This window comes from Pseudomonas fortuita (assembly GCF_026898135.2).
GTDB lineage: Bacteria > Pseudomonadota > Gammaproteobacteria > Pseudomonadales > Pseudomonadaceae > Aquipseudomonas > Aquipseudomonas fortuita.
This window is the reverse complement of the sequence record NZ_CP114035.2, coordinates 4,171,237-4,228,907: the sequence shown is the minus strand read 5'-3', so window position 1 is coordinate 4,228,907 and position 57,671 is coordinate 4,171,237. Positions and strand designations below refer to the sequence as shown.

Genomic DNA, 57,671 nt, shown 5'->3' with positions numbered 1-57,671 from the left:
GCAGCCTGGCGGTATTCGGCTTCTGGCCGCTGGCCGAGGTGTCCGGAGTCAGCCGGCTGTGGGACAACGGCGGCTTCATGCCCAACGGGTTCGGCACGGTGCTCGGTGGTGTGCTGATCACCATCTTCTCGTTCTTCGGCGCCGAAATCGTCACCATTGCCGCTGACGAAACCGCAAACCCGAAAGACAAGATCCGCCGTGCCACCAACCTGGTGGTGTACCGCATTGCCATCTTCTACCTGGCGTCGATCTTCCTGGTGGTGTCGCTGGTAGCCTGGAATGACCCTGCGCTGAAAGCAGTCGGTTCGTTCCAGCGCGTGCTGGAAGTGCTGAACGTGCCAGGCGCCAAGCTGTTGGTCGACCTGGTGGTGCTGGTTGCAGTGACCAGTTGCATGAACTCGGGCCTGTACACCGCGTCGCGCATGCTGTATTCGCTGGGCGCCCGTGGCCAGGCACTGAGCATGACCAAGCGTATCTCCGGCTCGGGCGTGCCGACCGTGGCGGTCATCTTCTCGACGCTGGCCGGTTTTGCCGGGTGCCTGGTCAACTATGTGTTCCCGGGTAAGGTGTTCGGCTTCTTGCTGTCCACCACCGGCGCCATCGCCTTGCTGGTGTACCTGGTGATTGCCGTGTCGCAGCTGCGCATGCGTGCGCGTGCGGACCGCGAAGGGCGCCCGCTGGAGCTGAAGATGTGGCTGTTCCCCTGGCTGACCTGGCTGGTGATCGGCACCATCGTCATGGTGCTGGGCTACATGCTGTTCAGCGATGCCTACCGCTATGAAACCCTGATGACCGCTGGGGTGACAGCATTCATCCTGCTGGTTTCGCTGACCCAACGGCGTGCCCAGGGGGTTGCCCAAGCCGCCTGATGTTTCTGCTTTAATGGGGGCGTTGCGCGCCCCCATTCCAACAAGCACAGGAAGCGTATGACTGACCACCCACTCTCCCTTCAGGCCCTTGCGGCGCCTGAAGGCACCTGCTACGGCTGCGGCTGCGCCCACCCCAGTGGGCTGCACCTGCAAAGCCACTGGGACACCGACGGCATCCACCTGATATGCCGGCACGCACCCGACAGCACCTTTATCGGCTGGCCCGGCCTGGTTTACGGCGGCCTGCTGGCGATGCTGGTCGACTGCCATTCCAACTGGGCGGCCATGGCCTACCACTACCGCAACGAAGGCCGCGAGCCAGGCAGCCTGCCGCGTATCGATTGCGTGACTGGCACACTCAACCTGACTTACCTGAAACCTACCCCGATGGGTGTGGAGCTTTTGCTCAAAGCCCGAGTCGAAGGGGAGGTGGGGCGCAAAAGCCGGGTGATTTGCGAGGTCTGGGCCGAGGATGTGCTGACGGTGACGGCCGACTCGGTGTTTGTCCGTGTCGATACCGAAAAGCTCAAACTCAAGGCCCATGGCCAGGCTTGAGTTGCCGGCCCGGATGAGTGGTCGGTGATGGTCAGCGGCCGGGGATGTCTCTAGAGTGACAGGTTCATTCCCCAGGCAAGGTTGATCATGACCGATCTCAGTGCTTTCCCCATCACCCGCAAGTGGCCCGCCAAACACCCTGAACGCCTGCAGCTGTATTCGCTGCCGACGCCCAATGGCGTCAAGGTGTCGATCATGCTCGAAGAAATCGGCCTGGCCTACGAGGCGCACAAGGTCAGCTTCGATAACGATGACCAGTTGAGCCCCGAATTCATTTCGCTCAGCGCCAACAACAAGATCCCCGCCATCCTTGACCCGGACGGGCCTGGCGGCCAGCCATTGCCGCTGTTCGAATCCGGGGCGATCTTGCAGTACCTGGCGGAAAAAAGTGGACAACTGCTCAGCCAGGACCCTGCCCAGCGTTACCAGACGCTGCAGTGGCTGATGTTCCAGATGGGCGGCATCGGGCCGATGTTCGGCCAGGTCGGGTTCTTCCATTTCTTCGCTGGCAAGGAATATGAAGACAAGCGCCCGCGTGACCGCTACGTCAACGAGTCCAAGCGGCTGCTGGGTGTGCTGGATCGGCATTTGAAAGGTCGGGAGTGGATGGCTGACGAGTACAGCATCGCCGACATCGCGATCTTCCCTTGGGTGCGTAACCTGGTGGATCGCTACAACGCGCGTGAGTTGGTGGGCTTCGACCAGTTCAAGGAAGTGCAGCGGGTGCTGGCGAATTTCCTCGAACGGCCGGCGGTGCAACGCGGCCTGAAAATCCCGGGCTGATAACGCAGAACCCGTCACGTACACCGGTCCCTGTAGGAGCGGCACAAGGCCGCTCCTGCAAAGGGCGCAGTTCAGGTTTAGAAAATGTGGTTCAGCAGCCAGTACAGGCTGCCAGCCAACAGCATCGCCGCCGGCAAGGTCAGCACCCAGGCCATCAGCAAGTTGAACAGCGTGCGCTTCTGAATCCCCGACCCATTCGCCACCATGGTCCCCGCCACCCCCGAGCTCAGCACATGAGTGGTCGAAACCGGCAACCCGAACATGTCCGCTGCGCCAATGGTGCACATGGCAACGACCTCCGCCGAGGCACCTTGGGCATAGCTCAGGTGGGTCTTGCCGATCTTCTCGCCCACTGTCACCACGATGCGCCGCCAGCCAACCATCGTCCCCAGCCCCAGCGCGATGGCCACAGCCACCTTGACCCATAGCGGAATGTAGCGGGTGGCGTCGTCCAGTTGAGTCTTGAACAGTTGCACCTGGCTGCGGGTATCGGCATTGAATGCCACCAGGCGGTTTTTCTCGATCAGGCGGATGGCTTCGCTGGTCAGGTACATATCATTGCGCACGTTGGCCATAGCCTCGGCAGGTATGCGCTTGAGCGAGCCGTAGCTTTTGACCTCTTCGCCGATCATCCCGGTCAACGCCGCCAGTGCCGGTACCAGTTCCGCGCTGGCCTTGGGCTCGCCAATGAACGCGGTCAGGGTCTGGCGCGGATCGGCCGGGGCCGCTTGTGGGGCGCTGCGCACCAGTGCCTGGCGGGTCACTTCGGCGACGGTGGAAAACTGCAAGGCCTGCTCATTGGGCATGGTTTTGTTCAGCGCATACGCCATTGGCAGGGTGCCGACAAGGATCAACATGATCAGGCCCATGCCTTTCTGGCCATCGTTGGAGCCGTGGGCGAAGGACACCCCGGTACACGTCAGGATCAGTACGCCACGAATCCACCAAGGCGGCGGTGTATGGCCTTGTGGCGCCTGATACAAAGCTTGACGCTTGACCAGTGCACGCAAGGCTAGCAGCAACAGGGCGGCGCAGGCAAAGCCGATCAGGGGGGAGAACAGCAGGGCGTAACCCACCTTGCTGGCCTGGGCCCAGTCCACGCCGCTGGTGCCGTCACGCCCATGCATCAGCGCATTGGCCACCCCCACACCGATGATCGAGCCGATCAGGGTGTGCGAGGATGACGCCGGTAGCCCCAGCCACCAGGTGCCGAGGTTCCAGATGATCGCCGCCAACAGCAAGGCAAAAACCATCGCGAAGCCGGCCGAGGAGCCTACCTGTAGAATCAGTTCCACGGGCAGCAGGGCGATGATGCCGAATGCCACTGCGCCACTGGAAAGCAGCACGCCCAGAAAGTTGCACAGCCCGGACCATACCACAGCGACCGGTGCCGGCAGCGCATGGGTATAGATCACGGTGGCTACCGCGTTGGCGGTGTCGTGGAAGCCATTGACGAATTCGAAGCCCAGGGCAACCAGCAGTGCCAGGCCCAGCAGCAGAAACGGCGTGAACGTGGTGATGACCGTGCCGCTGGCGCTGACATCCTGTTTCAGGCTCCAGGCGGTGTAGGCGATACCCGCCAGCAGCAGGCCGAAGAACAACACGAGGGTGGCGCGCCCAGGCTTGTGGGCAAGTGGCGGGCGGGCGTCGCGTTGGGCCAGGTGCGGCTGGCTGGCCAGTAGCGGGGTTGCCATGATGGCTCCGGTTGGCATTGGGCAAGTTGCCGAAGGCCTTGAGCATAGAAACAATTCGCAACCCGGCCGTGACCTCGATCAATGAATTATCTAGGCTCAAGACGGACGGTAAATGCCGGAGACAGCCATGATCCGCTGCAAGCGTGTCTACGATGCGGTCGCGAGCGACGATGGCCAGCGAGTGCTGGTCGACCGCCTGTGGCCGCGCCACCTGCGCAAGGAAAACCTGCACGGGCAGTGGTTGCGCGAAGTGGCACCCTCCAATGAATTGCGCAAGGCGTTTCACCAGGGGGCGGTCGACTTTACCGGTTTTACCCAGTGCTACCAGGAAGAATTGGCTGCCCATCCAGAGCATTGGTACCCCCTGCTGGACTTGGCCGGAAAGGGGTTGCTAACCCTGCTTTATGCAGGCAAGGACACCGAGCACAATAACGCCCGGGTGCTGGCCGAATGGCTGGAAAGCGAACTGGACCGGCATGGGCCTGGCAGTTCACCCGTATGCTATGCCCAGTGAGTGACATTTGCTGCACCGGCCTCATCGCCGGCCCTGCCAATCTCCAGAGCCCATTGTGCGATGCCGCTACATTTGATTCCCGCCAACGACAGTCACCGTACGTTCGCCCGCGACCTCACGCGGCGCGCCATGCTGCGGTATTACCGTGAATTTGACCTGCTCTGGATCGAGGACGCGTTCGACCAGGCCTGGGGTTGGCGCGAGCAGTGGTTGATCAGCGAAGGCGACAGCCTGTTGGGTTTCTGCAGCCTCAGCCAGGACCGCCAGGCGCTGTTTATCCGCGAGTTGCACCTGTTGCCCGAGCATCGCGGGCGCGGTGTCGGCAGCTGGGTATTGGAAGAGCTGGCGCTGTGGGCCGGGCAGCGGCGCCTGCCGTTGCTCAGGCTGATGGTGTTTCGCAGCAACCCGGCGCGCCTGTTGTACCAACGCCATGGTTTTGTCGAAATGGGTGAGGATGAGTGCTTTGTGCGCATGCAACGTACGATTGGCTAGTAGCGTAATGATGGCTTGTCGCGACCGAAGCGCAGCGGCATAGTGAGCCCAGACGCTCACGGTCGCCCGTAGACGGGGCGGCAGAGGATGAGCGTGATCAGGGATAAGGAGAAGCCCACAATGAACGGGATTGGTCCGCGGCTGCGGGAAGAACGTGAGCGCTTGGGCATGACCCAGCGCGTGTTTGGCGATATCGGTGGGGTCGAACCCAATGCCCAGGGCAAGTACGAAAGTGGCGAGCGTACGCCGCGGGTCGATTACCTGGCAGCAGTGGCGGCCAGGGGGGTGGATGCACTGTACGTGCTTAGTGGCATGCGCACGCCGGCCCCGCTAGAAGGGTTGAGTACGGATGAGTCAGGGCTGCTGGGCGCCTTCCGGCAATTGCCGATCGACGACCAGGCGGCCATCTGGCACCTGCTTGGCCGCTTGAGCAGCGATATCAAGCCCAGGCAAACAGTGAGGCCTGTCACTGTTGTGCGTCAGGCGTTTCTTACAGAAGCAATGCGTTAGACCCGCCTGGAAAAATTTTGTTAAGGTGGCGGGATCCAATCGCCCTGCTGACGAGGTGTGTGCTTGATTAGGGTCTTAGTGGTCGACGATCACGATCTGGTACGAACCGGTATTACCCGCATGCTGGCCGACATCGACGGCTTGCAGGTGGTGGGTGAGGGGGACTCGGGTGAATCCGCGCTCAAACTGGCCCGCGAGCTGAAGCCGGACGTGGTGCTGATGGACGTGAAAATGCCCGGCATCGGCGGCCTTGAGGCCACCCGCAAACTGCTGCGCAGCCACCCGGATATCAAGGTAGTGGCCGTGACCGTGTGCGAGGAAGACCCGTTCCCCACCCGCCTGTTGCAAGCCGGTGCCGCCGGTTACTTGACCAAGGGCGCAGGCCTTGACGAGATGGTTCAGGCCATCCGTCTGGCTTTTGCCGGCCAGCGCTACATCAGCCCGCAAATCGCCCAGCAGTTGGCGCTGAAACCTTTCCAGCCACAGGGCTCACCGTTCGATACACTGTCGGAGCGGGAAATCCAGATTGCCCTGATGATCGTTGGCTGTCAGAAAGTGCAGATCATCTCTGACAAGTTGTGCCTCTCGCCCAAGACCGTCAATACTTACCGTTATCGGATCTTTGAAAAACTCTCGGTCACCAGCGACGTCGAACTGACCTTGCTGGCCGTTCGCCACGGCATGGTCGACGCAAGCCTGTAGAACCTCATGTCCCAAGTGTTTGATGCCAGCGCATTCCTGGCCACCTGCAGTGGTCGCCCGGGCGTTTACCGGATGTTCGACGGCGAAGCCCGCCTGCTTTACGTGGGCAAGGCCAAGAACCTCAAGAAACGCCTGGCCAGCTATTTCCGCAAGACCGGCCTGGCGCCCAAGACCGCCGCGCTGGTCGCGCGCATCGCCCAGGTCGAAACCACCATCACCGCCAACGAAACCGAGGCGTTGCTGCTGGAGCAGAACCTGATCAAGGAATGGCGGCCGCCGTACAACATCCTGCTGCGCGACGACAAATCCTACCCCTACGTGTTCCTGTCCGACGGTGAGTTCCCGCGGCTGGGCATTCACCGTGGGGCGAAGAAGGCCAAGGGCCGCTACTTTGGCCCGTACCCCAGTGCTGGCGCCATCCGCGAAAGCCTAAGCTTGCTGCAAAAGGCTTTTTCGGTGCGCCAGTGTGAAGACAGTTACTACGCCAACCGCACCCGGCCGTGCCTGCAGTACCAGATCAAACGCTGCAAAGGGCCCTGCACCGACCTGGTCACCCCCGAAGAATACGCCGAGGATGTGCGCCACTCGGTGATGTTTCTGGAAGGCCGCAGCCAGCAACTGGGCAACGAGCTCAATGCCGAGATGGAGAAGGCCGCCATGGCCCTCGACTTCGAGAAGGCCGCTGAGTTGCGCGACCAGATCGCCTTGTTGCGCCGCGTGCAGGACCAGCAGTACATCGAAGGCGGCAGTGGCGACGTCGATGTCATCGCCGCTTTCGTCAACCCCGGTGGCGCCTGCGTGCACCTGATCAGCGTGCGCGGCGGCCGGGTGCTGGGCAGCAAGAACTTCTTCCCGCAGGTGGGCATCGAGGAGGAGGTGGCCGAGGTCATGGCCGCATTCCTTTCCCAGTACTACCTGGGCAACGCAGAACGCGAATTGCCCAGCGAGTTGATCGTCAACGTTGTTCACGAAGACTTCGATGCCATCACCGCAGCGCTGCACACGCTGCGTGGCCGCGAGCTGACCATCAGCCACCGGGTACGCGGCACGCGCGCCCGCTGGCAGCAGCTGGCAGTGACCAACGCCGAGCAGGCGCTGAACGCTCGCCTGGCCAACCGCCAGCACATGGCCGCACGTTTCGAGGCCTTGGCCGAAGTGCTGGGCCTGGACGAAGTACCGCAGCGGCTGGAATGCTACGACATCAGCCATTCCAGTGGTGAAGCCACCGTGGCCAGTTGCGTGGTGTTCGGCCCCGAAGGTGCGCTGAAGTCCGACTATCGCCGCTTCAACATCGAAGGCGTCACAGCCGGCGATGACTACGCCGCCATGCACCAGGCCCTGACCCGCCGTTACGGGCGTATCAAGGATGGTGAGGGCAAGCTGCCCGACGTGTTGCTGGTGGACGGCGGCAAGGGGCAGTTGAACATGGCCCGGGATGTGATGCAGGAATTGGGCTTCACTGACCTGACCCTGCTGGGTGTGGCCAAGGGCGTCACCCGCAAGGCCGGTTTCGAAACCCTGTACCTGAACGACGTGCACCACGAGTTCACACTAAAGGGTGATTCACCGGCCCTGCACCTGATCCAGCAGATCCGCGACGAAGCCCACCGTTTTGCCATTACCGGCCACCGCGCTCGCCGCGGCAAGGCCCGCCGGGTGTCGAGCCTGGAGGATGTGGCCGGGGTAGGGCCCAAGCGCCGGCGCGACCTGCTGAAACATTTCGGCGGCCTGCAGGAGCTCAACCGCGCCAGTATCGATGAAATCGCCAAAGCCCCCGGCATCAGTAAAAAGCTTGCCGAGTCGATTTATGCCAGCCTGCATAGCGAGTAGAATGCCGGGCTCAACTTGCAGCCAGTCGTACCGATGAATATTCCAAACCTGCTCACCGTTCTACGCGTCCTGCTCATTCCGTGCTTCATTCTGCTGTTCTATATGCCTTATCAGTGGAGCTATATGGCCGCCAGCAGCGTGTTTGCCGTTGCCGCCGCCACTGACTGGCTGGACGGCTACCTGGCGCGTCGCCTGCAGCAGAGCACGCCGTTCGGTGCCTTTCTGGACCCGGTGGCCGACAAGCTGATGGTGGCGGTGGCCCTGGTACTGCTGGTGCAGACCCACGCCAACTTCTGGCTGACCCTGCCGGCGGCGGTCATCATCGGCCGCGAAATCGTGGTGTCGGCGCTGCGCGAGTGGATGGCTGAGCTGGGCGCGCGGGCGCACGTGGCGGTGTCCAACCTTGGCAAGTGGAAGACCGCCGCGCAGATGCTGGCGCTGGTGATCCTGCTGGGCAACCCGCCAGCGGTAACGTTCTGGGTGATCCTGGGCTACGGGCTGCTGCTGGTGGCGGCGGGGCTGACCCTGTGGTCGATGGTGCATTACCTGCTGGCCGCCTGGCCGCACCTGCGCGAAGGTTCTGAACAGAAATAAACTTTTTTTGAATCAAGGGGTTGACGCTGTTTTAGAAATCGCTAGAATGGCACCCATCACGACGCGGGAATAGCTCAGTTGGTAGAGCACGACCTTGCCAAGGTCGGGGTCGCGAGTTCGAGTCTCGTTTCCCGCTCCAAATAAAGATATACAGGTTTAATCAGAATCGGTATATCGTCGAAAAGGCCCTTAGGGGCCTTTTTTCGTTTCTGCAGTCTTCACCGAAAATCAGCGTTATCCCGGCATTTCAAAGGCAGCAACTAGTCCAGAATTGAAATCGCCCAATTCGTTTCTGCGGGGAGAGCTGCTCATGAATCCTCACATTCGCTAAAAGCCGCGCCCCCGCATTCGTAAAATGCCCTTTGAGTCCGCCAGGCTGTGAGTCTGGCCTGAATCCATTCAACATGGAGCTCAATCTGCTGCCGTGGCTAGGATTTCGAGCTCGGTCGCCCCGGGATATGGCTAAGTATCGACTTGGAAAAGCCGCCATCGACACAAATATCCTGCCCGGTAACAAAGCCGGCTAGCGGGCTAACGAGAAACTCGATCACGTTCGCGATATCCATTGGCTCACCAATTCTCCCCAGCGGAATAATCCCTTCCCGTGCTCTCTTGATCTGTGGGTCTGCGTACATTTTTTCAGACATGGGTGTATGCGTCATACCTGGCGACACGACATTCACTCGGATGCCATCAGGTGCCCACTCCAGCGCCAGCGTTTGCGCCAACATGGTTAATGCTGCCTTGGTGGGGCTGTAGGCGCCAGAGCCGGCATGCGGAAGCTGGCCAGACATCGACGAGGTGAAGCACGCTGAGCCTCGGCTCTCGCGAAGGTGCGGGTAGGCCGCTTTGGCTAGCAGCCAGGCGCCGCGAAGATTCACGGCGAACATGTCGTCCCAATCCTTGAAGGACAAGCTACAGATCGCGCCCGGGCTGGCGATGCCAGCATTCGCAACAAGCGCGTCAAGCCCCCCAAATTCGGCTACTGCAGCTGCTACAAGTTGGTCAGGTACTGCAGGGTCGCCGAGATCACCCGACAGCGAGATCGCGATGCCACCCATCGACTCTATCGTTCGAACGACGTCGTCCTGCGTCGCGTTTGACGTCTGCCCGCACACGGCAATTTTCGGCTGCGAGCCCCGGGCAAGTGCAGCCTCCGCGATCCTCAGGCATGTAGAAGCACCGATGCCGCTACTACCGCCACTCACCAAAGCTCTCATTCAATTGCCCTCACACGTAGATTTTGTTTTAGGTGGAAGGCTCAAACTACAAAACTGGAAGGTACTTTGCAATCAAATTGACAATGGAATCCAGTTCCGTTATCGTTTTTTTCGTCATCAGGATGTCCTTGACAGCGCAGTGGCTGTCGCTCTCCAGGTGCATCCATCATCGCGTCTTCCTGCAGGCGATAGTGGTCACCCTACAAAATTCATAATATGAATGGCCCGTTTCACTTCGGTGAGTCCTCAACTGAAAGGATGTTTCGATATGATCATCAGCACGTTTTCTTATCTGTGGTCATCCACGGCAATCGATGCAATTGCGCAGTTGTCAGAGCATGGGCACCGCGTGTTCGAGGTGCCCGTAAGCTCGCCCCATTGCTGGCCGGTGGAAATGTCTATTGCAGAGCGTTCTGCTGCAAGCGTGCGTCTGCGTCAGTACGACGCAAAGATCAGGTCGCTCAATGCCGGCGGCTATGACGTCAACCTGGCCAGTCCCGCCGCCAATATGCGTCAGAAGAGCATCGATCACATCAAGGCAGTGATTGACCTGGCAGTCGCTTGGGATACCCAAGAGGTGGTGATATCCCCGGGTACCCGGCGCCCGATGATTTCTCCACCGCTTGAAAAGACTTATGACTGGATGTACGAGAGCCTGGCGGTTTTAACGCCGCTTGCGAAACAGGCGGGTGTTCGCTTGCTGCTGGAAAATACCCCGTATTGCTTCACGCCTACGATGGGGGAGCTGGCAGAGGTTGTTGCCACTATCAATGATGATGTCGTCAGGGTCGTATATGACATCGCCAACGCTGCTTACATAGGTGAGGATCCGGTAGCCAGTCTGCTGACCTATCGCAGCGCTATCGACTTTGTGCATGTGTCCGACACCGGCATGGATGTTTGGGGCCATGATCCAGTGGGCACCGGAGTCGTGGATTTCGTCGGACTGGGTGAGGCCGTTCAGGCGACCTGCGGTATTGAAAACTGCGTGCTCGAAATCATCCGCGAAGAAAACGCCTTGTACGAGCTGAACAAAGGTGTGCAGGATCTGCGGGAGAAGGGTTGGGACATTCCGTAATTGCGTTTCAATCGCTCGTCATCACAGTAGCCCTGAGGCCCGCAATGGGCCCAGGTCCAAGTCAGAGCGTCAGCGTGCAGGTAGCGGGCTTTCACCGTTGACCGAAGTCCACAGCGACCAGCACTCGCCAACCTTGATGGCGGACTGTTTCAGATGTTCGATATGAGCATTCAGGGTTTCCTCTCGCATGCGGGCGATAGGGCCGGCGATGCTGAGGGTTGCCACCGGGGCTGAGTTGGCCGGGCGTGTTTTATCGAATACAGGCACTGCCACAACGCACACACCCACTTCACCTTCTTCTCTGACTACAGCATGCCCCTCTTTGCGGATCAGGGCGATGTCATCGAAAATATCGCGTATCGAAACGCGAGCGTTGGGCCCTGCGTACTCTCGGCTTTTCTCGATATCCCAGGCGGCGAGAATGCGCATGGCGCGCTCATCAGGCATGGTGGAGAGCCATGCTTTACCAGCCGCGGTGGTATGGGGGATGATTTTTTCGTCCAGGGCGCGGCGGTATTGAAGGCCCCTGGTGTTATTCGTGGCCTGCAGCACCCAACTCAGATGATCCTCAGCAACTTCCGCCAGGCGAACATGCTCGCCGGTTTCGCTGGCGAGTTCGTCGAGCAAAGGTTGCATTATTCTGGCAAAGCCGGTTTCACTGATGTAGTTCACGCCCATGCTGGGAATTTTAAGCGTCAGGCAGTAGTGGTCCTGCTCGTCTTGGTAAACGTAGCCTCTTTCCCGCAGGGCGCTCAATATACGGTGAGCTGTGGCCATAGCCACTTGAGTCTGTTCACTGATGTCAGACAGGGCGAGGCCGCCTGGATGGGAAAGGAGCAGTTCCAAAGTATTGAAGTAGCGGCCTATATGTGACAATTTTCTAATCCTTAATTTCGTGCCAGCGTTTTAGACCTTGATGGGAACACCACCCAGGCGATCTGACTCATAGGCCGCCTCGATGATACGCATGACGCGGTGCATGGTGGCGAGCCCGGCACCTGCATAAGCACTATCACGGTCAGGCGCGAGTATGTCGATTACGAAGTTGTCGTAATACACGTCAGAGTTCAAGCTCATGTGCAGGTCACTTGCCTGCCCGGACGCGTCCACCAGCCGCATGCCATCTGCGGTGGAGCGTGCGTAGAACTGATCCGTTGACATTGAAAATGAATACTCCCGTTGCTCGGGCGTATTGGCGGGATAATTGTACCCCGTTTCGATAGTGCAGATGCACCCACTCTCGGTCACCAGGGTCATCAACGAGCCGATCTCTACGGCTGTCAGTAGCGGGTCGCGATACATCACGGCTGACACGCTTCGAATCGCCTCGCCGGAAATTTCCTGAACCAGATCGACGAAATGAGGGGCGAGATTGATCGTGCATCCGCCACCTGAGCGTTTCGGCTCAAGCATCCAGGAGCAACCGTTGGTCAGGTAGCGTCCAGGCGGGCCAGCGTTGAATCGAAACGCCAGGGTTCTCCACTTGGCATCACTCTGCCTGGCTTGCTGTTTCAGGCGGTTCAATAACTCGCTGTGCCTCCATATCAACGGCACCGCCACGAACAGGCCGCTGGCCTGTGTGCGTTGGTAAAGATCCAGCACTTCGTGTTGGGTTAGCCCGCAAGGCTTTTCCATCGCGAAGGGGACCTTTTGCTCAATCAATGCCTCGCCCATGGCATGCAGCTCATCGTGCGGGCCAAAGGCGAAGGCAAAATCAGCTTCCTCGTTTTCCAGCAGGGTTTCCCAGTGATCGTAAAGTTTTGCTCCGAAACGCTGGGCGAGAGCAGGCCCCCGCGACCCCGTTGCGTCGGATACCGCCGTGACCGTTACATCAGGCAGACGCTCCAGAGCATCAAGATAGAGCGGGGTGTGCCAGTGGCTGACTTCCAGGAGAACGACTTTCAAACATCCACCCTTTATTAATAAGTATGTTTGACAAACTTGGCGACGCTAACGGGGTTTCGGATCGGACCACCGACGAATAGCGCGCAAGCGACACTGCAGAGGTTGCCAGCAGGCTAGCATGACCCTGTTACGAACGGAAGTAAGTTACGTTCTATTGGGGTGCCAAACGCTGGCAAGGCATGGCGGCCAGCATCACGGAGGTGAGCGGGCCGAGAGCATGCGCATCGTGGAGGTTTTGATTGACGCAATGAAGAACCCTCGTGCTGGCTGCCGAGGGGAGGAGGGGTACTAAAGTCCCTTTGAGTAGCGACGCTCGATGTTTTTGAAGCCCAGAAAATCAAGTGCCAGCAAGGCCTGTCCTAAATGCATGGGCTCGCCATCAAGGGTTTTGCATCCGCGCGCTTGTGCCGTCAGTAACAACGCGGTTGGCTCGGATCGAGTGATGATGTCGACCACCACCATGGCGGGGGTTAAACGCTCTGCTTCTACTGGCATCGGATCATCGGGGTTCATGCCGAGAGGCGTCGCATTGATAACGATGTCATGACCTTCCGGGTCTGGTGGACCTGCATGCACATTGCACGAACCCTCTTTGCCAGCGCTTTGCGCCAGGTCAGCGGCGCGGTGCGGGTCCAGATCAGAAATGGTCAGTGAGTAGGCGCCAGCAGCGGCCACGGCAAAAGCGATAGCCCTTCCCGAGCCGCCGGCTCCGACCAGCAGGACAGATTTCCCAAGCACAGAAACACCCTGACGCTGCATCCCCAGTACGCAGCCGAGCCCGTCGAACACAGCGCCCTCCCAGCGACCGTCCTTATCGCAGCGAACCACATTTATTGCCCCTACCTGGCGCGCGGAGGGGTGAAGGATGTCCACGACTTCAAGCATGGTCTGCTTGTGCGGCATGGTGACCAGAAGCCCGTCTAGGTTGCGCAAAGCGCGCGCGCCTTTGACGAACTCGGCCAGGGCCTGCGTACCGACCTCCAATGGAATGCACACGGCGTCAGTCTGTGCTTCGGCGAATAGCCTGTTCAGCAGCATCGGCGACCTGGCGCTCTTGAGCGGGTCACCTATCAGTCCATAGATGCGTGTTTTGCCGGTGATGTGGGGATGCATGTGAACCTACTGTAGGTGGCGAGTGCACGCAATTGCCAGCTCGCGGGTTGGATGCTTGCTGGCGGCGCACACGTTCATCGCCTTGGGGCTCAACGTGCTGCGCAGGGCAATTGCGCAACACGTTGAGCGTGATGGGTCTGGTTGTCAGGTGTGCGTCACAGCAGTTGATTTTTCAGCGCTTGATTGGGGGCGCTACTGCTCGATCTGGGATTGGACTTTTCCTGCAGCAGTTCGTACTCCTCCTTCGACATCGGCACCGCGTTGGGGTCGCCAAGTTCGCTCAGACGAATACGGAACGTTTCGCGGGTCGTGAACGCCGCAATTGCGCAGATCGCACAGATACCAAACGTCAGGGCGCCAATTTTCAGCGGGATATTTTCGGTGCCAGGCGGCGCAACCGATACGAACAGCGCTGGCAGAAACGCTGTGCATGCCACGCCGATGTTTTGACCGATAGCCATACCGGTGACGCGTACCCGGGTGCGGAACAACTCTGGGAACATGCTTGGGAAAACACCATTGAAGCCTTGGTAGGCCACGCCCCACATGAGAAGCGACAGGATCAGAGACAGCCAGAGATTGTGGATGCTGATGGCATAGAGGTATCCAAACGACAACAGGCCGCCGCAGAGCACGCCCACGATCACTGGGGGGCGACGCCCAATTCTGTCAGAGAGTCTACCGACGAATGGGATAAGTATCACCGCGCACAAATTGCCCAGGACAGGAATCCACATGAACAAGCCTGAGGGGAAGCCAATACCGTAAGCAGGCTGGACTGCATAGGTGGCGCCGAACACGGAGGCGAGGATTGCAAGGACTGCAGAGAGTGCCATGCAGACGACGCGCAACACATCCTTCCAGCTTTCGGTGAGCACTTCGACCACTGGCAATTTGCGAGGCTTGTCCCCTGCTTGCGCCTCAGCGAAGACCGGGGCCTCATGGACTTCACGGCGGATGATCCAGCCGACCACAAGCACCACAGCGCTCAGCAGGAACGGAATTCGCCAGCCCCAGGACGCAAAAGCATCTGCGGGCATGAATTGGGCCAGTGGCAGGAACACCGCCGCCGCTAGCAGTTGCCCGGCTTGCACGCCTTGAAGGGTAAAGCTGGCGAAGTAACCACGGCGCCCGTCAGGTGCATGCTCCATGGTCATGGAGCTTGCGCAAGACACCTCGCCGGCAACCGCGAACCCTTGGATCAGACGCAAGGTAATCAGTATCGCGGGAGCCCACACGCCGATCTGGTCGTAGGTCGGGAGCAAGCCAATGCACATGGTCGAAAAGCCCATCAAGAACATGCAGTAGACCAGGACTGTCTTGCGCCCATGGCGGTCACCCAGGTGCCCCAGCACCACCGCGCCTATAGGTCGTGCGATGTACCCAACCCCGAAGCTGGCAAGTGAAACGATGATGCCGACGGTGGGATTGTCCGTTGGAAAAAACAGCTGCGGGAAAAGCAAGGCTGCGGCAGTGGCATAAATGAAAAAGTCGTAGTACTCCAACGCCGAGCCGATCCAGCCGCTAGCGGCGGCCTTCCTCGACTGACGCTTGGAGTGTGGATCGCTCGGGATGCCATGGCTCATGAAGTGTCTCCGGTACCGTGATTTTGTTATTGTAACGTCGTTCCATTTGTAATGTTGTTCCGGAGCATTGCCTTTGTCAAGGCTGCTGGCAGGTCTCACGCCCCGGTCGTCGACCTGCAATAGGCTGGCAGCTCAAGCCCGGTTCGGTGTTGATGGCAGGCGTGCATTTGCGTTGACTTGACGAGGACACGGTGCTTACTATTGTAACTGTGTTCCAAATAGAACAGCGTGACATTTTGGTTGGCGCTGCTCATAACCAGCTGAGAAGAATTCCATGAGAGTCGTTAAAGGTGCTGTTGATCGCTGCCTTGAGGCTATCGAGCTGCTGGCTCGTGAGGCCCGCTGGATGCGAATGTCTGATATTGCAGGTGAACTGGGGATGGAAAAGGGGCCGGCCCACCGTGTGCTTGCGCAGTTGGTAGAACAAGGCTGGGCCGAGCAGGATGAGGCGACCTCCCAATACCGGCTGACACTCAAGCTGGCGCTTTTAGGGCAGCGTTACCTGAACGGCATCGGGCTGCCGGAGCTTGTGCAGCCGATTATCGAAAACGTAGCGTCTTTATCCCATGAGCTGGTACGCCTGACTGTCGTCTGCGAGGGCGGTTTGTCCTGGCTCGCCTCGGCTCAAGGCGCTGCACCTGGGTTGATGTACTCGCCAGCCATGGATCAGCCAATCAATCTGTACACCACTGCAAACGGCAAAGCCTGGCTTGCATCCATGCCTGACGAGCAAGCTGTCGAAATTGCTATCCGCGACGGTCTGGGCAAAGACCTGGGTGTAGGCAAAGGCCCTAAGGCTATCAATACCGTTGAACGCTTGCTTTCCGATTTGGCGGCGACCAGGTCACGGGGTTATGGCCTCGTTGTGGAAGAGGCTGAGGCCGGTGTGTGGGCTATCGCGGTGCCGGTGAAGATGATCCCGTCGGGAGTTGTGGTCGGGACCATGAGTATTGCCGGCCCGGTGTTACGGATGCATCCAGACCGCTATGACGAATTGCATGCACTGCTCGAGGATGCTGCGAACAAGCTCGGGACGGTATGGCCTCGGCAACCCAGCGTGCAGGGGTGAAGCTCATGGATCAGTGCAGTCAATCAGCTGATGCGCGTGAACCAACCCTTATGCAAGCCGCCGCGTACCTCGCGAAAGCACGCCAAACGGGTAATCGACTAGATGCTCTGCCCTGCAATGAGGCGTCACTGAGCCTGGAGCAAGGCTTCCAGATACAGCAGCATGTCGGTGTGCTGGCCGGGAAAAAAGTGGGCGGATGGAAATGCGCATTGCCCAAACCTGGCAAGTGGATAGTCGCGCCCATCTACACCGATAGCATCGTGAGTTGCGACCGATACCCCCTTGGCTTCGCAACTTCCACGGTACGAATCGAGCCCGAGCTTGCATGCGTGTTGGGCGCCAGTCTTCCTGCCCGCGCGGCGCCCTACACGGCCGATGACATTACGCGGGCCATCAGTCAGGTACACCTTGCACTCGAGGTAATCGACTGTCGATATACCGATCCGCAGAAGGTCCCGTTCGAGCAGTTGCTGGCTGACGGGTTGTTCAACCATGGACTAGTGCTGGGGCCTCGTGCCATTTCGCTGAGCTCGAACAATTTGCCCACTCACCTTGATGTAACCCTGAGTCATCCGGGTGTAGAGCCTGTGAGCATTGCCGGCACTCACCCGGATCAAGACCCCGTCTCGCCGATCGTCTGGCTCGCCAATTTTCTCTCTGCACGTGGCATCGGTCTGCAAGCGGGTCAGGTCGTGATCACCGGCTCCTATGCGGGGCTACTCGAAGTTCCCACCCACCAGCCGCTGGATATCCAGTTCGGCGAGGCAGGATCTCTGTCTGTCTTTTTTTCAACGCTTGAGGAGTAACGTATGCGCTTGGTTCGTTTCGGTTTGCCAGGACAAGAACTGCCTGGGATTTTGGATGCTCAAGGACAGATCAGGGATCTTTCGGGCATCGTCGATGATATCGATGCCGCAGCGCTGGCGCCGTCCAGTATTGAAAAACTGCGTGGCATCGACATTGAGCGCCTGCCACTGGTACCGGCCGGGACACGTTTGGGCCCGTGCGTGGGCAGCGTGCCGAACCTGATCTGTATCGGCCTCAATTATTCTGACCACGCCGCCGAAACCAACACGCCCATTCCGAGCCAACCTGTGGTGTTCAACAAGCACACCGGGGCCATCAGTGGTGCAAATGACCCTGTGATCCTGCCGGGTGATGCAAAGAAGCTCGACTGGGAGGTCGAACTGGCCATCGTGATTGGTTCACCTGCCTGGCACGTAGATGAAAGCAAGGCGCTGGATCATATCGCCGGTTACTGCCTGGCAAACGATGTCTCCGAGCGCGCCTATCAGCTCGAGTACGAAGGGCAATGGACAAAGGGCAAGAGCAGCTTTTCCTTCGCGCCACTTGGCCCTTGGCTGGTGACTCGTGATGAAATCGCCGACCCGCAGAACCTCGACCTCTGGCTGGAAGTGAACGGCAAGCGTTATCAGAACGGTAACACTCGGACGATGATTTTCAGCGTGGCTCACATCGTGTCCTACCTCAGCCGTTTCATGCCCCTGCTGCCGGGTGACGTCATCATCACCGGCACACCGCCCGGCGTAGGCCTGGGCCAGAAGCCGCATGTGTTTCTCAAGGCCGGGGACGTCATGCGCGTAGGTGGAACGGGGTTGGGCGAGCAGTGCCAGACTGTAGTTCCCTATGTTTCGGAGATGGGCGCAGCCTGGGTTGACGGTCGCTACCCTAACGTTGATTGACCCCGGAGTAAAAGATATGAGTTTTGCAGGAACAGGCGTAGTCGCAATTTGGCATGATCTTTTGCCCGAGGCGCGGGATGAGTTCTACGAGTGGCATAACCGTGAGCACATGCCAGAGCGCGCGGCGATCCCTGGTTTTCAGCGGGGACGGCGATACATCGCGCTCGATGCGGGGCCTCTCTATTTCAATCTGTACGAGGCCGATACCGTCGGGGTGTTAGGGGGGGCAGATTACCTGGCTCGCCTCAATGCGCCGACACCCTGGACACAGAAAGTCGTGCAGTCGTATCGCAATGTTGCTCGATCGATCTGTGACGTGCACTACACCGCCGGCGTAGGAAATGGCGCCTACCTGGTCACCCTGCGCTTCAATGTAACCGCCGAACGCCACGCAGACGTTCTCCAGGCGTTGCGTGATCAGGTGCTGCCTCCACTGGCCGATGCTCAGGGGATCACGGGGATCCACCTTTGCACCGCCGATGAGGCCGTCAGCAAGGTTGAGACTGCGGAGAAAAAGGCCCGATCGGAGGGTACTGAAATCCCATCCTGGATCATCATCATCGAAGGCTGTGCCGCAGACTATGTCGGGCATGCCAGAGCGCAACTGGTCGAGGCCGTTGGCAACGTGCTGGACGAACCTGAACCGCAACTTGCCACGACGCTTTATCAACTGGAATACACCCGCTGCAAGACCCCTTCCAGCGCCGGGTGATAATTGCCGAGCTGCACTAAGCAAACAACGTTCCGCGTTTTGCTCCTTTGGGTGCGCCGCGCGTGCAGATAAGCACGCTGCGGGCGCGCTCTTTTTCAGCCAGCGTCTCGGCGCTGCAGTGCGTGCGAAAAAAAACGCTATTCAAGGGTGATGCGTCAAACGATAACAAGAATTAAAACCTCGTTGAATGAATGTTCGGCGTGAAGGGCTGCGTTTCAATTAACTATCTGTTGTGGAAAAATAAAAATGAAAATCCGCGCATCCGGCTCTATTTTCAGTCACGCAAACGTGTTTGTCGCCGTGCCGCTGCTGAGTACTGCAATCGGCGCACAGGCAGTCGAAACCGGGTTTGTAGAGGATTCAACGGCAGGATTGAACCTGCGTAATTATTATATTAACCGCAACTATGTCAGCGACTCCGCGACTCAAAGTAAGGCCGAGGCGTGGAGCCAGGCGTTCATCTTGAACTACAAGTCCGGCTTCACCCAAGGCTTGGTAGGTTTTGGTCTGGACGCCATGGGTCTTTACTCTGTGAAACTGGACGGTGGCCGTGGCACGCCGGGGACCCAATTGCTGCCGATTCATGACGATGGCCAAGCGGCAGATGATTATGGGCGGCTGGCCATTGCAGGCAAAGTCAGGATCTCCGCTACGGAGCTCAAGGTCGGCGAATGGATGCCTACACTACCGATCTTGCGTTCCGATGACGGGCGTTCGTTGCCGCAGACGTTCAGAGGTGCGCAGGTCACTTCTCGAGAGATCGAAAATCTCACTTTGTATGGCGGCCAATTCCGAGCCAACAGCCCACGAAACGATGCCAGCATGGACGATATGTTCCTTGCCCAGAAGCCGGGCGTCTTTTCGGATCGGTTCAACTTTGTGGGTGGTGAGTACACGTTCAACGACAAGCGGACGTTGCTCGGTGGTTGGGGCGCTGAGTTGAAGGATATCTACCGCCAGCAGATGATCCAGATCACTCACAGCCAGCCCATTGGCACATGGACACTGGCTGCCAACGTCCAATGGTTCACGGGGAAGGATGACGGGCGATCATTGGCGGGTGGTCTCGACAACCGGACCTGGTCTGGATTGTTTTCCGCGATGCACGGTGCGAACACCTTTTACATAGGCCTGCAGAAGGTTTCCGGCCAGGACGGCTGGATGAAAGTCAACGGCACTTCAGGTGGCTCATTGGCCAACGACAGCTTTAGCTCCAGCTACGAAAATGCCAATGAGCGTTCCTGGCAGGTGCGCCACGATTATAATTTTGTGGCGTTGGGCGTTCCGGGCCTGGTGCTTATGAACCGCTATATCAAAGGTAGCGGTATTCATGTTGGGGGAGAGACCGGTGTCAAGGAGTGGGGGCGGGAGACCGAACTGGCCTATGTGTTCCAGGCTGGCGCGCTCAAAGACTTGAATATCAAATGGCGGAATTCGACGTTACGTCGGGGTTGGGGCACCCATACAAGCTTCAATGAAAACCGATTGGTCCTCAACTATCCGTTTTCGCTGTTTTGATGCGTAGGGATGGGCGGCAGTCTGTATCAGGCCACGCAGCGTCCAGCCCGTAGGCAGGTAGCCCTGAATTTTAGGTACAAAGACCGCGACGCGTTGCTGAGCGCCGTAACGAACGTGGCTTACCTGGGCATATCGCTTATCATGTCCGCAGGCATTTCGGAAAGTTCAGGTGCGCTCAACAGGTCCACTGCGGACAGCAGCGCATCGGGTTCGATGGGGCTTTCCAGGATCACGGTGTGTTGGGTGTGATTGTCGATCAGGCGCAGAGTCGGTGTGGCGTTCAATCCGTTCTGCGAGGCTTCCGTGTTTTGGCGGGCCGCGGTTTGAGCCACCTCTTCACCCGCCAGGCAGCGTTGCAGGCCAGGCGTCCCACCGGAAGAGGTGCTGACGGTGGCCAACCCCTGGCCGTTGCTTTGCGAGTGCAGGTAGACCCAGACACCTGCCCCCCACAGGCCCTCTGGGCCTTCGGGCTGGCCTACGCATTCGAGCAGCCGCGCTTCGCGACTGGATGCAGGCTCGTTTTGTGGCAACGGCAGATCGGGCCAGGCCAGGTTGACGTGATCGTTGGTGACGATCCAGCGCTGCAGTTGGGGCAGGTAGAACCGGCAATGGGGGCATTCAAGGTTGGTATAGAGCGTGACCGTAAAGCGTGCTTCGGGGTTGCCATAGATCCACGGTGGGCCGCTATCGGCAGCGGGGTGTAAGGGTAGCGGTAGCCACCAGCACAGAGCCAGACCCGCGACAGCGAGCCAACCGCAGGTCCATTTCAGGTTTTGCGCCGTTATCCGTTTGCGCATGGTGTCGCTCCTGACAGTTCCTGGTTAACCCGCTTTAAAGGCTCGTTGCCACGTGCACGGTCGATGTCATGAGCCGAGTTCGGTGATGCCGTGTCCCTGCATGAGGGTATGACGCGCGGTTTTTCCCCCCAGTTCCGTCATTGCCAACGGCAGGCACAGGCTGGCTCGCACGGCGCGAAACAGCAGGTCTATCGACTTGGACAGAAACCCACCCTCACAGGCTATTTCCCTCGGCCATTTAGCTATCCGACCGCCGAACGACCGGTTTCGGCCATATAAGCCAGTCTGGCTTCATCTCAAGGTACCGCCTAAAAAATATCAGATCTTTGCCTGATATTTTCGCCAGTAGTCAATTTGATGAAAGCGGATTCAAATGATCAAGGGCAACGGGCTGGGTGAGTGTGATGAAGCCTATAGATAACGACGCCGGACCAAGGCTGCCAGATTTTGTCAGTACCAGAGTGAAGTCGTTTGTACAAGAGCATTTGAATGCAGTGTGGGGCGGGCGCCATCTGTTGCCGCGTTGGTTCGGCTTTCGATGAATAGTAGTATTTCAGATGATCAAGCGGAACGTATCGTCAAAGGATGCATTGCTGCCATTAGAACAATCCGCGGCTGAACGCGCTATACAAGGTCGCCGCCGTGAAGACCGGAAAACCACTACCTGTCAAAATTGCCAGTTCTTCATAGGTCCAATTCTATGTATGTTGTTCCTTCACACGGAATGTCGCATACAAGGAGTGGGACCTATGAACAGACTTGTCAAATCACTCGCAGTCGCGGGCCTGATGCTTCACCTGCAGAGCCCAAGCGCTGCTCCAGTTGGTGTACCTGCTAAAGCTGTGCAGAATTACCTGGCCCCCTGTTTCACGGCCGGTAACGGTGTGAACTGTGAAGTTTCGGGTGTGGCGCGAGTCGGCGAAAATCTCATCCTTGCTAATGACAAGAAAATGCCTAGGCCTGGCGGTCCTGCAATTTTTACAATGGCACTTGATGATCATCGTATCGTCGGCACGCCCTCCTATCTAGAGGGAACGGTGCTGCTCAAGGCAGACAAGTTTGAAGGCCTTACAACCACGCTGGATGGGAAGTATGTCATCGCCATCACTGCGTTCAACAATCCTTCCAATGACGCCCTCAATACGTTGCTCTACTGGCCAGTGAGCGAACCAAAAAATGCTACGGTCATCTCTGTATCAACGGGAAATCAGGTGACAAACTCGCAAGATTTGCGGGCGAAAATTAGGGAAGCCGTAGGCTCGTCTTATTATCAGATTGAGGCGATTTCTACTTCGCCTGGCGACCGTTTGCTGATAGGTATTCGTAAGCATGGTAAAGAGAGCAAACAAGCAAAATTCTCGTTTTTATTGCTGTCAATTTCTTGCTCCATCAATGAGCAGGGCGTTCAGCTTGGCGACCAATTTGAGATTGTTTTGAGCCTGACGCCTGACCAACTGGTCGAAAAACTGGGTATGCAGGCAGGGGCGTATCCTGAGTTGGGGCTTTCTGGGCTCGAGTTTGACCGCTACAACCAAGACCGCCTTTACGCAGTTACCAGTTACGAGCGAGACGGTAAGGAGGTCGGCCAGAAAGAGATTGGCGGCTTCTTGTGGGTGTTGCCGTTTGAAGGCTCTAAGCTTGGTGAGCCTCAGCCTGTCAGGCTTGAAGAAGGGGCTGTGGTGGCCTTCAACCACAAGCCCGAGGGTGTGGAGGTACTTGACGACAGCCATGTGCTGATCGTGCATGACGACGACCGGGTAAGGGTGGAAGATCCCGAGACGCACACCAGGCGTCAAGAGCACGAATTTGGCTACAGTGTCGTAACCTTCGGCGCAGAGTAAGTTGGAACCTAGGTGCTGATCGGTCTCATTCGGGTAGCCAGCGATCACCGGCCACGGAAATCATCGGGCTGATTTACGCCAGCAGGCGGTAGTGAAGATCTATTTCTCCACTTTAAAGCCATTCAGTTGGACGGCTTCGGAGCTTGAAGCCGCTGGCGCAGGACTGACATTTTTACCAGTAGGCAGGCCTCGCCAAGCGATTTAGGGTCATGGTCAGCGAGGAGGCTGAGCTGCGCGAGTCACAAGAACAACCGTCGGGCACTTCCTCACAGCAACAGGGAAGTGGCAGAAATGAACGGACGAATGTTGTTAACGGCTTGGGCGGCGATCCTCCTGACCTGCGGCGCTGAAGCTTCCGACACGTTACGAATAGATGACCTCGCGCCTTATGGTCGTGGCGACACGGCCGGCTTTCAAAAATGGTGCGCGCAAGTGCGGGGTGTGAATCAGGCACCTCCAGCTGTGGTGGTCGATGGAGTTACTTTGCCCATATCGCGTGTCAAGCAGCAGCGGGATTCCCTGTGCTTCAACTTAGCTGAGGGGGTAAACAGTGGCCCGGTTTGGCTAAGTGCTGGCGGGTTTACGAGCAACGCGGTCTGGCTCAGCACAAGGCAAAGCTGGGTGCAATCTCCCAGCCAAGACCGTCTCGTGACTATCAATGACCGGGTGGTGACTGCTCTGGATTTGGTCAGTTTGATCTTGCGTGAAAATACTAACGGCCTGCTGGAGACGCGAAGGATTGCGCTTCAGTACGACGTGGACATCGTTGGGGTGATACCGCCTTTGAATGTTGTTCAAGTGCGTCTGCGCGCTCGCACATTGGCAGCGCGTCACAGCATCGTGAGCAGCATGAAAAGCGACCCTGCCGTGCAGGGGATCGTAGTGGAGGATGACAACCCAGAGCGACCGGAAGATCCTGAACGAATCATCGAGCCGCCTGACCAGGCGGGGTGGATCGCCAACAAACTCGAGCAGGCAGTGGAGGCCTTCAAGCACAATGTTCGTGAGCAAGGGCGGAGTTTTCAGCCAACTAACGTGGTAGTCGGCGTGGTAGAGAAGGGTGTCAATTTTGAATCGACTGATTTCTCGGCGTTTGCAGCGCCGTGCAAAGGCGTCGGCACGTGCCTTTACGCCCGCCACAGTTCTGCGATAAACGGGCACGGCTCAGTGGTTGCCGGAATACTTGCGGCTCGCCTGTATCCGCGCGGCAATGTGGCTTTTCTAAGTCGGTTGGGTGCCGTGGGCGGGCGCTTCGACATCATTGTGGATCGCGGCGCAGCGTCAGGTGTTACGGCTCGCATCGCTGCTTCGGTGAACCTTGTTGAAGACGGTGCGCGGGTGCTCAATTGGAGCTGGGGGGTTCACCGGATAGGAACGCTCAACCTGAGGGGCGAACCTGTAGATATCAACGTCCGCACCGACGAGGCAATGGCCGGGTACGAATTGTTATTGAGGCGTTTCTTTGATTGGTTAGAACACCGGCATTCGAGCGTTGTGGTGGTCAATTCAGCGGGTAATAGCGCCTCCACTACCGATGATCATCTGCCTGCATCATTGTCATCAGCTCAGCTTGTAGTAGTGGGTGGGCATCAGCGAAGTCGCCAGGTTGTGGATGTGGCTGACCCTCGTTTCGCAGTGCCTCGTAGCAGTTCAAACGTTGGCCCTCGTATCGACATCAGTGCTGCCGCGTGTCCGAATCCCTCTCGATCGACTGCGGTGAGGGCCGGGCGGGGTGGAGGGTGTGGCACTTCGTATGCCGCAGCCCTGGTCACTGGCGTGGTCGCTGCGATGATTTCCATCAACCCTGATCTCACCCCACGACAAATCAAGCACTTGTTACGCCAGAGTGCATTGCCGATGATTGCCAGACCTGATCAGGCACGCCGCATTGGGCCGACGCGACCGATCAGAGCTGCCGCTTGCTCGAACAATGTTGCTTGCGCAGTTGAGCAGTTTGCACGGCTGGATATGCATCAAGCCTTGGCGCTTGCGGTCAAGACAAAGCGTCACCCGTCCATGGCTGAAGATGGTGGTGGTGAGTTACTTGAATAGCAGGAGTGGATGAGCACCAGCACGCGGGACGGCTGTTACATGTCGAGCCTCATCGAAACGCCGCTCATTGACACCTTCGCCCTTGTGGGGCCAGCGGGCGCTTCAACACGTTGTTCTGACTATCCCAGTCCCAGGGAAATTGACTTTGACCTGACAGCTGCATCGCGTCCGGCGGCAAGGTGCAGTCGTTCGGTCAACCACATGACGCCGGCAGCTTTCTCATAAAGCTCTGTAATAGACATGCTGACGTGGGGGCGTAGCAGGGCCAGGCAGCTGCGGATAACCCCTTGATGCACAGGCTGTAACCACCCATGACAAAGGCCCAGTTCCCGAGCCTGCGACCACAGAGCCGGGCCCTTGGCGAATGTTTTGGGTTCCCATAACAATGGGATGTCCGAGCTTTGAAGATAAGGGGGTCGAAAATCCAATGCCGCCTGGACGATCCTGCGTCCGCCGGGCAAGAGGTTTTCTGAGTGGAGCTCGTAGGGGGGGCTGGTGTATCTGAAGCTGTAGAAGGTAAATCCCAACCCTGCAGCGAGATGAGGGAGCTCCTTGAGCAATGCCGGTAACTCTCGCAATCGCTCCCAATCTTCTGTGGTCCTGTTGAGCATCTAACCTCCGTGTAGGAATACACGTAGCGGGACCTGCCACGTTCAACAAACTATAGGATTACAGTAAACCCCAGCTTGATAGTCAACTTTGTCGTTGCGCCTGCTTGGCATAAATGAGCAAAATGTGTTGTCAGTCACTGCATATAGGGGAGGCAGTTCCCAGGTCAAACACGCTGGACTACAGTGCCTGGCAATTGATTTTTTCTTATCTACGCCCTCAGTCGCCTTGCTTTGGTTTTACCTTGAGTCTCATCCTCGATCTCGATCGTGCTTATAAACACCAGCCGCGCTTCACGGCTGGGTCGTGCTTGCCGAGGTTCTGCCTTTTTCGTAAACCAAGCAGGTTGGCGCAATGCCAATGCTGCCCGGCACGAGTTTGAACTGACCTGTCATTTTTGCTAGTGGACACAAAGCGTCACGCGATTCAAAGTCATTGCTCGAGAGGCGCGTAAGCGAGCGAATGTTGATGAGTTAAAAAACGTCGTCAGGGCGTGCGCTGACCCGCAGAGGTAATGTGTGAACCTGATGTGCCTTCATCAGTAGCCTACCCCCTATGCGGATCTACGGAGGGATTCCATGAGGGTGTCCATCTATCAACCTATACTGCTGGCGCTGCTGATACTTGTACTGCCGGGTAATGTTTGGGCAGGGCTGCCCGAATCGTTGAAGGTCATGTCATTCAATGTGCGCACACCGGTCGACGCTGCGCCTGGTAAGCGGTGGGAAGACCGTCGGGCCGCGATGGTCACGATGATTCTGGATGTCCAGCCCGCTGTTATCGGTACTCAGGAGCTCGTGCAGGAGCAGGCTGATTATCTGGCAGCTCACCTTCCCGGCTACCGTTGGTTCGGGGAGGGGCGACGCGGCGGCGACGGCGATGAACATATGGGTGTGTTCTACGACAGCACGCAGATGACGGCGGAACAATGGGGTGACTTTTGGCTGTCGGACACGCCTGACGTTGCAGGGAGCGTCAGCTGGGGCAATCTCTTTCCTCGCATGGTCAGTTGGGCGTTATTCCGTCGGATCGAGGACGGCCGCCGTTTCTATTTCCTGAATACTCATCTGCCTTATCGCGCAGAGGATGAGACGGCGCGGGTCAAGGGGGCAGAGCTGATCGCCGCTCGCGTCGACAAATTACCCATTGGCGTGCCCGTGGTGCTAACAGGTGATTTCAATGCTGAACCCGGCAGTTCGGCTTACCTGGCGCTTTCCCGCGTATTGCAGGATACCCGTCCTGTAGTGAAAACCCCGCGGGGGCCAAGCAATACCTTCCATGGTTTCACCGGCAAGGCCACAGTGCGCGTGGACTGGGTGCTGGAGCGCGGCTTCCATGCGCGCAGCTTCGTTACCGACGATCGCCTCATCAACGGCGTGCTTCCCTCGGATCACTTCCCAGTGGTGGTTGAGCTGGAGTGGACCAGCCCGTAGTCGATTATTGCTGGAGCTCGCGTGTCGCTCAGGTTCGGCGCCGCACGGGTGTTGCCTTAGGCAGCCATCCCGGCAAAAAAGCGCGAGGCATTTTCATCGAGGGTCGCAATGTCGTAGCCACCCTCCTGGATCACCACGCAAGGCAGGCCCAGCGCCTTGATCCGCTGCCCCAGAAGGTAAAACCCTTCATGGCTGACGTGGACCTTGGATTGGGGGTCGTTTTCGTAGATATCAAAGCCCAGCGACAGCACCAGCACGTCGGGAGCGAAGGCGTGCAGCGCTGTTGCCGCCTGGTCCATGCAGGCTAAGAAATCCGCTTCGCTGGCCCCGTGTGCCATGGGCAGGTTCAGGTTGAAGCCTGCTCCTGCACCCGCTCCGGTCTCATCATCGAACCCGGCGACCACGGGGTAGAAGTTGGTCGGGTCGCCATGAATCGACACGTACAGTACATCGTTGCGCTCGTAGAAAATTTCCTGGATGCCCTGGCCGTGGTGCATGTCGGTGTCGAGCATGGCCACTTTGTCGAACTTGCCACGCAGCACCTGGGCGGCGATTGCGGCATTGTTCAGATAGCAGAACCCACCCGCCGCTTCGGCGCGGGCATGGTGCCCTGGCGGCCGGCACAGCGCATAAGCGGCCTGGTCGCCTTCGATCACCGCATGTGCTGCGGCCACTGCGCTCTGCGCCGACCAGTAGGCGGCCTGCCAGGTGTGCTCGCCGATCGGGCAACTGCCATCGGCCAGGTAGCGGGCGGTCTTGCCGAGGATGCCGCGCAACGGGTTGCCTTCACGGATGTAGATGTTGGACATCACCTCATCGCCCCAGTCTTCCGGCACTTCATGCCACTGCTGGTAGGCGCTGCCCAGGTAGTCCAGATACGCCTGGCCATGCACCGCCGCCAGCGGCGCCAGGCCGTGGTCAGCGGGCTCGAACAGCGGGTAGCCTAGCTTATTGACCACTGCCAGCAGCGGTTCGATGCGTGCCGGCACTTCCTGTGGTTGGCGCATCTGCCCACGTGACAGATAGGAGCGGGGGTGGTGCAGGCGTTGAGCTGGATGGAAAAACGCTTTCATGGATCACCTCTTGGTAACGCGTGCGATCAATCGCCCAGTTCGGGGAGAACCCTCAGCACGGGTATGACAAAGGCACCCTGGTGGTGCGTTGCCAGATATTGGGCCAAGTCCTATGCTAGGAAAAGCTTCTAATTCCAATACTCCAGTATAAGATCAACAAATAATGATGCTGACGACAACGCCCTTCACGAGGGACCCCGAAGCCAAGCGTTTCCTCAACGATCGCCTCGACTGGAACCTGTTGCGAACATTTCTGGTGATCGGCCAGGAGGGCAGTATCAGCCGCGCTGCGGCACGGCTGCACTTGAGCCAGCCGGCGGTAAGCCAGGCGCTGAGGCGTCTTGAGGAGCAGTTGGGCAGTGCCTTGGTGGTACGCCGCGGGCCACGCATCAACCTGTCGCAGGCGGGGGAAGAGGTAATGCAGATCGCTGCCGAGCTATACGGCACGGTCTCGCGGCTGGGGCCTGCGCTGGACCGCCCAGCCGAAACAGTGACGGGCAAAATCCGCCTGCTGAGCATCAGCCGTATACAGTCCCGCGTCTATGATGAGTTTCTCGCACAATTCCACAGTGACTACCCCCAGGTGGAGGTGGAGATCGATGTGCTGCGTAGTTCGAATGTGGCCAGTGGCTTGTTGCAGAAGACCGCCTCGTTCGGCCTGAGCCTGTGCCGCACGCCCCAGCCCCGGCTTGAACAACGGGTGCTGTTAGAACAACGCTACGCGTTTTTCTGTGGCAAGCGCCATCGCTTGTTCGGTCGCAAGAACCTCACCCTGGCGGATCTGCAGGGCGAGAACTTTGTGAGCTTCACCAGTGACCAGATGGGCGGCAACCTGTCGCCGCTGACGGTGTTTCGTGATCAGCAGGGGTTTACCGGGCGTATTGTTGCATCGTCACCGAGCCTGGATGAAATTCTGCGGCTGGTGGGAGCCGGTTACGGCATCGGCTGCCTGCCGGAGCACATCGTCGCGGCGGATGTCCAGGCCAATGAGCTGTGGCGACTGCCGCCGTGGGACGGGGTGATCGATGTGAACGTGTACCTGCTGTGGAACCGGGAACAGAAGTTTACCCAAGCCGAGTCGATCTTTCTGGAGCGCTTCCAGCAGATGCTCATGACCACAGACCCGGCCGAGCGCTTTTGACCGACGTACGGGTGCGTAATCAGGCCCAGAGACCAAACACTACCAACGCCGCCACGCCAAGCCCGACCGCAATCGAGCACCCACCCAGCGACAGCGCCGCCCGGCCTTGCCGGTACCAGCCGTCATGGCCCAGTTGCCGTGCCGGGGCCAACAGGCTGCGCCAGCGCAGTTCGGTTTCGTGAAACGCTTGCAGGTTTGCCGTATCCGCATCCAGCCAGCGACGAAAGTCGATCCGTTCGCAAGCGGTCACCTGTGGGCTTTGCAAGCGCACATACCATTGCCCGGCAACACTCGACAGCACATCACGGCGTGAGCGCCCGGCCTGCAGCGCCTGGTCCATGTTTTGCTCGATGCTCGCCAGGGGCAAGTCGAGGCGGGCAGCGATGCTGGCGAAGTCCAGTTGGTCGAGGCGGTTGAGCAGGAACACTTGCTGCACACGCCGTGGCAGCCGCTTGAGCGCATGCAGCAAGGCGCGATCGGGATCGTGTTCGGTAACAGGCGTTGGGTGCTCAAGGGGCAGTAGCAGACGGGTCATGGACAGCTCCTTGCATGAAAGGGGGAGGGGTGGGGGCATCTTCCTTGATGCGGAACCAGCGTAGGCGAAACGAGATTGATTCTCAAGTGCTGATTCCGCAAAGTTTTGTAATGAGCGTTCACGCCCTGAAACACCTTTGCTATCATGCGCGCCATTACGATCTTCATTAGCCTGAAGAGCCAAAAAAAAGACCCGGCAAAAAGCCGGGTCAAAAACCGTGATTAGCCTGATGAGGAGATAATCTGAGAGCGACCTAAGCTCCAGGTTATCCAGCTGGTCTCGCGATCAGCTGAGTGCAATAATAATCGTTATCATTTGCCAGTCAAATGATTTTTATCCATTTCGGTAAAAAAGTTTTACCGATGCGCTTCCTTGTCCCGGCAATCGGGGCATTTGCCGTTCCAGGCCATCACGTTCTCTCCCTTTCTTTTTTCTTCAGAATTCCGGATCTGCGGCGCGATTGTGCTCCAGCAGGGCGCGGGCCATGTCCATCATGTGCATCAACGCGTAGGTCAGTTCGCGCTGGCTGCCATGCTGGTGGCTGGCAGTTTCCTGCGCGGTGGCGGCGGCGCAGCGCAGCAGGGCGATGGCATGTTCCTGGGCCTGGTCGCTCGTGACGCTCTCGTGCAGGGTCCAGATCTTGTTGTCCAGGGTAGGGCGCTGTGGCTTGGGATTGAGGTAGTAGTCGAGGGCGCGGCGGGCGGCTTCGCTGTCGAGATCTGTTTCGTCGTTTTTCGGTGGTTTCATCGCGATACCTTGTGATTTCCCTTTAAACACAATGGAATCAGAGGATAGGTCAATCTGTACTGATTATGATCAAATAAATAATTCAGATTGTGTATTGCTGCGAATAATACAGTCCGTATTGTTTCCGCTCATGGAAAACTGGAACGCATTTCTCAAGCGCTACAAGCGCGAACACAACCTCAGCCAGCTGAAGCTGGCCGAACGGCTGGGCATGACTCAGGGTGGCGTGGGTCATTGGCTACGTGGCACGCGGCGGCCGACGCTGGAAACCATAAACGAAAAGCTCGAGAAACTTGGCCTGGTGTTTCTGGAAGCACAAGTCATGGTGGTAGAGCGTGACATCTTGCGCGAAGCCCCTGGGCGCTATGCGGTCGAGCCCCCGGTATCAGCCCAAGCGCTGCTTTATGCAAGCTTCCGCTTCCCGGTTCTGACCTGGGCTGACTTGCAGGGGCCTTTGCCTGAAGCGGGCAAATGCCACGAACAGACGGATTACATGCCCGCAGGCAATGCGTTCTGGCTAGTGGTGGAAAACGACTCGATGAATGCAGCCAGTGGCAAGAGCGTGCCTGAGGGCATGCGAGTGCTGGTGGACACGGGCCTGCAGGCAGAACCCGGCAGGTTGGTGATTGCGCGGCAGCCGGGGCGGCCTGCAGTGTTGCGGCAGTTGGTCGAGGAGGGTGGCGACAAGATGCTCAAACCGTTGAATACGCGCTATCCGACAATCCTGTGTGAAGAGGGCTGCGAGTTCCTGGGGGTGGTCGTGCGGGTGCACGGGGCCTTCTAGATAGCCGGCGCTGCTGCGCAGCCCATCGCCAAGCGGGGCTCCCACAAGTACGGTGCCGATCTCAAGCATTGCGCTGGCCCTGTGGGAGCGGGTTCACCCGCGAAGAATCCAACGCGGTTTATGGCACCGGCTTTGCCGGTGTTCGCGGGCATGCCCGCTCCCACAGTGATCGCGCAAACTTTCGCCGTCCGAGCTAGGCGGTGGACCCCGCTTACCTCACTCAGCCAGCTCGACCAGCACCGTCCCTTCGCTGACCATATCCCCTTCCTGGCAGAACAACGCCTTCACCGTCCCGCCATGCGGCGCACGAATGCTATGTTCCATCTTCATGGCCTCCAGCACCACCAGTGCCGTACCGGCTTCAACCACCTGTCCCGGCTCGACGAGCACCCGCACGATGCTACCGTTCATGGGCGCACCCAGGCCGCCTTGATGGCCATGGCTGGCCTCGGCTTCGGCAATCGGGTCGAAGGCCTGAATGGCGTGCATCTCGCCATCCCAGTGCAGGTACAGCGTGCCGTCGCGGCGAATCGCCAAATGCTGGCGGCGCACACCTGCCTCATCGTGCACCAGTTGCTCGCCCACTAACTCCCAGGTGGACGTAGCGCTGCGTTCCAGTGCAACCGCCTGGTCCTGCCCGCCGCTCAACAGGTGCAGGCTGCTGCGTGCCGGCAGGCCCAGGCGCAGGCCGTTGTGCGCACCCCATGGCGAACTGCGGTCGTCATCGCGCTGATGCCCGGGCTGGCTTTGCAGCCAGGCTTCGGCTGCCGCCTCCCAGAAGCCCGCCGGCAGCGCACCTGGCGCTGGCAGCAGCACGTCCTGGTGGCGTGGAATGAATCCGGTGTCCAGCTCTGCCGCCGCAAACGCAGGGTGGGCCAAAATGCGGCGCAGGAAGGCAATGTTGGTCTTCAACCCGCCAATCGCAAACTCGTCTAGCATGGCCAGCAAGCGCAGGCGTGCCTGTTCGCGGTTTTCACCCCAGGCAATCAGCTTGCCCAGCATCGGGTCGTAGAACGGCGACACCACGTCGCCTTCGCTGACCCCGCTGTCCACCCGCCGACCTTCGCCAGGCGCCGATTCCCGGTACAGCGCCAGTTTGCCGGTAGCCGGCAGGAACTCGTTGGCCGGGTCCTCGGCGTACAACCGCACTTCGATGGCATGGCCGATCAACGGCACCTGCTCCTGGGTGATCGGCAGGGGCTCGCCGCAGGCCACGCGGATCTGCCAGGCCACCAGGTCCAGGCCGGTAATGGCCTCGGTGACCGGGTGTTCCACCTGCAGGCGGGTGTTCATCTCCATGAAGAAGAACTCGCCACGGGCATCCAGCAGGAACTCCACGGTGCCGGCACCCACGTAACCGATCGCCTGGGCCGCACGCACCGCCGCTTCGCCCATGGCCCGGCGCAGTTCGGGCGACAGGCCGGGGGCAGGGGCTTCTTCGACCACTTTCTGGTGGCGGCGCTGAATCGAGCAGTCGCGCTCGTTGAGGTACAGGCAGTTGCCGTGCTGGTCGGCAAACACCTGAATTTCCACATGGCGCGGCTTGAGCACGTATTTTTCCACCAGCATGCGCGCATCGCCAAACGATGACAGCGCTTCACGCTGGGCTGAGGCCAGGGCGTCGGCCAGTTGGCTTTCTTCCTCGACCACTTTCATGCCCTTGCCGCCGCCGCCAGCGCTGGCCTTGAGCAGCACTGGGTAGCCGATGCGTTCGGCGGCGGCGCGGAAGGTGTCCAGGTCCTGGGCTTCGCCGTGGTAGCCCGGCACCAGCGGTACACCTGCGGCTTCCATCAGCGCTTTGGCCGCCGACTTGCTGCCCATGGCGTCGATGGCGCTGGCCGGTGGGCCGAGAAAGATCAGCCCGGCCTGTTCAATTGCCCGGGCGAAGCCTGCGTTCTCGGAAAGGAAACCATAGCCCGGGTGAATGGCCTGGGCACCGCTGGCCTTGGCAGCGGCCAGCAGCTTGTCGACCAGCAGGTAGCTTTCGGCGGCCTTGGTACCGCCCAGGTCAACGCGGATATCCGCTTCGCGGCTGTGCCGGGCGTCGCGGTCGGTTGCGCTGTGCACGGCGACAGTGGTCAGGCCCATGGCCTTGGCGGTGCGCATGATGCGGCAGGCGATTTCGCCACGGTTGGCGACCAGCAGGGTGGTCAAAGCGGGGCGGCTCATGGGCGCGGTTCCTTCTTGTCATCGGTTTGCCAGGCGGGGCGGCGTTTTTCCAGGAAAGCGCGCAGGCCCTCCTGGCCTTCGGCGCTGACGCGGATGCGGGCAATGGTGTTTTCGCAGTAGCGACGCAGGGCTGGGCTGAGTTCGCCGTCGTCCACTTCGCGCAGCAAGTCCTTGGTGGCGCGCAAGGCTTGCGGGCTGTTCTGCAGCAGGTTGTTCACCCACGCTTCGACCTGGGCGTCCAGCTCACTGGCCGGATACACCTCGGCCAGCAGCCCCAGCTCGCGGGCCCGTACGCCACTGAAACGCTCGGCGGTAAGGGCGTAGCGGCGCGCGGCACGCTCGCCAATGGCCTTGACCACAAACGGGCTGATGACTGCCGGGGCCAAGCCGATGCGAACTTCCGACAGGCACAATTGGGCATCTTCGGCGCCGATGGCCATGTCGCAGCAGCTGATCAGGCCCAGCGCGCCGCCAAAGGCGGCACCTTGCACCACGGCAAGGGTAGGGGCCTTGAGGCGGTGCAGGGCGTACATCAGTTCGCCCAGTTCGTGGGCGTCATCCAGGTTGGTGTTGAAGTCCAGCTGCGCCGACTGCTGCATCCAGGCCAGGTCGGCACCGGCGCTGAAGTGCCGGCCACGGCCGCGCAGCAGCACAAAGCGCAGGCTTGCGTCTTCGGCCAGTCGGTCGATGGCGACGATCAGCTCGCGGATCATCTGCGCGTTGAAGGCGTTGTTCTTGTCCTCGCGGCTCAGCCACAGGGTGGCGAAGCCGCGTGGGTCGCGGGTTACTTCAAGGGTGCTGAAATCGCTCATGGGTCACATCCGGAAAATGCCGAAGCGGCTCTGTTCGATCGGAGCGTTCAGTGCGGCAGACAATGCCAGGCCGAGCACATCGCGCGTTTGTGCCGGGTCGATGACGCCGTCGTCCCACAGGCGGGCGCTGGAATAGTAGGGGTGGCCCTGGTGCTCGTACTGGTCGAGGATCGGTTGCTTGAGCCGGGCCTCGTCCTCGGCACTGAAGGGCTGGCCGCTGCGCTCGCTTTGCTCGCGCTTGACCTGCGCCAGCACGCCAGCGGCCTGCTCGGCGCCCATCACGCCAATGCGTGCGTTGGGCCACATCCACAGAAAGCGCGGGTCGTAGGCGCGGCCGCACATGCCGTAGTTGCCGGCACCAAAGCTGCCACCGATGATCACCGTGAACTTCGGCACCTGGGCGCAGGCCACGGCGGTGACCAGCTTGGCACCGTGCTTGGCGATGCCGCCTTCTTCGTACTTTTTGCCGACCATGAAGCCGGTGATGTTCTGCAGGAACAGCAGCGGAATACCACGCTGGCAGGCCAGCTCGATGAAGTGCGCGCCTTTTTGCGCAGCTTCGGCGAACAGGATGCCGTTATTGGCCAGGATCGCCACCGGGTAGCCCTGCAGGTGGGCGAAGCCGCACACCAGGGTGGTGCCGAACAGCGCCTTGAACTCATCGAACACCGAGCCATCGACCAGCCGCGCGATGACCTCGTGCACGTCGAACGGTTGCTTGGCATCCGCCGGGACCACGCCATACAACTCGTCGGCGGCATACAGGGGGGCCACCGGGGCCAGGCGCTGCAGCTTGCCCAGCTTGTGCCAGTTGAGGTTGGCCACGCTGCGCCGGGCGATGGCCAGGGCGTGTTCGTCATTGTCGGCATAATGGTCAGCGACGCCGCTGATGCGGCAATGCACATCGGCGCCGCCCAGGTCCTCGGCGCTGACCACTTCACCGGTCGCGGCCTTTACCAACGGTGGGCCCGCCAGGAAAATGGTCGCCTGCTGGCGCACCATGATCGCTTCGTCGGCCATGGCGGGTACGTAGGCGCCGCCAGCCGTGCACGAGCCCATCACCACGGCAATCTGCGGGATGCCCTGCGCGCTCATGGTTGCCTGGTTGAAAAAGATCCGCCCGAAATGCTCGCGGTCGGGGAACACTTCATCCTGGCGCGGCAGGTTGGCACCGCCCGAGTCCACCAGATAGATGCACGGCAGGCGGTTCTGCTGGGCGATGGTCTGCGCACGCAGGTGCTTCTTCACTGTCAGCGGGTAGTAGGAACCGCCTTTGACCGTGGCATCGTTGGCCACGATCATGCATTCGACGCCTTCGACCCGGCCAATACCGGCGATCACGCCGGCGGCGGGCACGTCTTCGCCGTATACCTGGTGGGCAGCCAACTGGCCGATTTCGAGAAACGGCGAGCCCGGGTCCAGCAGCCGGTCGATGCGCTCGCGCGGCAGCAGCTTGCCACGCGAGGTGTGCCGCTCCTGGGCTTTGGGCCCGCCGCCCTGGGCCACCTGGGCGAGCAGGCCGCGCAGGGCCTGGACCTGTTCGAGCATGGCCGCGCTGTTGTCGGCGAACTCCGTCGAACGCGGGTTGATCTGGGTGTGCAAGGTAGCCATGTGCGCCCGTCCTTTATGCTCAGCGGGTTTCGTTGAACAGCTCGCGGCCAATCAGCATCCGGCGGATTTCGCTGGTGCCGGCACCGATTTCGTACAGCTTGGCATCGCGCAGCAGGCGGCCCGCCGGGAATTCGTTGATGTAGCCGTTGCCACCGAGAATCTGGATCGCTTCCAGGGCCATTTGCGTGGCGCGTTCGGCGGTGTACAGGATGACCCCGGCAGCGTCCTTGCGCGTGGTCTCGCCACGGTCGCAGGCCTGGGCCACGGCGTACAGGTAGGCGCGGCTGGCGTTCAGTTGGGTGTACATGTCGGCGATCTTGCCCTGAATCAGCTGGAACTCGCCGATGCTCTGGCCGAACTGCTTGCGGTCGTGAATGTAGGGCACCACCAGGTCCATGCAGCTTTGCATGATGCCGGTCGGGCCACCGGACAGCACGACGCGCTCGTAATCCAGGCCGCTCATCAGCACGCGCACGCCGCCGTTAAGCTGGCCAAGGATGTTTTCTGCCGGCACTTGCACGTCATCGAAGAACAGTTCGCAGGTGTTGGACCCGCGCATGCCCAGCTTGTCGAACTTGTTGCTGCGGCTGAAACCTTTCCAGTCCCGTTCGACGATGAACGCGGTAATGCCGTGGGCGCCCTTGTCCAGGTCGGTCTTGGCGTAGATCACGTAGGTGTTGGCGTCGGGGCCGTTGGTGATCCAGGTCTTGCTGCCGTTGAGCACGTAGTGATCGCCGCGCTTTTCGGCGCGCAGCTTCATCGAGACTACGTCGGAGCCGGCGTTCGGCTCGCTCATGGCCAGCGCACCGATGTGCTCGCCGCTGATCAGCTTGGGCAGGTACTTGAGCTTCTGCTCATGGGTGCCGTTGCGGTTGATCTGGTTGACGCACAGGTTGGAGTGGGCGCCGTACGACAGTGCCACCGAGGCCGAGGCACGGCTGATTTCTTCCATCGACACTACATGGGCCAGGTAGCCCAGGCCGGCGCCGCCGTACTCTTCCGACACCGTGATGCCCAGCAGGCCCATGTCGCCAAACTTGCGCCACATATCGGCGGGGAACAGGTTGTCATGGTCGATTTGCGCAGCGCGTGGGGCCAGTTCGGCGGCGACGAAGGTGCGCACCTGGTCGCGGAGCATGTCGATGGTTTCGCCCAGGGCGAAGTTCAGGGAGGGGTAATGCATGCTGGGGCACCTTCTTGTTCTTGAAATTGGGTTACATCGGCGCTTATGGACTCACCGCCCGCTCCCACAAGGGTCGACGTCAAGCCATAGGTCAGATGTCGTTCATCACCTTTACGTTAACGTAAACCTGCCTGGTGTGACTGTCAATCTACTCATCACCTTTACGTAAACGTAAATCTGCGCCAGAGTATTCCCGCTTGCTTCAGTCGTGCCCAGAACAACCACAAGAAGGGACACCCATGAGTCAACCGAGCTATACCCGCGGTCGCCAGGACCAACCCTTGCTGACCCAGACCATCGGCCAGGCCTTCGATGCCACGGTGGCTCGCTGTGCCGATGGCGAGGCGCTGGTGTCGCGCCACCAGGGCTTGCGCTACAGCTGGCGGCAGTTGGCCGAACAGGTCGAAGTGCATGCCCGTGCGCTGATGGCCCTGGGCGTGAACACCGGCGACCGTGTCGGCATCTGGTCGCCCAACTGCGCCCAGTGGTGCATTCTGCAGTTGGCCAGTGCCAAGGTCGGCGCCATCCTGGTCAACATCAACCCGGCCTATCGCGTGGGCGAACTGGACTATGTGTTGCGTCAGTCCGGCTGTCGCTGGCTGGTGTGCGCCGATGCCTTCAAGGCGTCTGATTATCACGCCATGGTCCAGGAGCTGGTGCCAGAATTGGCCAGTACCACGCCCGGTGAACTGGCCAGTCCGCGCCTGCCTGAGTTGCGCGGCGTGATCAGCCTGGCCGCCAACCCGCCTGCCGGCTTCCTGCCTTGGCACGCATTGGCCGAGCGGGCAGGGCAGACATCGACCGATGCCTGTACTGCCCGCCAGCAAAGCCTGCAATTCGACCAGCCGGTGAATATCCAGTACACCTCCGGCACCACCGGTGCGCCCAAGGGCGCCACGCTCAGCCACTACAACATCCTCAACAACGGCTTCATGGTCGGCGAGAGCCTGGGCCTGACGGCCCGCGATCGCATGGTAATCCCGGTGCCGCTTTACCACTGCTTCGGCATGGTCATGGCCAACCTCGGCTGCATCACCCACGGCAGCACCATGATCTACCCCAACGACGCCTTCGACGCCGAGCTCACCCTGCGCGCCGTGGCCGAGGAGCGTGCCAGCATCCTGTACGGCGTGCCGACCATGTTCATCGCGATGCTCGATCACCCCTCGCGTGCGCAGATGGACCTGTCAAGCCTGCGCAGCGGCATCATGGCCGGTGCCACCTGCCCGATCGAAGTGATGCGTAGGGTCATCGACCAGATGCACATGGCAGAAGTGCAGATCGCCTACGGCATGACCGAAACCAGCCCGGTGTCGCTGCAGACCGGCCCGGACGATGACCTGGAGCTGCGCGTGACCACCGTCGGCCGTACCCAGCCGCAGCTGGAAAACAAGTTGGTAGCCGCCGATGGCTGCATCGTCGCGCGCGGTGAGATCGGCGAGTTGTGCACCCGCGGCTACAGCGTGATGCTTGGTTACTGGGACAACCCCCAAGCCACGGCGGACGCCATCGACCCGGCCGGGTGGATGCACTCGGGCGACCTGGCGGTGATGGATGAGCACGGTTATGTGCGTATCGTCGGGCGCAACAAGGACATGATCATTCGCGGCGGCGAGAATATTTACCCGCGTGAGCTGGAGGAGTTCTTCTACACCCACCCGGCAGTGGCTGATGCGCAGGTGATCGGCATTCCGTGCAGCCGCTATGGCGAGGAGATTGTGGCCTGGATCAAGCTGCATCCCGGGCACCACGCCACGGTCGAGGAACTGCAGGGTTGGTGCAAGGGACGCATCGCACATTTCAAAGTGCCGCGGCATATCCGCTTTGTTGACGAATACCCGATGACGGTGACGGGCAAGGTGCAAAAATTCCGCATGCGGGAGATCAGCGTGGCGGAGATTTCGGCGCTATCTGCAGGTTGATGCGTTGGCTTGGCTGGCCTCTCGGCAGATTTACCCGCCCACAGACCAGCCAATGCTGCATAAAAACCTTGTCTATCCTTAAGCCTTCACCGGTGGCTCCTGGCTCGGCGGGTCGCCCACCGTCGGCGGCATGGTTGGCTTGATCGGCAGCTCGTCCGGCTCTTTTTCCGGCACGGGCGGTGGCAAGCTGGGGTCGTCAATGTTGGGATCGGGGGTTTCCGGTGGAATGGGAATGTTCATGGCCTGACCTCGCGTGGGTGGAATGAAGAGGTGCTGCAGGCTCTGACCGCTGGTAGCTGCCGTTCGCTCAATTTTTTTGAACCCCACGCCTGTGCCCGGCTCTGAACCCTTACCGCCACCAGCCTGAGGGAGCAAGGTCGATGTCACGTAACGAGCCCTTTGAAAGCGTGCCCATGGCGAACGATCACCCCGAACAGGCCATCAGCCTGTCCCAGGCGCTGTTGGCGCCGCGTGTCGTGATCGAAGACACCCAACCGGTGCTCGACGCCGGCACCTTTGCCGCCAAGGCCATCAGCGGCCAGGCTGTGGCGGTCAGCACCAAGGTGTACAGCGACGGCCACGACCGCCTGGCCGTGATGCTCAACTGGCGTCAGGCCAACAGCCGCCGCTGGCATTGCGTGCCCATGCACTCGCCGGGCAACGACCTGTGGCTGGCAGAATTCACCCCCACCGAGCTTGGCCCACACCTGTTCAGCATCGAGGCCTGGGTCGACCCGTTCGCCACTTATAGCCACGATCTGGAGAAAAAGTACAACGCCGGCGTCGAGGTACAGCTCGAACTGGAAGAGGGCCGCTTGATGCTGGGCAAAGGCATCGAACTGTGCAGCGGCGCCGTGCGTGAGGAGCTCGAAGCGGTGCAGCAGCGCCTCGCGGAGCTGGATAGCGACGGGCAGGTGGCGCTGTTCCTGGGCCCTGATGTTGCACACCTGATGAGCGAAGCCGGGCACCGCAGCTACCTGGCCCGCAGCTGTGAATTCCCCATTGATGTCGACCGCCCGGCTGCGCAGTTCGCCAGTTGGTACGAGCTGTTCCCCCGCTCGATCACTGACGACCCACAGCGCCACGGCACCTTCAACGACGTGCACCAACGCCTGCCAATGATCCGTGACATGGGCTTCGACGTGCTGTACTTCCCGCCCATCCACCCCATCGGCATGCAGCACCGCAAGGGCCGCAACAACGCCCTCAAGGCCGAGCCCGGCGACCCTGGCAGCCCGTATGCGATTGGCAGTGCCGAAGGCGGCCATGACGCCATCCATCCGCAACTGGGCACCCGCGAAGACTTCCGTCGACTGGTGGCTGCCGCTGCCGAGCATGGCCTGGAAATCGCGCTGGATTTCGCCATTCAGTGCTCGCAGGACCACCCATGGCTCAAAGAGCACCCCGGCTGGTTCAGCTGGCGCCCCGACGGCACCATTCGCTACGCCGAGAACCCGCCGAAAAAGTACCAGGACATCGTCAACGTCGATTTCTACGCCCCGGACGCCGTCCCTTCGCTGTGGCTGGCGCTGCGCGACGTGGTGGTCGGCTGGGTAGAGGAGGGCGTGAAAACCTTCCGCGTCGACAACCCGCACACTAAACCACTGCCATTCTGGCAATGGCTGATTGCCAATGTGCGCAGCCAGCACCCCGACGTCATCTTCCTTGCCGAAGCGTTCACCCGGCCGGCGATGATGGCGCGCCTGGGTAAGGTTGGCTACGCGCAAAGCTATACCTACTTCACTTGGCGCAACCACAAGCAGGAACTGCGCGAGTATTTCGAGCAGCTAAACCAGCCGCCATGGAGCCAGTGCTACCGGCCGAACTTTTTCGTCAATACGCCGGATATCAACCCGTTCTTCCTGCACACGTCTGGTCGCGCCGGCTTCCTTATCCGCGCCGCGCTGGCAACCATGGGCTCGGGCCTGTGGGGCATGTACTCAGGCTTCGAACTGTGCGAAAGCGCGCCTTTGCCGGGCAAGGAGGAGTACCTGGATTCGGAGAAATACCAGATCCGCCCGCGCGATTTCACCCAGCCTGGCAACATCATTGCCGAGATCGCCCAGCTCAACCGTATTCGCCGGCAGAACCGCGCCTTGCAAACGCACCTGGGCGTGGCGTTTTTCAACTGCTGGAACGACAACATCCTGTATTTCGCCAAGCGTACGCCTGAGCGCGACAACTACATCCTGGTGGCTATCTGCCTCGACCCGCACAACGCCCAAGAGGCGCATTTCGAGCTGCCGCTTTGGGAGCTAGGCCTGGATGACGACGCCGACACCCAGGGCGAAGACCTGATGAACGGCCACCGCTGGACCTGGCATGGCAAGACCCAATGGATGCGTATCGAGCCCTGGCATCAGCCTTTCGGGATCTGGCGTATCGAAAAAGCCCGGTAGAGCAAGGCACACATCTCCTTGTGGGAGCGGGCGTGCCCGCGAGCACCGGCGCTGCGGGTGCCAAACACCGCGGTGTCTGGTTCGCGGTCATACCCGCTCTTACGGGGATGGGGTCAAGTCAGTTGCTGGCAGAGCAACCCGGAAAATGAAAGGAGTCACCCATGGCCAAGCGTTCACGCCCGGCAGCCTTCATCGATGACCCGCTGTGGTACAAGGACGCCGTCATCTACCAGTTGCACATCAAGTCGTTCTTCGACTCGAACAACGACGGCATCGGCGATTTTGCAGGCCTGATCAGCAAGCTGGACTACATCGCCGAGCTGGGCGTCAATACCCTGTGGCTGCTGCCGTTCTACCCTTCGCCGCGGCGCGACGACGGCTATGACATCGCCGAATACAAGGCCGTGCATCCCGACTACGGCAGCATGGCCGATGCCCGGCGCTTTATCAGCGAGGCACACAAGCGCGGCTTGCGGGTAATTACCGAACTGGTGATCAACCACACCAGCGATCAGCACCCCTGGTTCCAGCGTGCCCGCCACGCCAAGCGCGGTAGCAAGACGCGCGACTTCTACGTGTGGTCGGACGACGACCAGAAATACGACGGCACGCGGATCATCTTCCTCGACACCGAAAAGTCCAACTGGACCTGGGATCCGGTCGCCGGCCAGTATTTCTGGCACCGCTTCTACTCGCACCAGCCAGACCTCAACTTCGACAACCCGCTGGTGCTCAAGGCGGTGATCGGGGTGATGCGCTTCTGGCTGGACCTAGGTGTGGATGGCTTGCGCCTGGATGCCATCCCTTACCTGATCGAACGCGACGGCACCAACAACGAGAACCTCGCCGAAACCCACGCTGTGCTCAAGGCAATCCGCGCTGAAATCGACGCCAATTACCCCGACCGCATGTTGCTTGCCGAGGCCAACCAGTGGCCGGAAGATACCCGGCCTTACTTTGGCGAAGGTGATGGCGACGAGTGCCACATGGCCTTCCATTTTCCGCTGATGCCGCGCATGTACATGGCCCTGGCCATGGAAGACCGTTTCCCGATCACCGACATCCTGCGCCAGACGCCGGAGATCCCGGCCAACTGCCAATGGGCAATTTTTCTGCGCAACCACGATGAGCTGACCCTGGAAATGGTCACCGACCGGGAGCGCGACTACCTGTGGAACTACTACGCCGAAGACCGCCGCGCGCGCATCAACCTGGGCATTCGGCGGCGCCTGGCGCCGCTGCTGCAGCGTGACCGTCGGCGTATAGAGCTGCTCACCAGCCTGTTGCTGTCGATGCCGGGCACGCCAACCCTGTACTACGGTGACGAGCTGGGCATGGGCGACAACATCTACCTCGGTGACCGCGACGGCGTGCGTACGCCCATGCAGTGGTCGCCCGACCGCAACGGTGGTTTCTCCCGCGCCGACCCGCAGCGCCTGGTGCTGCCGCCGATCATGGACCCGCTGTACGGCTACCAGACGGTAAACGTCGAGGCCCAGAGCCATGACCCGCACTCGCTGCTGAACTGGACCCGGCGCATGCTGGCCGTGCGCAAGCAGCAGAAGGCCTTTGGCCGCGGCAGCCTGCGAACCCTTACCCCCAGCAACCGGCGCATTCTTGCGTACATCCGCGAGTACACCGATGCCGATGGCAACACCGAGGTCATCCTGTGCGTGGCCAACGTGTCCCGCGCCGCCCAGGCTGCCGAACTGGAATTGTCACAATACGCCGACAAAGTACCGGTGGAGATGCTCGGCGGCAGCGCCTTCCCGCCCATTGGGCAACTGCCGTTCCTGTTGACGCTGCCACCCTATGCCTTTTACTGGTTCCTGCTGGCCTCCCACGACCGCATGCCCAGTTGGCACATCCAGGCCACCGAGGGGTTACCCGAATTGACTACACTGGTATTGCGCAAGCGCATGGAAGAACTGCTGGAAGCACCCGCCCGCGAAACCCTGCAAACCACCATCCTGCCGCAATACCTGCCCAAGCGGCGCTGGTTCGCCGGCAAGGAAGGGCCCATCGACCAGGTGCGCCTGTGCTACGGCGTGCGCTTCGCTACCGCCACCACGCCCGTACTGCTCAGCGAAATCGAAGTGCTTGGCGGGGGGACGGCCAACCACTACCAGCTGCCGTTTGGCCTGCTGCCCGAAGACCAGATCAACACAGCGCTGCCGCAGCAGCTGGCCTTGTCGCGGGTGCGCCGTGCCCATCAGGTTGGCCTGATTACCGATGCCTTCGTGCTCGAACCGTTTATCCGCGCGGTGCTGCACGCCTGCCAGAATGGCCTGCGCCTGCCCTGTGGCAGCGGCGCGGGCGAACTGCGTTTCGAGTGCACCGACCTGCTGGCGGCCCTTGGGTTGAACGATGAAAGTGCAGTGCGCTACCTCAGCGCCGAGCAGTCCAACAGCTCGGTGGTGATCGGTGACAGCGTGGTGCTCAAGCTGATCCGCCGGGTCAACCCGGGCATTCACCCAGAACTGGAAATGAGTGCCTACCTGACCGCCGCCGGCTTTGCCAATATCTCGCCATTGCTTGCCTGGGTCAGCCGGGTGGACGAGCAGAATGCCCCCCACCTGCTGATGATCGCCCAGGGCTACCTGAGCAACCAGGGCGATGCCTGGGCCTGGACCCAGAACACCCTGGAGCGGGCCATCCGCGACCAGATGGCGCCGGCTGGTGGCGATGCCGAGGTACACACCGATGCGTTGGAGGAACTCACCGGCTTTGCCGCCTTGTTCGGCCAACGCCTGGGCGAGATGCACCTGTTGCTGGCCGCGCCGACCGATGATGAGGCCTTCCGCCCACGCCCCAGCGATGCTGACGACAGCCAGCGCTGGGGTGCGCAGATCAGCGCCGAACTGACCCACGCCCTCGACCTGTTGGCCCAGCACCGTGACGCTCTCGACAGCGACAGCCAGGCCCTGATCGACGACCTGCAGCAACAGCGCGATGGCCTGGCCCAGCACATCGCTAGCCTGGCGGACCAGGCTGAGGGCGGCCTGCTGATGCGGGTGCACGGCGACCTGCACCTGGGCCAGGTGCTGGTGGTGCAGGGTGACGCCTACCTGATCGATTTCGAGGGTGAACCGTCACGTCCACTGCAAGAGCGCCGGGCAAAACACAGCCCGTACAAGGATGTCAGCGGCGTGTTGCGTTCCTTCGACTATGCTGCTGCGATGATCCTGCGCAGCGCGTCTGCGGTCGACCTTTCCGGCCCAGCGCAGCAGGCGCGTCAGCGGGTCGCCCGGCAGTACCTGCACCAGTCGCGCCACGCCTTCGTCGAAGCCTACGGCCTGGCCACCGCCGCCATGCCCCATGCCTGGAAAATGGCCGACGGCGAGCGCGCGGCACTGGAATTGTTCTGCCTGGAAAAGGCCGCCTACGAGATCACATATGAAGCCGAAAACCGTCCGACCTGGCTGGCCGTGCCTTTGCATGGCCTGCATGGACTGATCAGTACCTGGGGAGAGTCATAGATGAATGCAACCACGCGTGAAAACGGCGGCCTTCGGCAACGGGACCTGGATGCCCTGGCCCGCGCCGAACACGCCGATCCTTTTGCAGTACTCGGCCCCCATGGCGATGGCAAGGGCGGTGTGTTTATCCGCGCCTTCCTGCCCAATGCCCTGAATGCACGGGTGCTGGCGCGCGATGATGGGCGCGTGCTGGCTGAAATGGTGCAAGGTGCAGTTCCGGGATTGTTCACGGCGCACCTGGATGATGCGCAGGCCTATCTGCTGCACATCGGCTGGGCCGGCGGCGAGCAAATCACCGAAGACCCTTACAGCTTTGGCCCGCAATTGGGCGACATGGACTTGCACCTGTTCGCCGAGGGCAACCACCGCGACTTGTCCGGGCGCTTTGGTGCCCAGCCGATCCAGGTCGATGGCATCGATGGCGTGTGTTTCTCGGTGTGGGCGCCGAATGCCCGGCGGGTATCGGTGGTGGGTGATTTCAACAACTGGGACGGCCGCCGCCACCCCATGCGCCTGCGCCACGGCGCGGGGGTGTGGGAGCTGTTCGTGCCGCGCCTGGGCGTGGGCGAAACCTACAAGTTCGAGGTGCTGGGCAAGGACGGGATACTGCCACTCAAAGCAGACCCGCTGGCCCGCGCTACCGAATTGCCGCCCAGCACCGCGTCCAAGGTGGCCGGTGAGCTCAGCCATGCGTGGCAGGACCACGACTGGATGGCACAACGCGCCCAGCGCCATGCTTACAATGCCCCCCTGTCGATTTACGAACTGCACCCGGGGTCATGGCGCTGCGAGCTGGACGAGGCAGGCGAAGTCGGGCGCTACTACAACTGGCGCGAGCTGGCCGAGCGGCTGGTGCCCTACGTGCAGGAGCTGGGCTTTACCCATATCGAGTTGCTACCGATCATGGAGCACCCGTTTGGCGGCTCGTGGGGCTATCAGCCACTCTCGATGTTCGCGCCCACCTCGCGCTACGGCAGTGCCGAGGACTTTGCCGCGTTCATCGATGCCTGCCACCAAGGCGGCATAGGCGTGCTCCTGGACTGGGTGCCGGCGCATTTCCCCACCGACGAACACGGCCTGGCCCGCTTCGACGGCACCGCGCTGTACGAATACGACAACCCCCTGGAGGGCTACCACCAGGACTGGAACACGCTGATCTACAACCTGGGCCGCAACGAAGTGCGCGGCTTCATGATGGCCTCGGCGCTGCACTGGTTGAAGCACTTCCACATTGACGGCCTGCGGGTCGATGCGGTGGCCTCGATGCTGTACCGCGACTACTCGCGCAAGGCTGGCGAATGGGTGCCTAACCGCTACGGCGGGCGCGAGAACCTGGAGGCTATCGACTTCATTCGCCACCTTAACGGCGTGGCTGCCGTCGAGGCCCCTGGTGCACTGATCATTGCCGAAGAATCCACCGCCTGGCCCGGCGTCAGCCAGCCGACCCAGCAGGGCGGCCTGGGCTTTGCCTACAAGTGGAACATGGGCTGGATGCACGACACCCTGCATTACATCCAGAACGACCCGGTGCATCGCGCCCACCACCACAACGAGATGAGTTTCGGGCTGATCTATGCCTATTCCGAGCATTTCATCCTGCCCATCTCCCATGACGAAGTGGTGCATGGCAAGCACTCGCTGATCGACAAGATGCCCGGCGACCGCTGGCAGAAATTTGCCAACTTGCGTGCCTACCTCACCTTCATGTGGGCGCACCCTGGCAAGAAGTTGCTGTTCATGGGTTGCGAGTTCGGCCAGTGGCGTGAGTGGGACCATGACAGCGAACTGGACTGGTACCTGTTGCAGTACCCCGAGCACCAAGGTGTGCAACGCCTGGTGGGCGACCTCAATCGCCTGTACCGTGAGGTGCCGGCGCTGCACGAGCAGGATTGCCAGCCGCAGGGCTTCCAGTGGCTGATCGGTGACGACGCGCAAAACAGCGTGTACGCCTGGCTGCGCTGGAGCAGCAGTGGCGAGCCGGTGCTGGTGGTGGCCAACTTCACCCCGGTGCCGCGTGAGGGCTACCGCATTGGCGTGCCGTTTGGCGAGCGCTGGCAGGAGCTGCTGAACAGCGATGCCGAGCTGTATGCAGGGTCCAACGTGGGCAACTTGGGCGCTGTAACCAGTGAGGCAGTGGCCAGCCATGGGCAGCCATTGTCGCTGGCCCTAAATTTGCCGCCGCTTGGCGTGTTGATAATGAAACCGGCCTGACGTTTTGCCTGCACTGGCCTCTTCGCGGGCATGCCCGCTCCCACAGGGATTGCACAATGTTCGTCCCTGTGCTGTCGCTGTGGGAGCGGGCGTGCCCGCGAAAGGGCCGGGCCTGGCTACCAGCGCATCCGCACCCCAAGGCTGCCAATCAGCCCGTTCAGGTCATTGTCATCCACATCACTGCTGTAATCGGCGCTGACAAACAGGGCCACAGAAGGCGTGACACGCGCCACCAGCCCCAAGCCCAGCTCTACCGTGGTCGAGTAGCGCGAGCTGGAGATCTTGTCGACCTGGTCCAGCTTCACTTCATCGGCATTGCTGAAGTCGTACCACACGTTCGTCCGCACATAGGGTTCGATGGGCATGCCGCGCACTTCGTAGCGCCCGGACAATTTTGCACCCACCCGGCCGCTCCAGCTCGGCTGGCTGTCGAAGGCTTGCAGGGTTTCTTCCTGCACCTGGTTGCCGGGGAAGAACTGCTGGTTGATCAACTGTGCCTGGGGTTCGATTACCCAGTTGCCACTCAGGCGGATCGGGTAGCCGCCTTCCACCGAAAAGGTCATCGCATGGCCGCTTTCGTCAAGGCGTTGGCCGTTTTCGCCCCGGCCCAGCACATCGATCCGCGAACCCATGGCCACGGCATCCAGGTGCCAGCCCTGTTCATGGGTCATGCTCCAGTACACGCCCAGGCTTTCCCCGCTCAGGTTCACCGCATTGCGCTGCTTGTCGCCCAGCAGTGGGCGTATGCCGTTGAAGCTGCTCTGCAGGTTGTTGTGCCCTACGAAAACCCCTGCGCGGTGCACATTGCCCGCTGCAGTTTCACGCACGAACAGGTCCGGGCCGATCACCAGTTGCTGGCTGGGTGCCTCCAGCTGGTCTGGGGGTTGTGTACCCATGCGGGCGTTGGTCGGGAAAAACTGCGCCCACTGGCTGGCGATCATGTCCGGCGCCGCCTGCCCGTGCCGCGCGCTCATCGTTTGCGAAAACGCATTTAGGGTACCGATACTCAAACCACTGGCGCTGGCCGGGTCTAGCGACAGCTGCGGCATCGCTGGCTGTTGCAGAAAACCGGGCGAGGTGGGGTCACCCTGCAGTTCGTACGCGAAAGTTTCCACCGGGGTTGCCAGAAGCAGCGACGTGGAAACCGCGTAGAAAATGCTGTCGAAACGCACGGGGTTCGAGGTGCTTTTCATGGCGGATCTCCTTTGTTTTTGTGGTTTTACAGCCCAAGGACCTGGCCTGTTGTCACGAGCTGTACGGCAAAAACAGTGGGCGACCCAAACCAGCACGCCAGCCTTCTGAAGCGCGCACGAAGGCGCGAGCTAGAGGCCCGGCGCGAGATCTTTACTGCTAGATAATGTTCAGCTAAGGAGAGGACGCCGCTTGCGTCAAGAAAGCGTGAAAGATCTGTTCAGGTTGTGTAACTCACTTTAAGCACCTGATTTCCCGAGATAATCACCAGGGCATAGCGGGGTTCGCTATTTCCCCCTGCGTGGCTATGACGAATGATTGCTAGAGCCTGACCTCCACCGCCAATGGCAGGTGAGCAGCGCATTGCCGTGGTGGCCGTCGGGATACACCGCGTTGCGGCCGTAGCCAAAGTCGCTCCACGTGTTGTCGGCAAGGAATTCGTACTGCGAGGTCTGCGGCCAGCCGGGATAGCGCGCGGCGTGGCGGTCGTGGCTACCAACTACTTCCTGGAGGAAGACGATGTCGCCCTAGGTGCTGCGTACCGCCTCGCGCAGTTTCGGCAGAATGAAGCGCCGGTTGAAGGCGGTGAAGCCCTTGTGGGTTTTCACCGTAGTACCCGCAGCCGCTTCACGGCCGGGGCCTGGTTGACGCTGGCAAAACCTGTGCTGCCAGCTTCGGGGTTCACAATTCCTCCTCGATCGCAGGTGCCTGTGTGTTGCATCTACCGGCTCTATCGCCGGCAAGCCAGCTCCCTCAGGTTGGTGCAGGCCTTCAGGCGGTGCAGAACGTGTGGGAGGTGGCTTGCTGGCGGTAGGACCACCCCGGGTTCACTCCTCCTCGTGCTGCAACACCATCAGCAGCATCGACCGCCCTTTGACCTCGAACGTGCTGTCGAACTGCAGATGTTGGCCCTTGCGCAACTCCGGCCGGTCGGTATCGATCAGGCAGCTCCAGTAATCGCCTTCGGGTACCGCTGGCAACTTGAATGGCACAACGTCATGGTGGGCATTGACGATCAATAGCACTGTGGCCTCGGACCCTGGCCGGGCGATGCCGCTGACCTGCGCGCGGCCGTCGATCAGCATGCCCAGGCAGCGCCCGTGTGGGTCTTCCCACTGCGCCACGCTCATTTCGTTGCCATCCGGTGCCAGCCAGGTCACGTCCTTGACCCCGATTGCTTCATTGTAATCACCCACCAGGAAGCGTGAGCGGCGCAGCACCGGGTAGGCCAGGCGCAGGCGGGTCAAGCGTTTGACGAAGGCCAGCAGCTCTTTGCCCTCCTGGTCCAGGTCCCAATTCACCCAACCGATTTCGCTGTCCTGGCAGTAGGCGTTGTTGTTGCCATGCTGGGTGCGGCTGAACTCGTCGCCGGCGACGATCATCGGCGTGCCTTGGGCCAACAGCAGGGTGGCGAAGTAGTTGCGCATCTGGCGCATGCGCAGCGCATTGATGTCCGGATCGTCGGTTGGCCCTTCGGCACCGCAGTTCCATGACAGGTTGTTGTCAGTACCGTCCTGGTTGTTCTCGTCGTTGTCTTCGTTGTGCTTGTGGTTGTACGACACGAGGTCGCGCAGGGTGAAACCATCATGGGCGGTGATGAAGTTGACCGAGGAATACGGCCTGCGCCCGCGGTTGTTGAACATGTCGCCCGAGGCGGTCAAGCGTGCGGCGAAGTCGGCCAGCTGGCCCTCGTCACCTTTCCAGAAGGCGCGGGCGGTATCGCGGAAGCGGTCGTTCCATTCCGCCCAGCCCGGCGCGAAGTTGCCCACTTGATAGCCACCGGGGCCGCAGTCCCAGGGTTCGGCAATCAGCTTGACCTGGCTGAGCATCGGGTCCTGGCGGCAGGCGACGAGGAAGCCGTGGCGCTCGCTGTAGCCATCGTGGTAGCGGCCAAGGATAGTCGCCAGGTCGAAGCGGAAGCCGTCCACGTGCATCTCGCCGGCCCAGTAGCGCAGCGAGTCGGTGACCAGCTGCAGTACGCAGGGGTGGCTCAGGTCCAGGGTGTTGCCGGTGCCGGAATCGTTGATGTAGTAGCGTTTGTCATCCGGCATCAGGCGGTAGTACGAGGCGTTGTCGATGCCGCGCATGGACAGGGTCGGGCCGCGTTCGTTGCCTTCGGCGGTGTGGTTGTAGACCACGTCGAGGATCACCTCCAGCCCGGCGTCGTGCAGGTGCGCGACCATTTCCTTGAACTCGGCAATCTTGCCGCTGGCCAGGTAGCGCGGGTGCGGCGCAAAAAAAGCGATGCTGTTGTAGCCCCAGTAGTTGTTCAGCCCCTTGTCCAGCAGGTGCTGGTCGTTGACGAAGGCGTGAATGGGTAACAGCTCGATGCTGGAGACGCCCAGGTCTTTGATGTGCTTGAGCAGCTCGTCGTTGGCAAGGCCGGCAAAGGTGCCCCGCAGTTCTTCCGGTACTGCCGGGTGGCGCATGCTGATGCCGCGCGTGTGCGCTTCATAGATGATCGTACGTTCCCAAGGAACAGACACGCGCTGATCACGGCCCCAGGTGAACGCCGGGTCGATCACCTTGCACTTGGGCACGAAGGGCGCACTGTCGCGCTCATCGAACGACAAGTCGCCGTCGGGGTGGCCAATGGTGTAGCCGAACAGTGCCTCGGACCACTCCAGGCTGCCGACCAGTTGCTTGGCATAGGGGTCGATCAGCAATTTGTTGGGGTTGAAACGGTGGCCGTTTTCCGGCTCGTAGGGACCGTATACACGGTAGCCATAAACCAGGCCAGGATGAGCGTCGGGCAGGTAGCCGTGGTAGATCTCATCGGTGTATTCGGGCAGCTCAATGCGCTCGAGCTCCTGCTCGCCGGTGGAGTCGAACAGGCACAGCTCGACTTTGGTTGCGTTGGCCGAGAAGAGCGCGAAGTTGACCCCAAGGCCATCCCAGGTGGCGCCGAGGGGGAAGGGCATGCCTTCGCGGATACGCGATGGTGCGACCGAGCGGGTTTTCTTAGGGGTGCGGGGGCTCATGACGATCCTCAAATGGCCGTGATAGAAGGGGAATTGTGCTGTCCTGCATTGGCCTCTTCGCGGGTAAACCCTCTCCCACAGGTTCATTACAGGTGCTCAACGCAGTGCAGAACCTGTGGGAGCGGGTTTACCCGCGAAGAGGCCGGGACAGGCTTAACCGGCAGTAGGCTTTTTCACCGCCCGAGGCTTTTTCGCCGCAGCGGGTTTGACGCCTGGCAGCGCAGCCGCCTTGGGCTCGGCAGGGGCCTTCGGCTCAGTGGCTGCCTTGGGCTTGGCCGGCGCGCGCTTGCGCGGTTGCGCCTTGGGGGCCAACGCCTCGGCCTCGGCCAGCTTGCGGGCCATATCCCAGTGCCGTTCTTCCTCCCCTACAGGCTTACCTTCAGACTCCCAGATCTGATAGGCAAATTCGCGAATACGTTTTTCATCGACACTCATCATGACGCTCCTGATGCTCAAGATTGTTGTATCAACACGTTGACCGGGAACTCCGCGAGCACGGTGCTCAACATCAACTCCTTGGAAGAGCTGACCGCCGCGCCACGGAAAAGTCCCGTCGAGTTGGCAGGCGACAAGGCAAACGGCAGTACCACCCGGGTGTCGTCCCAGTTCTGTGCCGGGATCAACGGTGTAGCAGCGCCACCGAGCAAGCCGCTGGCCAGGCGCGGGGCGACGACGACGGCGTGTTCACCTTCACCCACGCGCGCAAAGGCAATCACCTTGTCCGCATGCCTGCCCTGTACGGTCAGTGGCAGGTAGGCGCCACGGCGAAACAGTTCGGCGTGGGCCTGGCGGCAGTCCAGCACCCGTGCGATCAAGGCCTGCTTGATGCGGCCGTCGCGCCAGTGCGCCAGCAGCTCGGCTAGCGGCGTGGCGTCGTCCAGGGTGCGACGCCTCGAAGCGTAGTCCACGGGGCGGCGGTTGTCGGGGTCGACCAGGCTGAAGTCCCAGTATTCGTTACCCTGGTACAGGTCGGGCACACCGGGGGTAGTCATGCGCAGCAGGGCTTGGACCAAGCCATTGAGGGCGCCGGGGCAAGCCAGCAGTTGCGCGGCATCGGCCACGGATTTGCGCAGTTGCTGGTGTTCGCTGCCTAGCAGCAGGCTATCGATGTAGCGGGCACAGGCACTTTCGTAAGCCTCGTTCGGCGCGCTCCAGCTGCTGCGTAACTTGGCTTCGCGTAGCGCCTTCTGCTGCCATTGACGGATACGCTCGGCGTATTGGTGCAGGGCGGTTTCGTCGTGCAGGTCGAGCTCCAGCGGCCAACTGCCGAGCAGGGTTTGCAGCAGCATCAGCTCGTCGCCGGGGCTGGGTGCCAAGCCATCGTTCAGCTGCGCGCGCAGCGGTTCTGCCAGTTCACGCCAATGTTCCACTCGGCTGGCCAGCCACGGGGCGCGTTCGCTAAGCACGGCCAAGCGTGCGCGAGTGTCTTCGCCGCGCTTGTGATCATGGGTGGCGGTGGCCAGCAGGTTGTCGGGGAAGTCGCGCAGGCGCCGCTGGGCTTCGTTATGGAAGTGCATGGGCGGGGCGCTGAAGTGCTCGGCCTCGAAGCCTACGTCGTTGCGCGACAGCAGCCGGGCGCTGCGGTAGAAGGCAGTGTCTTCCACGGCTTTGGCCGCGCTCGGCGCGGTCAGCTGCTGGAAGCGCACGCAGGCGTGGCGCAGTTGCTTGCGGGCGCGGCCCGGTGGCAGCCGCTTCCAGGCTTGGCCCCCCAGCCATTGTTCAAGGTGGTCCAGTAGCGGCCAGTCGGCTTCGCCGAGGTCGTGCCGGGCGTTGGCCAGCGCCTGCTGGAAAAACCCTTCGTCTTCAGCGGGGCGCCCGCAGGCGTTGAAGTAGGTACGGTACACGGGGTAATGCGCTACCACTGCCTGCAAGGCCCGGCGAATGCCGCCCAAGGTCAGGTCGCGGGTCATTAGGTCGTTGCGCGCGACCTGCAGCAGCGCCTGGGCGACCGATTCGCAGTCACCGGCGAGGCTGGCATTGAGCACAAGGTAACGCGCCTGACGCACTTCTTCAGGGAAGTCGGGCCGTTCGGTGACGTTCGCCCATAGCTCGGTGAGTGGCGTTTCGCCGGCCGGGTCGTGCTGCAGCAGCGAGACCTGGTTCATGAATTCGTAGCCAGTGGTGCCGTCGGTGAGCCAGTCGCGGTGCAGGTGCTCGCCTGCACCGAGGATTTTTTCCACGTAGATCGGGAAGTGCTCCAACGCAGCCTGCAAAGGCCTTTGCGCCAACAGGCTATCGACCCGACGGCGCAGCTTGCGGCAATAGCCGCGCGGGTCGGCCAGGCCGTCGATATGGTCGATGCGCAGGCCATCCACCAGGCCGCGCTCGATCAGCTCGAACAGCTTGGCGTGGGTGGCCTCGAACACCACCGCGCGCTCCACGCGCAGGCCGCCCAGCTCGTTGATGTCGAAGAATCGCCGCCAGTTGATGTCATCGGCGGCGGTGCGCCAGCTGGCAAGGCGGTAGGTCTGGCGCTCCAGCAGCAGGTGCAAGCGTTTGAAGCCGGCCTCGCTGCGGCTGTCGAAGGCCACCAGGGCCGATTCAAGGTCAGCCCCTTCACGCACCAGGCGTGCCAGTTCGGTTTGTAGCGGGAGCGCTGCGGCCAGTGGGGTGGGTGACTCGTTCAACGCAGTGAAATGTTCGGCCAGGGCCTTGAGCGCAGGCTCCGGGCTGAGTGCGAGAATCCAGCCGTAATCGACTGGGCAGATCGGGAAACTATGCTCGTAATGGACCACGTGCAGCAGCCCCTGCTGCTGGTCGAACTGCAGTGGGATTTCGCCGTTCTTGAGTGCCACGCCATAGTCACTGCCAAGGAACGGCAACAACAGTTGCCCGGCCAGTAGCGGGTCGCTGGAGTGCCACTGGATATCGAAGAACTCGGCATACGGGCTACGCCGGCCCCAGGCCAGCAGGCTTTGCCACCAGGGGTTATCGGCACCGCCCACGGCCATGTGGTTGGATACGGTGTCGAGAATCAGCCCCATGCCATGCTGGCGCAGGGCGGCCACTAGCCGCTCCAGCGCCGCTTCGCCGCCCAGTTCGGGGTTGACGCAGGTCGGGTCGACCACATCGTAGCCGTGGCGGGAGCCGGCGCGGGCCTTGAGGATGGGCGAGGCATACAGGTGGCTGATACCCAGCTGGGCGAAGTACGGCACCAGCGGCACGGCGTGATCGAGGGTGAAATCACTGTGAAACTGTAGGCGCAGGGTCGCAGTCAGCGGCTTCATCGGTCACGCTCCCAGGCCTGTTCGCGGGCCTGGGCCAGCAGCTCCAGGCGCCGTGCGGCATCTTCGTCATCGAGCAGTTCTGCCACCGGTTGGGTGAAACGCCGCCTCCAGTTGGGGTGCCCGGCTGTAGTGCCTGGCAGGTTCGGCTGCTCTTCGCAGCCCAACAGGTCTTCGAGCGGTACCAGCACCAGGGGCGCACGGGTGTGGCCAACGAAGCGGATGGCCGCGTCGATCACGGCGTCGTTGTCCTTCAGTTCGCCGTAGTTGGCCTCCAGGGTGCGGCGCAGGCCGTCGTGTTCTTTCTGGCGGTCTTGGCGCCAATGCAGTTCGGTGGCAGCGTCGATCAGTTGCAAGCGGTGGCTCCAGTCGATGTCGCGGTTTTCCAGCCAGCCGGCCAGCGGGGCCAGGTCGTGGGTGCCGGTTGTGGCAAGGGCGCTGTCTGGCCAGTCCAGAATGGGCTTGAACTGGCCTGGCTGGGTCTGTTCGAAGGGCAGCACGCGCATGCCCAACACTGCTTTCTCGGCAAGTGTTTCGCGCAGGCCGTCGGGCACGGTGCCCAGGTCTTCGCCAAGGATGACTGCCTGGTGGCGCACCGACTCCAGCGCCAGCAGGCGCAACAGGTCGTCCAGCGGGTAATTGAGGTAGGCGCCTTCGCTGGGCTTGGCCCCCTGCGGGATCAGCCACAGCCGGCGCAGGCCCATCACATGATCGATGCGCAGGCCGCCGGCATGTGCCAGGTTCGCCCGCAGCATCTCGATAAAGGCGCGGTAGCCATTACGCTTGAGGCCCTCGGGCGAGAAGGCGCAGATGCCCCAATCCTGGCCGGCGCGGTTGAGGATGTCGGGCGGCGCACCCACGGTCAGGCCGGCCAGCAATTCATCCTGGCGGCTCCATGCCTGGCTGCCGGCACCGTCGGCACCCACCGCCAGGTCGGCGATCAAGCCCACAGCCATACCGTTGCCGCGGGCTGCCTCCTGAGCACGTTGCAGGCCGCGTTCGGTCAGCCATTGGCAAAAGGCATGGAACTCGACCTTGGCCGGGTAAGCATTGGCGAAGGCCGCCACTTCCGGGTGATAGGGGTCGTGCCAGGCCTTTGGCCAGTTGCGCCAGTCGGCGCCCAGGCCGTGCTCTACAGCCTGTGCCTGCAACACCTCGAAGCGGCAGTGGTGCTCCAGGGCCTGGCCACCGGCCTCGCGGAAGCTATCGAAATCCCTGCGCAGCGGATGGTCGCCATGGCTGAACCCGTGGTACAGCGCTTCAAGTAAGCGCAGGCGGGCACTGGCGGCGCGTGGCCAATCAACCAGTGGGCGTTGCTCCAGCTCTTCCAGTTGTTGCTCCAGCCCGCAGGCTTCAATGGCCATGCGCACCTCCCGCTCACCCAGCAGGGCTGCGGGGCTGGCATACAGGGTGTTGAGCAGCAGGCGGCTGGAGGGTGAGTAGGGGCTGTAGTGCTCTTGGTCGATGGCCGACAGTGCATGAATGGGGCTGATGGCCAAGGCATCGGCACCGCGCTCGGCGGCCAGGCGGGCCAGCTGCTCCAGCGCCAGGCAGTCGCCGTAACCGCCATCGCCGGGCCTGCGCAGGCTGTACAGCTGCACTGCCAGGCCCCAGCAGCGTGGGGGGGGCTGCACGTTGTCTGCAAGGCTGTAGCAGCGCGGCGGGGCCACGGCCACGGTGAAGCGGCGGCTGTCTATTTCCACCTGGTGGTAGCCAATGGGCAGGTCACCTGGCAGGCGTGCCTGCTCGTCCAGGCTGAGGGTAACCGAGGTTTGGTCTTCCAAGGTGCAGCGGGCGACGCTGGCAGCGCTGAAATAGCGTGACAGCGCCAATGGCTGGCCTTGGTCGGCGGTCAGCAAGGGCGGCAAGTGTTCGCTGTCTTCGGCGGCTTCTACCGCGCGCAGGCTGGCGGCAATGGCCGTGTCATCGCTGGCCGGGTGGCCAAGGCCTGCGAGTAGCTTGCACAGCACCTCGTCGCTGACGCGCTGGGGCCGGGCGTTGGCGTCGATCCAGTCGCGGCTTAACCCGACGCGGTTTGCCAAGCGGTGCAGGGCGGTTTCGCTCATGGGCGCTCCTGGTCAGGGGGAAGCAGGCTGACCACGCAACTGTACGGGGCCAGTTGGCTATCAGGGTGTTGGGTGTCGCTGGTGTCGAACAGCCGGGTGGCGGCAGCGGGCAGTTCGACGGCCTGCGCAGTTGCCGCCAGGTTCAGGTCGATTCGCAGGGTATTGCCATCGCCCAGCCGCCAGCGTGCGGTCAGTGCTTTGTCGCCATGCACCTCGGCCCCCAGTGAGCGGCTACCGGGCAGGTGCGGGATGACGTGGCGGCGGCGCAGGGCTAGCAGTTGCTGATAAAGGCCGTGCCAGCCGGCGACCACTTCCTTGTTTTGCGGGCGGGAAGACTCGAAGGTCTGTTCGGCGTTGGGGTCGGGAATGTGCTCTCGCTGCTCGGGGTCGGCGAACGCGGTGAAATGGGCGAACTCGCCACGGCGGCCTTCGCGCACAGCGTCTGCCAACGCGTCATGGAAGTCGGTAAAGAACAGGAACGGCCGGCAACTGCCCTCGTCGTCGCCCATGAACAGCAGCGGGATCATTGGCGCCAGCAGCAACAGGCCAGTGGCTGCTCGCAGGGCCGGTGGCGGGCACAGGCGGGTCAGGCGTTCGCCCAAGGCGCGGTTGCCGACCTGGTCATGGTTCTGCAAGAACAACACAAAAGCGCTGGGCGGCAGGTGCCCGCTGGGTTCGCCGCGTGGCGTGCCATGGCGGTTTGCCTGGCCCTGGAACACGAAGCCCTCGGCCAGGCAGCGCGCCAGCTGGTCGATGGGGCGTTGCTTGTAGTCGGCGTAGTAGCCTTCGGTTTCGCCGGTCAGCAGCACATGCAGGGCATTGTGGCCGTCGTCGTTCCATTGCGCATCGAAACCCTGTTCCAGCAGGGCGGCCTGGTTGTGCTCGTTCTCCAGCACTAGCCACACGTGCCGCCCCGGTTCTACGGCGGCGCGTACACGCTGGGCCAGCTCAATCAGGAAATCGG

General features: G+C 61.1%; 45 protein-coding genes, 1 tRNA gene and 1 pseudogene (2 of these 47 only partly in view). 25 read left to right on the top strand and 22 right to left on the bottom strand.

Annotated elements, in window-relative coordinates:
* From OZ911_RS19565 to OZ911_RS19555, 3 genes are all read left to right on the top strand, one after another.
* A protein-coding gene (locus tag OZ911_RS19565; RefSeq protein WP_016488206.1) for an amino acid permease crosses the window boundary here: on the top strand, positions 1-869 show its 3' portion. 514 nt of this gene lie to the left of the window's left edge; the window shows 869 of its 1,383 coding nt (coding positions 515-1,383); its start codon lies beyond the left edge, outside the window; it ends in the stop codon at positions 867-869.
* Between the two features lie 57 nt (positions 870-926).
* Positions 927-1,424, top strand: coding sequence for a PaaI family thioesterase (locus OZ911_RS19560; RefSeq protein WP_023047495.1), 498 nt, complete (start codon positions 927-929; stop codon positions 1,422-1,424).
* Positions 1,425-1,511: 87 nt separating this feature from the next.
* Positions 1,512-2,207 (top strand): glutathione S-transferase N-terminal domain-containing protein, encoded by a 696-nt coding sequence (locus OZ911_RS19555; RefSeq protein WP_016488204.1) that lies wholly within the window; start codon positions 1,512-1,514, stop codon positions 2,205-2,207.
* Between the two features lie 77 nt (positions 2,208-2,284).
* Here OZ911_RS19555 and OZ911_RS19550 read toward each other — a convergent pair whose 3' ends face one another.
* Positions 2,285-3,901 carry an inorganic phosphate transporter gene (locus tag OZ911_RS19550; RefSeq protein ID WP_023047494.1) on the bottom strand — a complete coding sequence of 539 codons (1,617 nt, stop codon included), beginning with the start codon at positions 3,899-3,901 and terminating at the stop codon, positions 2,285-2,287.
* A gap of 127 nt (positions 3,902-4,028) precedes the next feature.
* Here OZ911_RS19550 and OZ911_RS19545 point away from each other — a divergent pair, with 127 nt between their 5' ends.
* The 7 genes from OZ911_RS19545 (at position 4,029) to OZ911_RS19515 (ending at position 8,682) form a co-directional block, all read left to right on the top strand.
* On the top strand, positions 4,029-4,415 hold the full coding sequence (locus OZ911_RS19545; RefSeq protein WP_023047493.1) for a DUF488 domain-containing protein: 387 nt from the start codon (positions 4,029-4,031) through the stop codon (positions 4,413-4,415).
* A 60-nt stretch (positions 4,416-4,475) separates the two neighbouring features.
* Positions 4,476-4,907, top strand: a complete 432-nt coding sequence (locus OZ911_RS19540) for a GNAT family N-acetyltransferase (protein ID WP_016488201.1) — start codon at positions 4,476-4,478, stop codon at positions 4,905-4,907.
* A 120-nt stretch (positions 4,908-5,027) separates the two neighbouring features.
* Entirely contained in the window at positions 5,028-5,417 is a 390-nt protein-coding gene (locus tag OZ911_RS19535; protein ID WP_023047492.1) for a helix-turn-helix domain-containing protein, read from the top strand.
* Between the two features lie 63 nt (positions 5,418-5,480).
* Positions 5,481-6,119 (top strand): response regulator transcription factor GacA, encoded by a 639-nt coding sequence (gene gacA, locus OZ911_RS19530; RefSeq protein WP_023047491.1) that lies wholly within the window; start codon positions 5,481-5,483, stop codon positions 6,117-6,119.
* 6 nt (positions 6,120-6,125) lie between these two features.
* The gene (gene uvrC / locus OZ911_RS19525) at positions 6,126-7,949 is read left to right on the top strand and encodes an excinuclease ABC subunit UvrC (RefSeq protein WP_060516982.1); all 1,824 of its coding nucleotides are present in this window, start codon (positions 6,126-6,128) and stop codon (positions 7,947-7,949) included.
* A gap of 33 nt (positions 7,950-7,982) precedes the next feature.
* Positions 7,983-8,543, top strand: a complete 561-nt coding sequence (gene pgsA, locus OZ911_RS19520; RefSeq protein ID WP_016488197.1) for a CDP-diacylglycerol--glycerol-3-phosphate 3-phosphatidyltransferase — start codon at positions 7,983-7,985, stop codon at positions 8,541-8,543.
* Between the two features lie 63 nt (positions 8,544-8,606).
* Positions 8,607-8,682 (top strand) — tRNA-Gly (locus OZ911_RS19515).
* Between the two features lie 289 nt (positions 8,683-8,971).
* On the opposite strand, the gene OZ911_RS19510 is transcribed toward OZ911_RS19515, so the two are convergent.
* Positions 8,972-9,763 carry an SDR family NAD(P)-dependent oxidoreductase gene (locus OZ911_RS19510; RefSeq protein WP_031311879.1) on the bottom strand — a complete coding sequence of 264 codons (792 nt, stop codon included), beginning with the start codon at positions 9,761-9,763 and terminating at the stop codon, positions 8,972-8,974.
* Between the two features lie 268 nt (positions 9,764-10,031).
* Between OZ911_RS19510 and OZ911_RS19505 the strand changes: the two genes are divergently transcribed.
* Positions 10,032-10,841, top strand: a complete 810-nt coding sequence (locus OZ911_RS19505) for a sugar phosphate isomerase/epimerase family protein (protein ID WP_023047554.1) — start codon at positions 10,032-10,034, stop codon at positions 10,839-10,841.
* A gap of 69 nt (positions 10,842-10,910) precedes the next feature.
* Here the strand turns inward: OZ911_RS19505 and OZ911_RS19500 are convergent, their stop codons facing one another.
* The 4 genes from OZ911_RS19500 to OZ911_RS19485 form a co-directional block, all read right to left on the bottom strand.
* Positions 10,911-11,717 (bottom strand): IclR family transcriptional regulator, encoded by an 807-nt coding sequence (locus OZ911_RS19500; RefSeq protein ID WP_082421987.1) that lies wholly within the window; start codon positions 11,715-11,717, stop codon positions 10,911-10,913.
* Positions 11,718-11,747: 30 nt separating this feature from the next.
* Positions 11,748-12,746 carry a Gfo/Idh/MocA family protein gene (locus tag OZ911_RS19495; RefSeq protein ID WP_031311880.1) on the bottom strand — a complete coding sequence of 333 codons (999 nt, stop codon included), beginning with the start codon at positions 12,744-12,746 and terminating at the stop codon, positions 11,748-11,750.
* Positions 12,747-13,034: 288 nt separating this feature from the next.
* On the bottom strand, positions 13,035-13,859 hold the full coding sequence (locus OZ911_RS19490; RefSeq protein WP_031311882.1) for a shikimate dehydrogenase family protein: 825 nt from the start codon (positions 13,857-13,859) through the stop codon (positions 13,035-13,037).
* A 155-nt stretch (positions 13,860-14,014) separates the two neighbouring features.
* Positions 14,015-15,445 (bottom strand): MFS transporter, encoded by a 1,431-nt coding sequence (locus OZ911_RS19485; protein WP_016488188.1) that lies wholly within the window; start codon positions 15,443-15,445, stop codon positions 14,015-14,017.
* A gap of 274 nt (positions 15,446-15,719) precedes the next feature.
* Here OZ911_RS19485 and OZ911_RS19480 point away from each other — a divergent pair, with 274 nt between their 5' ends.
* The 5 genes from OZ911_RS19480 (at position 15,720) to OZ911_RS19460 (ending at position 20,447) form a co-directional block, all read left to right on the top strand.
* Positions 15,720-16,514 (top strand): IclR family transcriptional regulator, encoded by a 795-nt coding sequence (locus OZ911_RS19480; protein ID WP_016488187.1) that lies wholly within the window; start codon positions 15,720-15,722, stop codon positions 16,512-16,514.
* A gap of 5 nt (positions 16,515-16,519) precedes the next feature.
* Entirely contained in the window at positions 16,520-17,320 is an 801-nt protein-coding gene (locus tag OZ911_RS19475; protein ID WP_031311886.1) for a 2-keto-4-pentenoate hydratase, read from the top strand.
* 3 nt (positions 17,321-17,323) lie between these two features.
* Positions 17,324-18,217: a fumarylacetoacetate hydrolase family protein gene (locus OZ911_RS19470; protein WP_016488185.1), complete on the top strand. Its 894-nt coding sequence runs from the start codon at positions 17,324-17,326 to the stop codon at positions 18,215-18,217.
* 16 nt (positions 18,218-18,233) lie between these two features.
* Positions 18,234-18,929 (top strand): hypothetical protein, encoded by a 696-nt coding sequence (locus OZ911_RS19465; RefSeq protein ID WP_016488184.1) that lies wholly within the window; start codon positions 18,234-18,236, stop codon positions 18,927-18,929.
* A gap of 246 nt (positions 18,930-19,175) precedes the next feature.
* On the top strand, positions 19,176-20,447 hold the full coding sequence (locus OZ911_RS19460; RefSeq protein WP_070086949.1) for an OprD family porin: 1,272 nt from the start codon (positions 19,176-19,178) through the stop codon (positions 20,445-20,447).
* A gap of 119 nt (positions 20,448-20,566) precedes the next feature.
* On the opposite strand, the gene OZ911_RS19455 is transcribed toward OZ911_RS19460, so the two are convergent.
* Positions 20,567-21,244, bottom strand: coding sequence for a DsbA family protein (locus OZ911_RS19455; RefSeq protein WP_023047560.1), 678 nt, complete (start codon positions 21,242-21,244; stop codon positions 20,567-20,569).
* Positions 21,245-21,993: 749 nt separating this feature from the next.
* On the opposite strand from OZ911_RS19455, the gene OZ911_RS19445 reads away from it, so the two are divergent.
* From OZ911_RS19445 to OZ911_RS19435, 3 genes are all read left to right on the top strand, one after another.
* Positions 21,994-23,085, top strand: coding sequence for a hypothetical protein (locus OZ911_RS19445; RefSeq protein WP_096426543.1), 1,092 nt, complete (start codon positions 21,994-21,996; stop codon positions 23,083-23,085).
* A 291-nt stretch (positions 23,086-23,376) separates the two neighbouring features.
* A complete protein-coding gene (locus OZ911_RS19440; RefSeq protein ID WP_033731521.1) occupies positions 23,377-25,137 on the top strand; it encodes a S8/S53 family peptidase in 1,761 nt (586 codons plus the stop codon).
* 1,187 nt (positions 25,138-26,324) lie between these two features.
* Positions 26,325-27,179 (top strand): endonuclease/exonuclease/phosphatase family protein, encoded by an 855-nt coding sequence (locus OZ911_RS19435; protein ID WP_023047563.1) that lies wholly within the window; start codon positions 26,325-26,327, stop codon positions 27,177-27,179.
* Positions 27,180-27,235: 56 nt separating this feature from the next.
* On the opposite strand, the gene OZ911_RS19430 is transcribed toward OZ911_RS19435, so the two are convergent.
* Positions 27,236-28,252 (bottom strand): histone deacetylase family protein, encoded by a 1,017-nt coding sequence (locus OZ911_RS19430; protein WP_016488177.1) that lies wholly within the window; start codon positions 28,250-28,252, stop codon positions 27,236-27,238.
* A gap of 163 nt (positions 28,253-28,415) precedes the next feature.
* On the opposite strand from OZ911_RS19430, the gene OZ911_RS19425 reads away from it, so the two are divergent.
* Entirely contained in the window at positions 28,416-29,393 is a 978-nt protein-coding gene (locus tag OZ911_RS19425; RefSeq protein ID WP_268968457.1) for a LysR family transcriptional regulator, read from the top strand.
* A 19-nt stretch (positions 29,394-29,412) separates the two neighbouring features.
* On the opposite strand, the gene OZ911_RS19420 is transcribed toward OZ911_RS19425, so the two are convergent.
* Entirely contained in the window at positions 29,413-29,928 is a 516-nt protein-coding gene (locus OZ911_RS19420; RefSeq protein ID WP_016488175.1) for a DUF4880 domain-containing protein, read from the bottom strand.
* Positions 29,929-30,363: 435 nt separating this feature from the next.
* The gene (locus OZ911_RS19415) at positions 30,364-30,675 is read right to left on the bottom strand and encodes a DUF6124 family protein (protein ID WP_016488174.1); all 312 of its coding nucleotides are present in this window, start codon (positions 30,673-30,675) and stop codon (positions 30,364-30,366) included.
* A 130-nt stretch (positions 30,676-30,805) separates the two neighbouring features.
* Here OZ911_RS19415 and OZ911_RS19410 point away from each other — a divergent pair, with 130 nt between their 5' ends.
* On the top strand, positions 30,806-31,459 hold the full coding sequence (locus OZ911_RS19410; protein ID WP_016488173.1) for a LexA family protein: 654 nt from the start codon (positions 30,806-30,808) through the stop codon (positions 31,457-31,459).
* Between the two features lie 216 nt (positions 31,460-31,675).
* On the opposite strand, the gene OZ911_RS19405 is transcribed toward OZ911_RS19410, so the two are convergent.
* From OZ911_RS19405 to OZ911_RS19390, 4 genes are read right to left on the bottom strand one after another with little or no spacing between them, the layout of a single operon-like run.
* Positions 31,676-33,628, bottom strand: coding sequence for an acetyl/propionyl/methylcrotonyl-CoA carboxylase subunit alpha (locus OZ911_RS19405; RefSeq protein WP_070086562.1), 1,953 nt, complete (start codon positions 33,626-33,628; stop codon positions 31,676-31,678).
* On the bottom strand, positions 33,625-34,440 hold the full coding sequence (locus OZ911_RS19400) for a gamma-carboxygeranoyl-CoA hydratase (protein ID WP_016488171.1): 816 nt from the start codon (positions 34,438-34,440) through the stop codon (positions 33,625-33,627). Before OZ911_RS19400 ends, OZ911_RS19405 begins: the two co-directional genes overlap by 4 nt.
* A gap of 3 nt (positions 34,441-34,443) precedes the next feature.
* Positions 34,444-36,051 (bottom strand): carboxyl transferase domain-containing protein, encoded by a 1,608-nt coding sequence (locus OZ911_RS19395; RefSeq protein ID WP_070086563.1) that lies wholly within the window; start codon positions 36,049-36,051, stop codon positions 34,444-34,446.
* Positions 36,052-36,070: 19 nt separating this feature from the next.
* The gene (locus OZ911_RS19390; RefSeq protein ID WP_023048821.1) at positions 36,071-37,234 is read right to left on the bottom strand and encodes an isovaleryl-CoA dehydrogenase; all 1,164 of its coding nucleotides are present in this window, start codon (positions 37,232-37,234) and stop codon (positions 36,071-36,073) included.
* 239 nt (positions 37,235-37,473) lie between these two features.
* Between OZ911_RS19390 and OZ911_RS19385 the strand changes: the two genes are divergently transcribed.
* A complete protein-coding gene (locus tag OZ911_RS19385; RefSeq protein ID WP_023048822.1) occupies positions 37,474-39,156 on the top strand; it encodes an AMP-binding protein in 1,683 nt (560 codons plus the stop codon).
* A gap of 78 nt (positions 39,157-39,234) precedes the next feature.
* Here OZ911_RS19385 and OZ911_RS19380 read toward each other — a convergent pair whose 3' ends face one another.
* Positions 39,235-39,396, bottom strand: coding sequence for a hypothetical protein (locus OZ911_RS19380; RefSeq protein WP_016488167.1), 162 nt, complete (start codon positions 39,394-39,396; stop codon positions 39,235-39,237).
* A 140-nt stretch (positions 39,397-39,536) separates the two neighbouring features.
* Between OZ911_RS19380 and OZ911_RS19375 the strand changes: the two genes are divergently transcribed.
* The 3 genes from OZ911_RS19375 (at position 39,537) to glgB (ending at position 47,245) form a co-directional block, all read left to right on the top strand.
* Positions 39,537-41,555 carry an alpha-1,4-glucan--maltose-1-phosphate maltosyltransferase gene (locus tag OZ911_RS19375; protein WP_023048823.1) on the top strand — a complete coding sequence of 673 codons (2,019 nt, stop codon included), beginning with the start codon at positions 39,537-39,539 and terminating at the stop codon, positions 41,553-41,555.
* A 161-nt stretch (positions 41,556-41,716) separates the two neighbouring features.
* Complete coding sequence (treS, locus tag OZ911_RS19370) at positions 41,717-45,034, top strand: maltose alpha-D-glucosyltransferase (RefSeq protein WP_016488165.1); 3,318 nt, start codon at positions 41,717-41,719, stop codon at positions 45,032-45,034.
* Complete coding sequence (gene glgB, locus OZ911_RS19365) at positions 45,035-47,245, top strand: 1,4-alpha-glucan branching protein GlgB (protein WP_023048391.1); 2,211 nt, start codon at positions 45,035-45,037, stop codon at positions 47,243-47,245. It abuts the gene before it with no gap.
* Positions 47,246-47,361: 116 nt separating this feature from the next.
* Here glgB and OZ911_RS19360 read toward each other — a convergent pair whose 3' ends face one another.
* The 7 genes and pseudogenes from OZ911_RS19360 to treZ all read right to left on the bottom strand — a co-directional run.
* Positions 47,362-48,438, bottom strand: coding sequence for an autotransporter domain-containing protein (locus OZ911_RS19360; RefSeq protein WP_016488163.1), 1,077 nt, complete (start codon positions 48,436-48,438; stop codon positions 47,362-47,364).
* Positions 48,439-48,786: 348 nt separating this feature from the next.
* Positions 48,787-49,121 (bottom strand): annotated as a pseudogene (locus OZ911_RS19355) (endonuclease/exonuclease/phosphatase family protein); the annotation flags it as partial.
* 142 nt (positions 49,122-49,263) lie between these two features.
* Positions 49,264-51,417 (bottom strand): glycogen debranching protein GlgX, encoded by a 2,154-nt coding sequence (gene glgX / locus OZ911_RS19350; protein ID WP_016488161.1) that lies wholly within the window; start codon positions 51,415-51,417, stop codon positions 49,264-49,266.
* Between the two features lie 153 nt (positions 51,418-51,570).
* Positions 51,571-51,855, bottom strand: a complete 285-nt coding sequence (locus tag OZ911_RS19345) for a DUF2934 domain-containing protein (RefSeq protein WP_016488160.1) — start codon at positions 51,853-51,855, stop codon at positions 51,571-51,573.
* A gap of 14 nt (positions 51,856-51,869) precedes the next feature.
* The gene (locus tag OZ911_RS19340; protein WP_070086564.1) at positions 51,870-54,644 is read right to left on the bottom strand and encodes a malto-oligosyltrehalose synthase; all 2,775 of its coding nucleotides are present in this window, start codon (positions 54,642-54,644) and stop codon (positions 51,870-51,872) included.
* The gene (gene malQ / locus OZ911_RS19335; protein ID WP_070086565.1) at positions 54,641-56,707 is read right to left on the bottom strand and encodes a 4-alpha-glucanotransferase; all 2,067 of its coding nucleotides are present in this window, start codon (positions 56,705-56,707) and stop codon (positions 54,641-54,643) included. The genes OZ911_RS19340 and malQ overlap by 4 nt, the downstream gene beginning before the upstream one ends.
* Positions 56,704-57,671, bottom strand: partial view of a malto-oligosyltrehalose trehalohydrolase gene (gene treZ / locus OZ911_RS19330; RefSeq protein WP_016488157.1) — the 3' portion only. 775 nt of this gene lie beyond the right edge of the window; 968 of the gene's 1,743 nt are visible here — the last part of the coding sequence; the start codon falls outside the window, past its right edge; the stop codon is at positions 56,704-56,706. Before treZ ends, malQ begins: the two co-directional genes overlap by 4 nt.

What these genes read in the sequence shown, in the direction of transcription:
- OZ911_RS19560 (WP_023047495.1), top strand. Translation starts at nt 927, where the DNA reads ATGACTGACCACCCACTCTCCCTTCAGGCCCTTGCGGCGCCTGAAGGC.
- OZ911_RS19555 (WP_016488204.1), top strand. Translation starts at nt 1,512, where the DNA reads ATGACCGATCTCAGTGCTTTCCCCATCACCCGCAAGTGGCCCGCCAAA.
- OZ911_RS19550 (WP_023047494.1), bottom strand. Translation starts at nt 3,901, where the DNA reads ATGGCAACCCCGCTACTGGCCAGCCAGCCGCACCTGGCCCAACGCGAC.
- OZ911_RS19545 (WP_023047493.1), top strand. Translation starts at nt 4,029, where the DNA reads ATGATCCGCTGCAAGCGTGTCTACGATGCGGTCGCGAGCGACGATGGC.
- OZ911_RS19540 (WP_016488201.1), top strand. Translation starts at nt 4,476, where the DNA reads ATGCCGCTACATTTGATTCCCGCCAACGACAGTCACCGTACGTTCGCC.
- OZ911_RS19535 (WP_023047492.1), top strand. Translation starts at nt 5,028, where the DNA reads ATGAACGGGATTGGTCCGCGGCTGCGGGAAGAACGTGAGCGCTTGGGC.
- uvrC (WP_060516982.1), top strand. Translation starts at nt 6,126, where the DNA reads ATGTCCCAAGTGTTTGATGCCAGCGCATTCCTGGCCACCTGCAGTGGT.
- pgsA (WP_016488197.1), top strand. Translation starts at nt 7,983, where the DNA reads ATGAATATTCCAAACCTGCTCACCGTTCTACGCGTCCTGCTCATTCCG.
- OZ911_RS19510 (WP_031311879.1), bottom strand. Translation starts at nt 9,763, where the DNA reads ATGAGAGCTTTGGTGAGTGGCGGTAGTAGCGGCATCGGTGCTTCTACA.
- OZ911_RS19505 (WP_023047554.1), top strand. Translation starts at nt 10,032, where the DNA reads ATGATCATCAGCACGTTTTCTTATCTGTGGTCATCCACGGCAATCGAT.
- OZ911_RS19490 (WP_031311882.1), bottom strand. Translation starts at nt 13,859, where the DNA reads ATGCATCCCCACATCACCGGCAAAACACGCATCTATGGACTGATAGGT.
- OZ911_RS19485 (WP_016488188.1), bottom strand. Translation starts at nt 15,445, where the DNA reads ATGAGCCATGGCATCCCGAGCGATCCACACTCCAAGCGTCAGTCGAGG.
- OZ911_RS19480 (WP_016488187.1), top strand. Translation starts at nt 15,720, where the DNA reads ATGAGAGTCGTTAAAGGTGCTGTTGATCGCTGCCTTGAGGCTATCGAG.
- OZ911_RS19475 (WP_031311886.1), top strand. Translation starts at nt 16,520, where the DNA reads ATGGATCAGTGCAGTCAATCAGCTGATGCGCGTGAACCAACCCTTATG.
- OZ911_RS19470 (WP_016488185.1), top strand. Translation starts at nt 17,324, where the DNA reads ATGCGCTTGGTTCGTTTCGGTTTGCCAGGACAAGAACTGCCTGGGATT.
- OZ911_RS19465 (WP_016488184.1), top strand. Translation starts at nt 18,234, where the DNA reads ATGAGTTTTGCAGGAACAGGCGTAGTCGCAATTTGGCATGATCTTTTG.
- OZ911_RS19460 (WP_070086949.1), top strand. Translation starts at nt 19,176, where the DNA reads ATGAAAATCCGCGCATCCGGCTCTATTTTCAGTCACGCAAACGTGTTT.
- OZ911_RS19455 (WP_023047560.1), bottom strand. Translation starts at nt 21,244, where the DNA reads ATGCGCAAACGGATAACGGCGCAAAACCTGAAATGGACCTGCGGTTGG.
- OZ911_RS19445 (WP_096426543.1), top strand. Translation starts at nt 21,994, where the DNA reads ATGAACAGACTTGTCAAATCACTCGCAGTCGCGGGCCTGATGCTTCAC.
- OZ911_RS19440 (WP_033731521.1), top strand. Translation starts at nt 23,377, where the DNA reads ATGAACGGACGAATGTTGTTAACGGCTTGGGCGGCGATCCTCCTGACC.
- OZ911_RS19435 (WP_023047563.1), top strand. Translation starts at nt 26,325, where the DNA reads ATGAGGGTGTCCATCTATCAACCTATACTGCTGGCGCTGCTGATACTT.
- OZ911_RS19430 (WP_016488177.1), bottom strand. Translation starts at nt 28,252, where the DNA reads ATGAAAGCGTTTTTCCATCCAGCTCAACGCCTGCACCACCCCCGCTCC.
- OZ911_RS19425 (WP_268968457.1), top strand. Translation starts at nt 28,416, where the DNA reads ATGATGCTGACGACAACGCCCTTCACGAGGGACCCCGAAGCCAAGCGT.
- OZ911_RS19420 (WP_016488175.1), bottom strand. Translation starts at nt 29,928, where the DNA reads ATGACCCGTCTGCTACTGCCCCTTGAGCACCCAACGCCTGTTACCGAA.
- OZ911_RS19415 (WP_016488174.1), bottom strand. Translation starts at nt 30,675, where the DNA reads ATGAAACCACCGAAAAACGACGAAACAGATCTCGACAGCGAAGCCGCC.
- OZ911_RS19410 (WP_016488173.1), top strand. Translation starts at nt 30,806, where the DNA reads ATGGAAAACTGGAACGCATTTCTCAAGCGCTACAAGCGCGAACACAAC.
- OZ911_RS19405 (WP_070086562.1), bottom strand. Translation starts at nt 33,628, where the DNA reads ATGAGCCGCCCCGCTTTGACCACCCTGCTGGTCGCCAACCGTGGCGAA.
- OZ911_RS19400 (WP_016488171.1), bottom strand. Translation starts at nt 34,440, where the DNA reads ATGAGCGATTTCAGCACCCTTGAAGTAACCCGCGACCCACGCGGCTTC.
- OZ911_RS19395 (WP_070086563.1), bottom strand. Translation starts at nt 36,051, where the DNA reads ATGGCTACCTTGCACACCCAGATCAACCCGCGTTCGACGGAGTTCGCC.
- OZ911_RS19390 (WP_023048821.1), bottom strand. Translation starts at nt 37,234, where the DNA reads ATGCATTACCCCTCCCTGAACTTCGCCCTGGGCGAAACCATCGACATG.
- OZ911_RS19385 (WP_023048822.1), top strand. Translation starts at nt 37,474, where the DNA reads ATGAGTCAACCGAGCTATACCCGCGGTCGCCAGGACCAACCCTTGCTG.
- OZ911_RS19380 (WP_016488167.1), bottom strand. Translation starts at nt 39,396, where the DNA reads ATGAACATTCCCATTCCACCGGAAACCCCCGATCCCAACATTGACGAC.
- OZ911_RS19375 (WP_023048823.1), top strand. Translation starts at nt 39,537, where the DNA reads ATGTCACGTAACGAGCCCTTTGAAAGCGTGCCCATGGCGAACGATCAC.
- treS (WP_016488165.1), top strand. Translation starts at nt 41,717, where the DNA reads ATGGCCAAGCGTTCACGCCCGGCAGCCTTCATCGATGACCCGCTGTGG.
- glgB (WP_023048391.1), top strand. Translation starts at nt 45,035, where the DNA reads ATGAATGCAACCACGCGTGAAAACGGCGGCCTTCGGCAACGGGACCTG.
- OZ911_RS19360 (WP_016488163.1), bottom strand. Translation starts at nt 48,438, where the DNA reads ATGAAAAGCACCTCGAACCCCGTGCGTTTCGACAGCATTTTCTACGCG.
- glgX (WP_016488161.1), bottom strand. Translation starts at nt 51,417, where the DNA reads ATGAGCCCCCGCACCCCTAAGAAAACCCGCTCGGTCGCACCATCGCGT.
- OZ911_RS19345 (WP_016488160.1), bottom strand. Translation starts at nt 51,855, where the DNA reads ATGATGAGTGTCGATGAAAAACGTATTCGCGAATTTGCCTATCAGATC.
- OZ911_RS19340 (WP_070086564.1), bottom strand. Translation starts at nt 54,644, where the DNA reads ATGAAGCCGCTGACTGCGACCCTGCGCCTACAGTTTCACAGTGATTTC.
- malQ (WP_070086565.1), bottom strand. Translation starts at nt 56,707, where the DNA reads ATGAGCGAAACCGCCCTGCACCGCTTGGCAAACCGCGTCGGGTTAAGC.